Raw genomic sequence first — 55224 nt, forward strand, 5'->3', positions numbered from 1 at the left:
TCGACCCCGCGCCAAGCCGTCATGATCACTGTGCAGAGCTACTAGTTCCTGGGAGTTACCAGATGACCCGCACGCCGATGGTCATGGCGTGCGCGGAGTCCTGGCCGGAGATCGTACCCTCGTAGCGCAAGTAGAGGGCGGTGCCATCGGCAACATCGGTGTTGGCCGACAGGCCCAGCAGCACGCCGTCGCGAGTCGGCGACACGCCATAGGTGGTGAAGGGGACAGCGGATGCACCGGCGAAGGCCGCCGTCACCGGCCGATCGACATTGGCGTACTCATGGCTCCAGCCGAGCCGCAGTTGCCCGATGATCGGACTGCGCCAACCCACGTTCATGTCGGCGCCCAGCACCGCACCCAGCACCGAACGCAGAGAGTTGGTGGTCGCCGACGCGACGTTGAGGTTGAGCGACTGCGCGCCGGTCTCGATGTAGCCGTTCTGGGTGGCGGTGTAGCCCTGCAGGCGGGCGAACGGCGTGATGTAGGGTTGGGCCGCGCCGCCGATGTCAAATCGGTAACCAGCCTCGAGCTGGCCGAAGAATTGGTTGGCGCCGGCCTGGCCCATCGCCGTGCGCGGCTGCAGGCCCGGGATCAGGATGTTGCGCCACGATTGATTGTAGGCGTAGCCGTAGCCGGCCATGCCATCGAGGTAAAACTTGTCCTGGGTAAAGCTGCCGTAGAGGCCGACCTGATAGGTGTCGGACGTTCCCTTGCCGTCAAAGCCGCTGACCCACTGGGTGCCGGTGGTGAAGCCCACTGCCACGCCGGCCAGGAAGTTGGGGCCGAAGCGGCGATCGACGCCGGCCGCGAAGCCGCCGGCATTGTAGGTAACGGCACCGACGCTCTGGCCGGCGCCGATCGTGCCGAGCCCGCCCACAGCGCCGCCCCAGGCACCCCACTGGGCGGGTGTGGCGTCTTCGCAGGCGACGTCGCAGGCCTCGGCCATCATGACGCGATTGCCGCCGCCCGCCGAGCCCGCTTGCGAGGCGAGGTTGTTCATGAACATCTGTGCCGTCTGCACCATGGTGGTGGAGAAGCTCGACAGGTTCTGGCCGCTGATCGAGCGCAGCACGTACGCGGCCTGCGCCGAGCTGACGGTCGATAGCGCCCCGAGCACGGTGAGCATGTCGCTGGTGGCGGTGGGGGCTATCACGTTCAGCACGTTGCCCGTCGTCGACTGATTGAAGGTGAGGGCGTTGTTGGCGAAGTTGGTGGTGAGTGTCAGATAGGCGTTGTTTGCGTCGTAGGTGAGTGATGGAGTCAGGAACGCGAGATTGCTGTTGACGCTCGAGAAGGTGCCGCTCACGCCGCCCGTGGCATTGACGATGGTGTAGGTGGTCGACGCGGCGTAGGTGCCCGAGGCCGCGACGACCTGCACGGTGCCGCCGTTCAGCGTGGCGATGCCGCCGACATTGACCCGATCGCTCTGGCCGGCGGGATTGGCGCCGACCTGGTAGGTGGCGCCGGAATTGTGCACCAGGTTGCCACTAACGGTGAGCGTGCTGCCGATATTGCCGGGCGCCAGCGTGCCGGAATTGTTGAGGTTTCCAGTCAGAGTGCCGTTGCCGCGGAACGTGCCGGCGCTGCCTACGGCGACGTTGCTGGTGAGCGTGCCGGTGAGATTGAAGCCGCCGCCCGATACGGTGGTGCCGGCGGGAATGATGCCGGTTCCGGAGAGGGTCAGCGTGCCCGTGCCGATCTTGGTGAGGCTCGCGCCGACCATGCCGAGATTTCCATCGATCCTCCCGCTGACGGTGGTCGAAAGGTTGTTGATGCCGACAGTCAGGTTGGTTGAGGCAGTGAAACTTGCGGGGCCGAGGTTGTAGGTACCGGCGCCTTCGATCGAGCCGACGGTGACATTCAATATGTTGAAGTTGGTCCAAGCGCCGGCGTTTGTGATGAGTCGTACCGGTCCATTGAACGTCGCGCCGCTGCCCGACGTGAAGGTGAAGTCGTTGGACCCGCCGGCGTTGGCGATGAGGGTGGCATTGCCGGAGGTCGAGTCCGAGATGTTGGTCGAGGATCCATTGTTGGCGATGATCGTCGCGTCACCAAGCGAGGCATTGTTGAAGCGTATGCTGGAGCCTGGTCCATTGCCGGTAATGGTGGCATTCCCCGCAGTCGCACCGTTACGGAATCTCAGCGTCGCTATGGCATTGCCGCCATTGTTGATGATCACAGCGTTCCCGGCTGACGTGCCGGCGCCATCGAAGATAATTTCTGGCGAAATCACGCCCACGGAACTGAAAGTGAAGGTCGGCGCATTGGAGGAGTTGTTGATGATGCCGGCCCCCGTGAACTGAATGCGGGAAGTGCCCACGTTGAACGTGTAGGCTGGCGCGCCGGCGTTGAACTGGAACGCGCCGATGGTGATGCCGTTGGACTGTGTGAGGGTGGTGATCGACGACGCGCCGAAGGTCGCGGTGCCGGTCGGGATCGTTCCCGACGACCAGTTGCTGCCCGTGTTGAAGTCAGAAGAGCCTGGGCTGCTGAGCCACGTGCCGTTCTGCCCGTATGCCAGCGGCATCATGGCCGTTGCCAATAGCAGGCCAAGGCAGACGTGCCCACCGAGCCACGGCAAGCTTTTCTTCTTTATTGGCGATCCCAAAGTCGCTCCCCAAGTTGGCGTTTCTTAACACCAATCCGCCATCGGAGGGGAGCGCCAAGATGACTCAGGCCAAGGAATCGATGAACTTCGCCAACGCCACGTCCTTCTCGCTCAATCCCCCCGCGTCGTGCGTCGACAGCACGATCTCGACATTGCTGTAGACGTTGGACCATTCCGGATGGTGGTCGGCCTTCTCGGCGGCCAGCGCTACCCGGGTCATGAACCCCCAGGCCTGGTTGAAATCGGCGAACTTCAGGCTGCGCTTGATGGCATCGCGGCCCGGAACTTCCTGCCACTTCGGCAAGGCGGCGAGCGCCTGGGCGCGGGCGGCACCGGTGAGCTTGGCTGTCATGGGGTCACCTCCTGATATGGCGTGAAGCTTGCCTCATTCGCGGGGGCGGGCCTAGGCTCCGCACCTGCTTCAGGAGGGCTTCCGTGAAATTACTACGACGTACTGCTTTTGTTGCTGCCGCCACTCTCGTGCTTGCGCCGCCGGCCTTCGCCCAGAAAAGCGCAGATACGCTGCGCATCCAGTTCGTCGACGCCGTGCCCAACGTCGACATGTACTTCAACAGCCAGCGCACCGGCCTGATCCTGGCGCACCAGGCGTGGGACATGCTGGTGCATCGCGATCCCGCGACCTTCGAGATCAAACCGGCGCTCGCCACCGACTGGCGCTTCGCCGAGGACAACTCCTTGGATCTCACGATCCGGCAGGGCGTGAAGTTCCACGACGGCAGCACGCTCTCGGCCGACGACGTCGTCTACACCATCAACATGGCGGCCAACCCGGAGAGCAAGGTGGCGACGCCGTCGAACTACGCCTGGATCGACAAGGCCGAGAAGACCGGCGACTGGACCGTGCGCATCAAGATGAAGAAGCCGACGCCAGCGGCGCTGGAATATCTCGCCATGGTGACGCCGATCCATCCCAAGGCGTACCGCGAGAGGGTCGGTCCGGAGGAGTTCGCCAAGAAGCCGATCGGCGCCGGCCCCTATAAGATCGTCAAGAACGAGCAGGGCAAGGAAGTGGTCTTCGAGCGCTTCGACGACTACTGGGCGGGCTCGCCCAAGGGGAAGCCGGCGATCAAGACGCTGCATGTGCGCTTCGTGCCCGATCTCGCCACGACCATGACCGAGCTCCTGGCCCAGCGGACCGACTGGATCTGGAACATCAATCCCGACCAGGCCAACGACGTGAACAGGATGCCTCACCTGCAGGCGGTGCGGCAGGAGTCCATGCGCATCGGCTATCTGTCGATCGACGCCGCCGGCCGCTCGGGCGCCGGCAATCCGCTCACCAACCAGAAGGTGCGCCAGGCGATCTGGCACGCCATCAACCGGCAGGACATCGCCGACAAGCTGGTGCAGGGCGGCAGCCGCGTGCCGCCGGCGCCGTGCTTCCCGACGCAGTTCGGCTGCGACGGCGACGCCGCGGTGAAGTATCCCTTCGATCCGGCCAAGGCCAAGGCGCTGCTCGCCGAGGCGGGCTTTCCCAACGGCTTCGAGATCGAGCTCGTGACCTACGTGCAGCCGACCACCTGGACGGCGGCGATCCAGAACTACCTGCAGGCCGTCGGCATCCGCCCCAAGATCACGCAGCTGCAGGTCGCCCCCGCAATCCAGAAGGCATGGCGTGGCGAGAACCCGCTGTATCACGGCAGCTGGGGCAGCTACTCGATCAACGACGTGTCGGCGATCTTCCCCGTCATGTACGGCGCCGGCAGCAACGACAATTACAGCCGCGATCCCGAGCTCGAGAAGCTGGTGGCCGACGGTGGCGCCAGCTCCGACCCCGTCGTCCGCAAACAGGCCTACTCGGCTGCCATCAAGCTGATGACGGACAAGGCCTACTGGCTGCCGTTGTTCACCTACGTGAACACCTATGCCTTCTCCAAGCAGCTCGACTTCAAGACCTTCCCCGACGAGCTGCCGCGCTTCTATCTGGCGAAGTGGCAGTAACTCTTGCCGGACCGCGGGCCTCCAGGCCCGCGGTCCGGCAAGATTATGAGAGCGGCGCAGTCCAGGCGTTGTAGCCGTACACCCAGTCGGTGTCGGTGACGCCCTTGCCCCAGCTGTTGGTCCGCGAGGTGAGTTGCATCTTCGCGGTCCGGAGCTTGCGATTCCGTTCGTAGCGCATCAGCGCGGCGGCAACGCCGTCACGGTCGATGCCGTCCAGACAGCGTGACAGGATCGCAGCGTCCTCGATCGCCATCGCCGCGCCCTGCGCCATGTAAGGTGTCATGGGATGGCAGGCGTCGCCCGGCAACGCGACGTTGCCGTCGACCCAATGCTCCAGCGGATCGCGATCGACCAGCGGGCGCTTGTGTACGTCGGGACAGGCCGCCAGCACGCGTTGCACGTCGGGATGGAAGCCCTCGAACGCCGCGCGCAGAACCTCGACGTCGCCCTTGGCCGACCAGGATTCGAGATTGAAACCGGGCTCGGGCTGGCTGGTGACGAAGTAGACCTCGCTGCGGTCGGGTTTCACCGGATACATGACGATGTGGCGGTCCTCGCCCCACCATTTGGTGCAATCGCCCATGTCGAAGCCATCGAGGCGCGCCGCCGGATAGACCGTGCGATAGGCGATGCGGCCGGTGAAGTGCGGCTCCTCCTCGCCGAACAGGATGGTACGCGCCACCGAGTTCACGCCGTCGGCGGCGATCACGGCATCGGCCGTGACAGTATTGCCGTTGGCGAAGGTGAGCCGCACACCATCGGAAATCTGGTCGAGGCCTTCGAGCTCGTGATCGAGATGGATCAGCTCGTCCGGCACGATGCTGGCCAGGGCCGCATGCAGGTCGCCGCGATGGGCCAGCAGATAGGGCGCACCGTACTTGTCCTCGGCCGACCGGCCGAACAGCATGTCGAACATCACCTCGCCGGTGCGCCAGTCTCGGTTGTTCCACGAACGCGGATAGAAGGTCTCGGCGCGCAGATACTGCTCGAGCCCGAGGCCGCGCAGCACGTGCATGGCATTGCAGCCGATCTGGATGCCGGCGCCGAGCCGCGTGAACTGCTGCGCCTGCTCGTAGACAGCGACCGTATGGCCCGCCTTGCTGAGCGCCGCGGCCGAGGCGAGCCCGCCCATGCCGGCACCGATGATGGCGATCTTCAGACCAGCAGGCATTCGACACCCCCGGCAGGCCGCGGCTTCAGGGGAGGCGTCTCGATCGAGCAACGCGGCTCGGCGATCGGACAGCGCGGATGGAAGCGGCAACCCGGAGGGATATTGGCCGGATCGGGCAGAGTGTCGCCCAGGCCGACGTCAGGCACCCCCAGCCCCGGCTCGGGCGTCAGCACCGAGGCAAGCAGGGCCTTGGTGTAGGGATGCTCGGGCCGGCGGAAGAGCGTCTCGGTCGGCGCGCGCTCGACGAAGCGGCCGAGATACATCACCGCCACTTCGCTCGCGACATGCTCGACGACGGCGAGGTTGTGGCTGATGAAGAGGTAAGTGAGGCCGAGATCGCGGCGCAGCTCGGCCAGAAGGTTCAGGATCTGCGCCTGCACCGAAACGTCGAGCGCGCTGGTCGGCTCGTCGCACACGACGATGCGCGGCCGCAGCACCAGGGCGCGGGCGATGGCGACCCGCTGGCGCTGGCCACCGGACAGCTCGGTCGGCAGGCGGCGGCCCATCTCGGCGCTCAAGCCCACACGCGCCAGCATCTCGTCGACACGTTTTGCGATCTCGCTGCCCGCGATGTTGCCCTGCGCCTTGAGCGGCATGGCGACGATGTCGCGCACACGGGCAAGCGGATTGAGCGAGGCAAAGGGATCCTGGAACACCGGCTGGATCAGCCGCGCGCGCGCCCGGCGGTCCATGTCGATGACGCGCTGGCCCTCGACCGCGATATCGCCCGCCGTCGGCGGCAGCAGGCCGAGGATCAGCCGCGCGAGCGTGGACTTGCCACAGCCCGATTCGCCCACGACGCCTAGAACGCCGCCCGGCGGCACGGCGAAGGAGATGTCGTCGACCGCGACCACGTGACGGTCGGCGCCGAAAAGCCCGCCTTTGACGCGGAAGGTCCTGCGGACGGCTTTGACTTCGATCGCCGTGTTCATGCCGGCAACCGGCATAGAAAATCGTGGGCCACGCTTGCGGCATGGCGCGGGATCGCATGGGCGCAGGTCACGTCAGCGAAGTCACAGCGGTCGCGGAAGGCACAGCCTTCGAATCCCGGGCCGATGCGCGGCACGGTGCCGGGGATCGAGCCCAGTGGCTCGTCGCGCTTGATTTTGCCCGGCACCGGCACGCAGCGCAGCAGGCCACGCGTGTAGGGGTGCTTGGGATTGGCGAACAGCTCGGCGGTCGGCGCGCTCTCGACCACTTCGCCGGCATACATCACCGACACGCGATGGGCGACGCGGGCCACGATGCCGAGGTCGTGGGTGATCAACAGCATGCCGAGCCCGAGGTCGCGCTGCAGGCCGGCCAGCAGACGCAGGATCTGCGCCTGCACCGTGACGTCGAGCGCCGTGGTCGGCTCGTCGGCGATCAGGAGCTTGGGATCGCACATCAGCGCCATGGCGATCATGACACGCTGGCGCAGGCCGCCCGAAAGCTGGTGCGGGAACTGGCCGAGTCGGAGGCCAGGTGCCGTGATGCCGACGCGGGCCAGAAGGTCGGCGGCGCGGTCGGTGGCCGCGCGCTGCGTCGTCTTCTTGTGGCGGCGCAGCACCTCGGTCATTTGCGAGCCCACCGTGTAGGCGGGGTTGAGGCTGGTCATCGGCTCCTGGAAGATCATGGCCATGGCGTTGCCGCGCAGATGCGCCATGCCGGAGTCGCTGAGGCCGGTCAGGTCCTGGCCCTCGAAAGCGAGCCGCTTGGCCGAGCGGCGGGCACCGCGGGCCAAAAGATTCATGACGGCAAGGGCGGTCACCGACTTGCCACAGCCCGATTCGCCCACCAGGCAATGGGTCTCGCCGCGCTCGACCGTGACCGAGGCGCCGCGCACCGCCGACACGCGGCCGCCGAAGTTCACCTCGAGCTGGTCGACCTCGAGCAGCGCACTCATGGATCAGTCCTCGCGCCGAACAGGTCGCGCAGGCCATCACCCAAAAGATTGATTCCCATGACCAGTACGAACAGCGCCACACCCGGGATTACGATCACCCACGGGCTGAAGAACATGTAGTCCTTGGCCTCGGCGATCATCAGGCCCCACGACGGCAACGGCGGCGGCACGCCGAGCCCGAGGAAGGAGAGCGCGGCCTCGAGCAGGATGGCGAGCGCGATCTCGAGGGTTGCCACCACGACGAGGTGGCTCGCGATGTTGGGCAGCACCTCGCCCGCCAGGATGCGAAAGCGCGAGCAGCCGGCGCACCAGGCGGCGGCGACGAAGTCGAGGTTGCGAACCTGCATGGTGGTCGATCGCGCCACCACGGCGAAGCGGTCCCACAGCAGGAGGCCCAAGGTCAGCACCAGCAGGGTCATCGAGCTGCCGAGCAGGCCCACGACCGCCAGCGACACCAGCACCACCGGGATCGAGAGCCGCGTGGTGATGGCGAACAGCACGGCATCGTCGACCCGGCCGCCCAAGAAGCCGCCCAGCACGCCGATGGTGATGCCGATCAGCGCCGACACCACCGTCACCGTGACCCCGATCAGCATGGAGATGCGGCAGCCCCAGATCAGGCGCGAGAGGTAGTCGCGGCCGAGCTGGTCGGTGCCCAGGAGGTAGTCGGGATTGGTGCCGGCCATCCAGAAAGGCGGCAGCAGGCGCTTGCTGAGGTCCTGGGCGAAGGGATCGTGTGGCACCAGCAGCGGGGCGAAGACGGCGCAGATCATGGCGATGCCCACGATCACCGCGCCGATCCAGGTGCTGATGCTCTTCCAGCCGCGCTTGGGGCCGGCCGTGACAGACATCACGGTCATGGCCCGCGCAGCCTCGGATCGAGCACGGCGTTCATCAGGTCGGCCAGCATGGTGAGCGCCACGTAGATCACCGCCAGCACCAGGACGACCGACTGCACGACGGGGAAGTCGTTCTTACCGATCGATTCCCAGGCGAGGAAGCCCACGCCGTGCAGGGCGAAGACCTGCTCGATCACGATCGAGCCGCCCAGCATAAAGCCGAGCTGCACGGCGGCGATCGCCACCACCGGGATCGCGGCGTTGCGCAGCGCATGCTTCAGCAGGATCGAGGCGCGCGACAGGCCCTTGGCCCTTGCCGTGCGGATGTAGTCCGAGCCCATCGCCTGGATCATGCCGGCGCGGGTCAGCCGCGTCAGCGCAGGGATGGCCGAGAACGCGAGCACGATGCCCGGCATCACAAAATGCTGCCAGGAGCCGGTGCCCGAGATCGGCAGCCAGCCGAGTTGTAGGCCGAGCGTGATCATCAAGATCAATCCGAGCCAGAACGAGGGCATCGCCTGGCCAACCAGGGCCACCATCTGGACCACGCGATCGAGCGCGGTGTTCTCGCGCACCGCCGCCAGGATGCCGAGCGGCAGGGAGACCAGCAGCGCGATCACCAGCCCGGTGAGGCCGAGCGTGATGGTGATCGGCATGCGCTCGCCGATCAGCGTGGAGACCTTGGTCTTGAAGAAGTAGCTTTCGCCCAGGTCGCCGGTCGCCGCGCGCCCGACCCAGTCGAAGAACTGCACGGTGAGCGGCCGGTCGAGCCCGTAGGCCTTGCGCACGGCCTCGACGTCGGCCTGCGTGGCATTGGGACCGGCGATCGAGATCGCGAGGTCGCCCGACAGGCGCGTCAGGATGAAGGCGAGCGTCATGACGGTGGCGGCAACGAGAATCGCCACGATCAGACGACGAACGAGGAACTGCAGCATGCTTGGATGCAGAGCTTAGAGCGGATCGATCGGGAAGGCGACCATGCGAATCCCGCGCCAACCGCCCGGCGGCCAGCCACAGATTCGTCCACCATCGCCCCTTGGCGGGCGCGCCTTGGTCCTATATGGGGGAGTCATGCCGGTCTTCACCAATCCGCGGCGCATGCCCTGCTTCGGCACGGCGCCCACCTTGGAGGACTTCGAGGCGATCGCCGCCGAGGCGCTGGCGACGATTCCCGAGGAGTTCCGGAAGCATGTCGGCAACGTGCGTATCCAGGTCGACGACTTCCCGTCCGATGAGGTCGAGAAGGAGATGGATCTCGACACGCCGTTCGATCTGCTCGGCCTCTATCAAGGTGTGTCGATGATGGAGCGTGGCGCGGGCCACGTCGCCAACGACATCGATCGCATTTTCCTCTATCGCCGGCCGATCCTCGACTACTGGTGCGAATCAGGCGAGGACCTGCCGCACATCGTGCGCCACGTACTGATCCACGAGATCGGCCATCACTTCGGCCTCAGCGACGACGACATGGAAGCGATCGAAGCCAAGGCCGAGGAAGAATCGCGGCGCGCGCAGCCCGGGGCTTAACTCATTGGACCGCGGGCCTCCAGGCGCGCGGTCCGGAAGAGCATGAGCGGGCCTGGAGGCCCGCGGTCCGATGATCACACCCTGATCGCTTCCCGATACAGGCGCTCGGGCGTGACCCAGCGGACCATCTGGACGAAGCTGTCGACATACTTTGCCGGATCGCCGTTGTAGTCGGCCTTGTACGCATGCTCGTACATGTCCATGACGATCAGCGGCACGCAGCCGACCGGCCCCGTGGCGTGATCGGCGGCAAGGTGATTGATCAATCGCTTGTCGCGCGGCGTATAGGCCAGGATCACCATGCCCTTGCCGTCGGTCACCGCCTTGCCCATGGCGGCGAACTCGGCCTTCCAGCGATCGAAGCTCGAGAAGTCGCGGCTGATCGCCTGCGCGAACACGCCGGACGGGCTGGTCGGCGCGTCGCCGATGCATTCGAAATAGAGCTCGTGCAGCAGCGAGGAATTGTAGACGGCCTGCTGCTCGCGCTTCAGCTCGCCGATCTCGGCCGGCTGGACCTTGGCGAAATCCATTTGCGCCAGCTGCTCGGTGATCGCATTCAGCCGGTTGATGCTCTCGCCATAGATCGCGTGATGCTCGGTGATCGACTGGGCCGACAGCCACTTGATCTTGTCGGGATTGAAGGTGAGCGGCTGGGCGCGGAACTTGGGCGCGCTGGCGACGGCGAGCAGCTGCTGCGCCGCCACCGGCATGGCTGCAGCGCCAGCCAGTAGGCCGACGCCCGCGGCCAGGGAACGGCGAGAGATCTCGGGCATGTCGGTCTCCGAAAAGATTATTCGGAACCTAACGCCCCTCAGGACGGAGAGTTGCGCTGCACGCCGGGTGCGCGATAAAGGCCTTGGATCAGCGACTCTGCGGGCTCATAAGCCCGCAGCACCAGTCGCATCGGCCCGCTGGGCGCGGGTAGCCAATTGGTCGCACGCTTGCCCTCCGGCCGCTCACGCTGCAGGTAAATCGTGAGCGAACCGTCGGCCGATTTCTGCAGGCCCGGTGTGCGATCGCCGATCGAATAGCGACCGATCGGATTGTCGATGAAGAAGGCCCGGCCCTCCGGCGTCACCTCGTACATGGCGAGCGACCAGAAGGCGCGCGCCGGCGGCAGGCCGTCGGCCGGGAAGGTAAGGCGGTAGGTATTGGCGCCGGAGAGGGGACGGCCGTTCGAATCGGTGTTGCAGGCGAGATAGACCGCCTCTGTGGGCTCGAGCGCCGCCAGCCCGGTGAGTGCCACATACGCGCGATAGAGATAGTCCGCGCCGAAATTGCCGAGATGGCGCTCGCCGTAGGTCCAGCCGTCGACCGTCCTGCCGTAGCGGCCGCCGGCGGCGCGGATGTCCCCGCGGCCCTGCTCGATGCCGGCCTGGATCGCGCGACGCTCCGGCTCGCTGAAGGCACGCCGGTCGAAATTGCGACCGGGCCGTAGCTTCAACGGTGCGAAGGCGTCGAACACGGCACGGTCTCGTTCCGGCAGCGGGCTCTCGCCCAGCGCGCGCATCGTCACGTCGAACAGGTCGAACGCATCGGTGGGATTGGGCGCGGGCCAGCCGGCCACCGGCTCGGCCGGCGCCGCGTTGCGCTGGGACATCAGCTCGCGGGCGCCCAGGATGCGCCGCTCGGTGCGCTGGTCGGGCGTCTCGAGCAGCGCGCGTGCCTGCAGGATGCGCACGCGGTCGACTTCGTCGGGCCCGTCGATCAGGATGCGTCCCAGCAGCCACACCGAATTGGTGGGCGCTCTCACCAGCTTCACTTCCGACGACGGATCGCCGGTCCAACCCGGCCCGACGATCATGTGCGTCGGCGGCTCTCCACCGTGCAGCCGATGACTGACATAGGCGAAGTTGTTGGTGAACAGGTCCATGAAGGCGTAGCTGTAGTAAAGATCTCCCACCGGCGGCACGGTGAGGAACATCGGATCGACCGAGAGGTCGAGCCACGCCGAGGAATAGAAGGTGTCGTCGTTGGGCGTCGTCACCGCCCGCGCACGATGGTCGGCGAGCTGGGCGATGTGGCGGAAGCGGTTCAGCTGCTGGCGCGATGGGTTGGCCGCGTTGACCGTGGCCTGCCAGCGCGTGCGGTACATCTCGTAGACCGGGAAGAGATAGATCGTGGCGCGCCGCGCCAAGTCTTTCAGAGTTACCGTCGTGTCCTGCGCGCGCACGACGGCGGGCGCCGCCAGGGTTGCGGCGAGCGAAACGCCGAGCAATGTGCGGCGCTTCATGCCGCGCGCTCGCGCATCAGGCGGCGCTCCATCACGAAGGCCGCCGCCTCGCGCCACGGCGCCAGGGTCCAGAACGAGCGGGCGCGGCCCGACGGAGAGGCCAGCACGAACGCCACCGCATCCTCGATCGGCTCGGCCTGCCGTCCGTAGGCCGGCGATTTCACGCCGAGCGCCAGCGACGCCGCGTGCTTGCTGGTGAAGGCGATGGCGGCGGGCCGGAAGCGGCGCAGCTTGGCGTGCAGGGCGGCAGCGTCCATGGCGTGAGGGCTGAGCTCGTGGTCCGAACCATACTCCGTCTTGTTGAGGTCCGTCAGCCCGATGCCGAGTGTCAGGAGCTCGGGATAGCGCTGGGGCGCCAGCCGCTCGGGCGTCAGGCCGACGGCATGCAGGGTCGGCCAGAAGGCGTTGCCCGGATTGGCGTAGTAGGCGCGTGCCTTGAACGAGGCCGGGCTGGGCGCGGTCCCGCAGAACACGAGGTCGAGGCCCGGCGCCAGAAGGTCGGGGACGAGATGCTTATTCCGGCTTGATGCCTGCGGCACGGATCACCTCGCCCCAGCGCTTGTGCTCGGCCTTGATGAAGGCATCGACCTCGAGGATCGGCATGTTGCTGCCGGGCTCGAAGCCGCCCTGGCGCATGCTGGCGATCACCTCGGAGTCCTGCAAGGCGCGCTCGGTGGCGGCGCGCAGCTTGTCCTTGACCTTGGCCGGGGTGCCTGCCGGCACCGCCCAGATCGACCACGAGGTGACCACGAGGTCGGGAACGGTCTCGACCAGGGTCGGCGTGTCCGGCGCGACCATGGCGCGCTTGGCGCCGGTGGTGGCGATGGGCTTCAGCTTGCCCGCGCTCACCTGGCCCATCAGCGAATCGATGTTGGCGATGCAGAGCGGCACGTGACCCGCCAGCACGTCGGCCGCCGCCGCCGAGGCGCCGCGATAGCTGATCAGGGTGAGATCGGCGCCGGTCTTCTGCTTCAGGAGCTCCATGGTGAGCGACGGTGAGGCGCCGACGCCGGAGGAACCGTACTGGTACTTGCCGGGCTCGGCCTTGGCTGCGGCAATCAGCTTGGTGACGGTGTCGTGCGGAAAGCTGGGATGGCAGCACAGCATGTTGGGCTGAGTGCCGATCCACGCCACCGTCTCGAGATCGGTGAACGGATTGTAGGGCAGCTTGGCGTAGAGATTGGGCGCCACGGCATGGCTGGCGATGCCGCCCAGCAGCATGGAATAGCCGTCGGGCGGCGACTTGGCGACGTTGTCCGCGGCGATCGAGCCGCCCGCGCCGCTGCGATTGTCGATGACGAAGGACTGGCCGAGATGGTCCTGCAGCTTGGAGCTGAGCCTGCGGGCGATGTTGTCCTGCGAGCCGCCCGGCGTGAACGGACAGACGACGCGCACGGTGCGCTGGGGCCAGTCGTCGGCCTGGGCGAAGGCCGGTCCCGCCAGCGGAAGCACGCCCAGGGCGGCGGTGAATTGGCGCCTTTTCATTCCATTCCCTCTCACGCGTAACTCTCCCCGGTCCAATGATGCATGACGAGTGCATTCGCGCCTAGAGGCCAGAACTGCAATGCGGGATGCCTGTCACCCGGCGCAGGGTAGCCCCCGCGCTAACCGTAGCGAGGGCCTTTGAGGCCACAGGAAAAGGTCCCGCGCTGCGCTCGGGATGGCAGCGGGTCGCGGAACAAAAACGCTCTTGCCGCGTCGAAATTGGATGAACGCGGCGCGCAATACCGACGGCGAGCCGGATTCGGCGCCGCCACCCGTCATATTGGTCGTGGAAGACGAGGTGCTGGTGCGCAGCATCGTGGCGGCCTATTTGCGCGAGTGCGGCTTCGATGTGATCGAGGCGAGCAGCGCCGACGAGGCGATTCGCGTGCTGCAGGCAGAGGTCCGGGTCGACATCGTGTTCTCCGACGTCAACATGCCGGGCAGCATGGATGGCTTTGGCTTGGCACAGTGGGTCCGCCGCGAGCGGCCATGGCTCCGAGTCATCCTGACGTCGGGTGCGGCGCGCACGGCCAAGGCGGCGGGCGATCTCTGCGAGAGCGGCCCGGTCCTCGCCAAGCCGTACGATCACGCCGAGCTCGAACGCCACATCCGCAATCTGTTGGCGCGCTGACGGAGACGTCTGCGGACGGGCGGCGCTTGCCGTCTGATTGTCATCCGACCTAGACTTTCGCGGCATGAGGGGCGTCACGCGCTGGGTTGCCTTCGGTCTCGTGGCGTTGCTCGCAATGCTGACCACGCCCCGCGCGATCATGGCCGCGCCGTCGCCGACCGATGCTGCCGCCGTGCGCGAACAGGTCGGCAAGGTCTATGACTGGGCGGGTTACCAACGCGAACTGCCGGACGCACCTGTCCGTCCCGCGCCGCGCGAGTTCGAGCCGATTTCGCTCGATCTCCGATCTATTGTCAACGCGCTGCTGATCGGCGGGCTGTTGGTCGTGCTCATCGTCGCGGTGATGTGGCTGCGGACCGGCGGCTGGGCCTGGCCGACGGCGAGCAACGCGGCACGGCCGGAAGAGGCCGCGGCATCCGGCGCGCAACGCGATCATCTCAAGGCCCGGCTCGACGACGCCGACCGCTCGGCCGTGTCGGGAGACTGGAGCAGCGCCATCCATGTCCTGCTGCTGACCAGCATCGACCTGTTGCGCCGCCGCGTCGGTCAGGAGGTGCCGGTCGCCATGACGGGGCGTGAACTGGTCGGGCGTGCCCAGGTGCCCGAGCGGGCGCGCGAGGATTTCGCCGCGCTGGTGGCGGCGGTCGAGCTCTGCCACTTCGGCGGCCGCCCGGCCGACCGTCCGCTCTACGAGCGCTGCCGCGGACACTATGAGCGGCTGTGGGGCATGCCGCCGGAAGCGACGGCATGAGCACCCGCGGGCTGCAGCCCTTCAGCCAACGGACACTGCTGGCCTTGATCGCCGTGGGCGCGCTCGGCTTCGTTGTCATGGCCTACCTCATGATCGCGGGCGAGGACACGCGCGGCTGGCAGGCCAGCCCCACGACCACCTCGCGCTCGGCTGTCGGCTACCGTGCCTTCACCGAGCTCCTGCGGCGCTTCGACATAGAGCCGGTCGCGCCCAGCGAGACGAGGCTTGTCCGGGAGTCCCTCCGGATCGTGTTGGCGCCCCAGACGGCGCAGGAAGTGCGGGAAATCCTGCAAGCAACGGCGCCGCCGGTGCTGATCGTGCTGCCCAAATGGCGGACGCGTGCGCCGCCGCTCAGCGATCGCGTCTCCGACGCGCAGTTGCGCAACATCGAGGGCGTGCAGGCGCTGGCGCGCGCCATCGCCGACGATGCCGTCATCACGCGGCCGGACGCCGTCGGCGCCTGGCGCATGGAGGGCGTCCACGGAACGCCGACGCTGACGCGGGCGCAGCTCGTGCGCTCCGCCAAGCTCTGTCCGGTAGTGTCGAGCGCTGAGGGCATGCTGGTCGCCCGCCTGTGCGCCCGCCCGCAGGTCACGGTGCTGGCCGACCCCGACCTTCTTGCCAATTACGGCCTGTGGCGTGGCGACAATGCCGTGCTGGCGATGAGCCTGGTCGCGCGCCTGCGTGCGGGCGATGGACCCGTGGTGGCGCTCGAGGCGGTGAGCGACCGGCCATCGCGCGACATCTGGCAACTCGCGGTTTCTCCGCCCTTCGCCCTGGTCACGTTCTCGGCCCTGGTGGCGATCGGCATTGCGCTGTGGGCGGCGGCGACGCGCTTTGGCCCGCCGGCCGACGAGCCATTGCCGCCGCCCGCCGGGGTGTTTGCCCTGATCGACGTGGCGGCGCGCCTGCTGCGCGATCGCTCCGACGGCGGACGGTTGCTCAAACGCTATGCCGACCTTGTGGTGCTCGACCTCGGCCGCCGCCTGAAGGCGCCGGCGCAGTTGCAGGGTCCGGCGGAGATCGGCCGCTGGCTCGACGGCACGCCTGCGGCCAAGGGGGCGGCCCAGGGGGCGGCCAAGAGCGCGCCGGCATACCAGGAACTCGTGCGCGCGATCGAGACGATCGCGCCGGGCGACAAGGCGGCCACGGTGGCCGCTGCGGCGCGGCTTCATCGCTGGCGGGAGGAATTGCTGAATGGACGTTGAACCTTTGGTCGCCCTCAGGGCGCGCGTCGCCGCCGAGGTCGGCAAGGTCGTGGTCGGCCAGCGCGAGGCCGTCGACCTGATGCTGGTGGCGTTGCTGGCCGATGGGCACATCCTGCTCGAGGGCGTGCCCGGCGTCGCCAAGACGCTGCTGGCGCGCACCGTGGCGGCGAGCCTCTCGCTCGACTTCAGCCGCATCCAGTTCACGCCCGACCTGATGCCGGGCGACGTGATCGGCGCCAGCATCTTCAATTTCCAGACCAACGCCTTCGTGCTGACGCGAGGCCCCGTCTTCACGCAGCTCCTGCTGGCCGACGAGATCAACCGCACGCCGCCCAAGACCCAGGCTGCCCTGCTCGAGGCCATGCAGGAGAAGTCGGTCACGATCGACGGCCGCAGCCATGCGTTGGGGCCGCCCTTCATGGTCATCGCCACCCAGAATCCGATCGAGCAGCAGGGCACCTATCCGCTGCCCGAAGCCCAGCTCGATCGCTTCCTGTTCAAGCATCGGCTCGACTATCCCTCGCGCGAAGAGGAGCTCGCGGTGGTGACGCGGCACAGTTCGGGCGCCGCACTCGCCGATCCCCGCAGCGCCGGCGTCGCGGCGGTGGTCGACCAGGCGGAATTGGCGACCCTCAAGGCGATCGTGCCGGCGGTGCGGCTCAATGACGACATCGTCGCCTATGTCGTCGACCTGGTGCGCGCCACGCGCGAGCATCCTTCGCTGCAGTTCGGCGGCTCACCACGTGCAGCGGCGATGCTGGCGGCGTCGGCGCGCGCACTGGCCGGCCTCGAGGGCCGCGACTTCGTCATCCCCGACGACATCAAGCGCCTCGCCCAGCCGGCATTGCGCCACCGCCTGGTGCTGGCGCCCAGCGCCGAGATCGAAGGCCAGAGCGTCGACGGCGTGCTGGCCCAGATCGTCGAGCGCCAGGCGGCGCCGCGCTGATGCAGCCGACGCCGCGCTGCCTGGTCCTGTTCGGCGTCGTGGTGGCGCTCAGCGTGCCGTGGGTGCTGGCGTTCGGTGCGTGGTGGGAGACCGGCGTGGCATTGCCGCTCACTGCGCTGCTGGCGCTGGGGATCGATGCCGCCCTGGCGCCGGCGCGCCGGCAGGTCGCCGTCGAGGCCAGCGTGCCCGAATTGGTGCCGATCGGCAGCACGGCGCGGCTCTCGGTGTTCGTCACGGCCCGGCGCAACGTCGGCGGCGGTCGCTGCTCGGTCCTCTGCGAGGTGTCGGGACCGCTCCTGCCGCCGGCTCTCGTCGACCTCGACCTCGCCGATCGCGGCGAAGGCATCGCTGAATGGCCGTTGCGCGCGCGCCGGCGCGGCGAAGGCCGGCTCGAGCGGGTCTGGCTGCGCTGGACCGGGCCGCTCGGGCTGATCGCCGTGCACGGTCGCTACGACATCGGCCAGGCCATCGCCGTCACGCCCGACGTCGGCGCGGTGCGGGCGATGGCGCTCAAGTTCTCGCAGTACGACGCCTTCTTCGGCCAGAAGCAGATGCGCCAGCAGGGCGAGGGCAGCGAGTTCCGCGCGTTGCGCGAATACGTGCCCGGCCTCGACCATCGGCGGATCGACTGGAAGCAGTCGGCCAAGCATCGCCGCCTGATGACCAAGGAATTCCTCACCGAGCGCAACCAGCAGGTCGTGTTCGCCATCGATTGCGGCCACCTGATGAGCGAGCCGCTGGACGGCGTGCCGCGGCTGGACCACGCCATCAACGCCGCCCTGCAGATGGGCTACGTCTCGCTGCGCTACGGCGATCGCGTCGGTGTGTTCAGTTTCGACAGCCGTGTGCGCGGCTATGCCAGGCCGATCGGCAATGTCGCCAACTTCGCCCTGGTCCAGCGCGAGATGGCCCGCCTGCAGTACCGCCACGAGGAGAGCAACTATACGCTGGGCCTGATGGACCTGATGGGCCGCCTCGATCGTCGCAGCCTGATCGTCGTGATGACCGACTTCGTCGACACGGTGACGGCCGAGCTGATGATGGACAACCTGCAGCGCCTGGCGGCGCGCCACCTGCTGCTGTTCGTCGCCCTGCGCGACCGCGGGCTTGCTACGCTGGCGGCCGCCCGGCCGGACAGCTTCGAGGGCCTGGCGCGCTCGGTGTTCGCCCAGGACTTCACCGCCGAGCGTGAGGTCGTGGTCCAGAGGCTGCGGCGGCTCGGCGTGCAATGTGTGCAGACCGAGCCCGACCGGCTGGGCCCCGAGCTGGTCAACCGCTATCTCGAGATCAAGCGCCGGGAGGTCCTGTGAGATGGCGCTGGAGCTGAAGAGCGCGCAGTTCCGCCGCGAGCGCGAGGGCGTCTGGCGCGAGCTCGAGACGCTGGTCGCGCGCGCCGAACGCCACGGCATGGGCTCGCTCGACGGCGACAGTCTGGCCCGGCTGCCGACGCTTTATCGCGCCACTCTGTCGGGCCTGTCGGTGGCGCGGGCGATCTCGCTCGACCGCAACCTGCTCGACTATCTCGAGGCGTTGTGCGCCCGCGCCTATCTCTGCGTCTACGGCGTGCGCGAGCGGCCGTCGGCCCTGCTGGCGGCGTTCTTCGCCTGGCGCCTGCCGGCCGCGGTGCGCGGCGCCTGGCGGGCGATCGTCCTTGCTTTCATCGTCATCCTTGCGGGTGTGCTGGCGGCCTGGTTCCTGACCGCGTCCGATCCCGCCTATTATGATTCCTTCATCGCCAAGGGCGTGCAGCAGGGGCGCTCCTTCGACGCCTCGACCGAGGCCTTGCGCGCCTCGCTGGGCGGCGGCGGGAAGGACGTCGACGAGCTCGGGGCCTTCGCCGCCTACCTGTTTTCGCACAATGCGCAGATCGGCATCCTGAGCTTCTCCCTGGGCTTCGCGCTCGGCGTGCCGACCTTGGCGCTGATCTTCACCAACGGCCTGATGCTCGGCGCCTTCCTGGCGCTGTTCGCCAGCCGTGGCCTGCTGGTCGAGTTGGGCGGCTGGTTGTCGATCCATGGTCCCACCGAGTTCCTGGCGCTGATCCTGAGCGCCGCGGCGGGGCTGAAAATCGCCGGCGCCGTGCTGTTCGCCGGCCGCGAGCCGCGGCTGGTCCGGCTGGCGCGCGACGGTCGCGATGCCGCCGTCATCATGATGGGCGCAGTAATGCTCTTCTTGCTGGCCGGCCTGCTCGAGGGGCTGGGACGCCAGCTCGTGGTCGGCATGGCGGCGCGCTACCTGCTGGGCTGGAGCATCTTCGCCGCCATCGTCGCCTACTTCTGCATGGCTGGCCGGGAGCGTCGGCCATGAGCGATCTCGCCGTGACGATCGAGAGCGCCGACCCGCGGATGCGCGCTGTCGTTACGCCGGAGGGCGTGGCGGTGTCCGTCCGGCTGGCCAGCGTCGGCGAGCGGGCGACGGCCTTGGTGCTCGATCTCCTGATCCTGATCGTGGCGCTGATCGTCGTGGCCATCGCCACCGCTGTCGCCGGCGGCCATGTCGGCAGGACCGCCGGCATCCTGCTGATGTTCGTCCTGCGCGTCTTCTACTTCGCCGGCTTCGAGCTGGCCTGGAACGGCCGCACGCCCGGCAAGCGCATGGCCTCGCTACGCGTCATCAACCGCCGCGGCGGCCCGCTCACGCCCGCTGCCGTGATCGGCCGCAACCTGATGCGCGAGGTCGAGCTCTTCCTGCCGCTGTCACTGGCGCTCGCCGGCGACGCGGCGATCGCAGCCGGGCCTTGGACCTGGATCGCCACCTTGACCTGGGTCGGCGTGCTCGCCGCCCTGCCGCTGTTCAACCGCGACCGCCTGCGCGCCGGCGACATGGTGGCGGGCACCTGGGTGGTGGCCGAGCCCAAGCCGGTGCTGCTGCCCGACCTGGCGGCCGTCCGGTCTGCGGTGTATGCCGCGCCAGCCTATGTCTTCACGGCCCAGCAGCTCGTCGTCTACGGCGTCAAGGAGCTGCAGGTCCTCGAGGACGTCCTGCGATCGTCAGGCCAGGGCACGACGGCCCTGCAAGGCGACGTGGCGCGGCGCATCGTGCGCAAGATCGGCTATGTCCATCCCGATGGAGGCGGCGCCTTCAATGAGCGCGCCTTCCTCGAAGCTTTCTATGCTGCGCAGCGCCGCCGGCTGGAAGCCGAGCTGGCCTTCGGGCGCCGACGGCGCGACAAGAACGATCGCTGAGTCTTGCCGGGTCAGTCGAAGACCGTCGCGATCTGGTCGATCTCCACGCCTTCCTTTTCGCGCCGCAGGAAATAGTAGAGCGTCGCCGAGACGCAGGCGCTGAAGGCCTGGGAAACTGCGCTCAGCGCCCAGATCACGACGGTGAACAGGAAGGAGTTGGTTCCGGTGATGGCGCCGGCAATACCACCAGCGATGATGCTGACGATGATAGTGATGATTCCCGCCACCAGCACGGCGCCGAACACTCGCCAACGCCGCTCGCGGGTCAGGGCCGCACTGCGCGACAGCGACGCCCCCACGCCGGCCTGCTCGATGGTGGCCGCGGGAATGGCGACTGCCCACATCGTCATCAGGATGAGGCCAGGAATGACCAGGGCCACCAGGCCGATGGCAAAGCAGATGGCGGAGACGATGGCCACGCCCAGCGCCGCGCCGAGGCGGCGGAAGCCCTGCTCCAGGCATTCCGATATGGAGATCTGGCGCTGGCGCAACGCCTGCATGGCGCCGTAGATCAGCGTCACGGTCACGATCTGCGAGATGATGAAGTTGACGATACCCTGCGCCGCTTCCGACGAGACGATCTGGGCAAAGATGAGGCTCGGGAGGCTCGCGACCAGAGCCGTGCCGACGAACGGCACGAAGTTCTTGAACAGGATCGAGGCGCTGGTTTCGATTGTCGAACCTACTCCCCACGTCGCACCGCGGCTCGCATCCATCGACGTCATGCGTATCTCCCTGGTTGTTCTAGCGACGATTGCATCCTAGCACGTCTTGCGTGGGGAAATGTTGACACCGTGCGGGGCTCTTCGCACTTTGGCCGCCCAAGTGTGAGAGGTAAGCGGATGGCAGAGATCGACAAGGCCGACGAGGCGCAGCTTCTGGCCACCATCGATCGTTGGGTCGAGCGGGAGGTGGCGCCGCGCGTCAAGGAATTCGACCATGCCGACCGCTGGCCAGCCGAGCTGGTCGAGCAGATGAAGGAGCTCGGCCTGTTCGGCGCCACCGTCAACGCCGATTACGGCGGGCTCGGCCTGCCGGCCCGCACCTATGCCGAGATCGTCATGAGGATCTCGTCGGTATGGATGGCGCTCACCGGCATCTTCAACTCCCACCTGATGCTGGCGCTGGCCATCGAGAAGTTCGGCACCGAGCCGCAGCGCCGCCACTGGCTGCCCAGGCTGGCCTCGGGCGAGGTGAGGGGCGGGCTAGCGTTGACCGAACCCGATGCCGGCACCGACCTGCAGGCGATCCGGCTGACGGCGCGGCGCGAGGGTGATCACTATGTGCTGAACGGCACCAAGACCTGGATCTCCAACGGCATCGAAGGCTCCTGCTTCGCGCTTCTGGTGAAGACCAACCCCGAGGCCTCGCCGCGCTATTCGGGCATGAGCCTGTTCATTGCGCCCAAGGGCCCGGGCTTCCGCGTCGGCCGCAAGCTCGAGAAGCTCGGCTACAAGTCGATCGATTCGGCCGAGCTGATCTTCGAGGACTATCGCGTGCCGGCCGACCATTTGATCGGCGAGGTCGAGGGCCGCGGCTTCACCCAGGTGGCGGGGGGCCTCGAGCTCGGCCGCATCAACGTGGCGGCGCGTGGTGTCGGCATCGCCGAGGGCGCGCTGCGGCTCGCCACCAGCTACTCGCAGATCCGCAAGACCTTCGGCAAGCCGATCTGCGAGCACCAGGCGATCCAGCTCAAGCTCGGAGAGATGGCCACGCGCGCCCGCGCCGCGCGCCTGCTCACGCTCGATGCCGCCGACGCCTTCGACCGCGGCGAGCGCTGCGACCTGCAGGCCGGCATGGCAAAATATTTTTCCTCGGAGGCGGCGCTGGAGAACAGCATCGAGAGCATGCGCATCCACGGCGCCTACGGCTATTCCAAGGAATACGACATCGAGCGGCTCTATCGCGACGCGCCGCTGACCTGCATCGGCGAGGGCACCAACGAGATGCAGCGCATCATCATTGCCCGCCAGTGGATCAAACAGCACGCCGAGATATGAACGCCCATAGCTCATCGAAACCCCTGCAGGGCATCCGAGTCCTGACCTTGGAGCAGTTCGGCGCCGGCCCCTACGGCACCATGTTCCTGGCCGAGCTCGGGGCCGAGGTGATCAAGGTCGAGGCGCCTGACGGCGATCCCTCGCGCCACGTCGGGCCGTATAAGTTGGGTGACGCCGACAGCGAGTACTTCCAGGCCTGGAACCTCGGCAAGAAGAGCGTGACCCTCGACATCAAGTCGGCCGAGGGCCGCCGGCAGTTCGAGGCGTTGGTGAAGACGGCCGACTGCGTGGTCAACAACCTGCGCGGTTCGCAGCCCGCCAAGCTCGGCATCGACTATGCGAGCCTGAAACACCTGAAATCCTCGATCGTCTGCCTGCACATCTCGGCCTATGGCCGCGCGGGCGAGCGCGCTGACTGGCCGGGTTACGACTTCCTGATGCAGGCCGAAGCCGGGTTGATGGAGCTGACCGGCGATCCCGAGGGTGCGCCGACTCGGGTCGGCGTGTCGCTGATCGACAGTATGAGCGGCCTCACCGGCACGGTCGGCCTGCTCGCCTGCCTGTTGCGAGCGAAGACGACGGGGCAGGGCTGCGACGTCGAGACCTGCCTGTACGACGTCGCCATGCACCAGCTCACCTATCCCGGCGTCTGGTACCTCAACGAAGGCGATGTCTCGCCGCGCGTGCCGCGCAGCGCCCACCTGTCGCTGGCCCCGGTCCAGACCTTTCCCACGAAGGACGGCTGGATCTTCGTCATGTGCATGACCCAGAAGTTCTGGTTGTCGCTGGTGAAGGCGATGGGCTGCGAAGCGCTGCTGGACGATCCGCGCTTCGTCGATCCCAACACGCGCGCCGTCCATCGCGCGGCGCTCAGCGACGCGCTCGATCCCACCTTCCGCACGCGTACGACCGACGAGTGGCTGATGGCCTTCAACGGCCTGCTGCCGGCGGCGCCCGTGCATCGCCTCGACCAGGCACTCGACAGCGGCTTCGCTCACTCGACCGGCATGGTCTCGGCCGTGCCGCATCCGGTGAAGGGCAGCCTGCGCGTCATCGCCAATCCCCTCCGCATCGACGGCGAGCGGCCGGCCCAGGCCGCCTGCTCGCCGCTCGGCGCCGACAACGACTCGCTGCTGGACAAACACACATGAAGCTCGAAGGTCTGAAGGTCGTCGATCTCTCCTGGTTCCTGCCGGGGCCGTACCTCACGACGGCGCTGGCCGACCACGGCGCCGAGGTCATCAAGGTCGAGCCGCCCGACGGCGATCCCGGCCGCCATATCCGTCCGCCAGACCAGCGCACCTCGGTGTTCTTCCGCAACATGGGCCGCGGCAAGAAGAGCGTCGTGCTCGATCTCAAGACCGAGCAGGGCCGCGCCGATCTCTTCCGGCTGGCGTGTGAAGCAGACGTGCTGGTCGAATCCTTCCGGCCCGGCGTCGCTGCGCGCTTTGGCGTCGGCTACGAGGCGGTGAAAGAAAAGAATCCCGGCATTGTCTACTGCTCGATCTCGGCTTTCGGCCAGGACGGCGCCTATCCCGGCCGCGCCGCGCACGATCTCGCGCTCGAGGCCATGACGGGCGTGCTGTCGCTGACGCTGGGCGATGATGGCCGTCCCGCGATCCCCGGCATTCCCGTCGCCGACCTGGTGAGCGGCCTGCATGGATTGAGCGGCGTGCTGATGGCGCTGCTGCGGCGGCAGACGACGGGCAAGGGCGACTACATCGATGTCAGCATGCACGAGGCGCTGATGGCCTCGTGCGCCAATGTGGTGGGCTCGGCCTTCACCGACGGCACGCAGCCCGACGTCAAGAACCAGCGCACCACTGGAGGTGCCGCCTTCTATCGAGTCTACGACACGTCGGACGGCCGCCAACTCGTGCTGGCCGGCCAGGAGATGAAGTTCATCCGCAACCTGCTCACCGCGCTCGGCAAGCCCGAGTTCATCGAGCTCTGCGAATGGCCCGGCGCGCATCAGAAGCCGGTGATGGAGTTCCTCGCCAGAACCTTCCGCGAGAAGCCGCTGGCGCACTGGATGGCATGGCTCGACGCGCTCGACATCTGCTACGGGCCGGTCAACACGCTGCCCGAGGCGATCGCCGATCCCAACCTGGTGAAGCGCGGCGCCGTCGTGACCGAGCCGGACGGCCGCAAGCATCTGGCGCCGGTCGTGCGCTTCAAGGACGAGCCATCACGGCCGCTCTATCGCGAGCCGCTGCTCGGCGAGCATACGAAAGAGATCCTGAAGCGTGGTTAGGTTTGCGGCGATCGCGTTCTCCGGATTCGCTTTCGTGGCGTCCGCGTTCGCGGCGGGACCGTGGGACGGGACCTACGTCTATGAGCAGGGGCTGGGCAAGGGAGCGGGCGGCATCAGCCTGTTCGTAACCCACACGCTGACAATCGACGGGCCGCAATGCCGGCTGAAGGCCGAGGGTTACCAGACCAATGAGCGCATTCGTTGCAATGCAACGGTGAAGGGCGACAGGCTCGAGGTCTCTTTCCAGAGTTTCAGGGATGGCTCGACGGTGAACCGATTCGGGGTCAAGGAATACACCATCAACCAGCCTCTGTTCACACTGGCGCGCAAGGGCGATGGCATCGTGACGACGTGGCAGGGCTACAACAGGAACGGCATCGACACCGCCGGTCTGCCGACGTTCCGCAAGCTCTAAGAGCGCGTTCGCTGGCTGTGCAACCGGGCGGCGCGTCGCGCGTTGGCTGGCCATGCGTCGTGCATTGATGGGCTTCGTTCTACTTGTGGCCACGACCGCACCGGCGTTTGCGCAGGGCGGAAGTCCCGACATCAGGATCACCGGCCAGAGCCGCGCGACTCTCCAGCTCAAGCGCGACATCCTTGGCGTTATCGCCGGCTATGCCAAGGCGCGCCACTCCTGCGGCACAATTACCGCTGTAGAGACTGCGCCTCTGCCTCAAGGCTACGAGCCGAAGACCGCCATGTTCCGCGTCAGCGAACCGAAGCATTTCTACGAGCGCTGGGTGGCCGACCTTTGCGGCACCAAGCGGGACTTTCTGGTGGCGCTGTGGCCGTCACCGAAGGGCGGCACCGACTACAAGGCGGTCGAAGTGCCATCCGGCACCGAGCCCTGAGTTTCTCATTCGCGCCTGGTTCCTCACGATGGAGTTTCCCATGATGCATCGCGCGCTGCTGTCCCTTGGTCTCCTGGTTGCTCCGCTTACCCTGATGCCGGCGCTGGCAGCCGGTCCGTGGGACGGCACCTATGTCTGGGAACAGGGCCTCGGCAAGAACCCCGGCGGCATTGCCCTGTTCGTCACTCACACCTTGAAGATCAACGGGTCGGACTGCCGTATCGATGCCCAGGGTGTCCAGAGCGACGAACATATCCGCTGCAACGCGACGGCGAACGGCGACAAGCTCGACGTCGCCTTCGCGAGTTTTGCCGACGGCGGGATGAACAACCAGTTCGGCAAGAAGATCTATGCGCCCAACCAGCCCCTGTTCACGCTGACGCGCCAGGGCAACGCCATTGCGACGACGTGGCAGGGCTACAGCAAGAACGAGGTGGATACGACGGGCAAGTCGACGTTCACCAAGCAGGGGAGCGCGCGCTAGTCCAGCGCAGCGACGACATGGGCAGGGCTCACGCCTTCCTTCTCCTCGCGCAGCAGCACATAGAAGATCGCCGGCAGGGTGTGCACGACGATCCCCGCCAGGGCGCCGTAGATCCACATCACGAGGCTCCCCAGCGCGCCGTGGCCCAGCAGCGTGATGATCACGATCGCGCCGATGGCGAAGATCACGAACCACAGCAGGAAGGCGCCGAGGATGGGTAGCCGCCGGCCGGCCGTCAGATCCATGCTGCGATTGAAGGCGCCGCCGATGTCGGCACGCTCGATCATCATCACGGGAATGGTGACCGCCCACAGCGGGATCAGGAACAGCGGTCCGATCACGACGATCGCCGACACCGCGATCACGAAGTACTGGATGCAGCCCAGCAGCAGCAGCCGGCCGAACATCGGACCCTGCAGCTGGCGCAGCATTGGTTCCCATTCGGGCTTGCGTCCGGCGATCGCTTGCAGCGTGCCCCAGGTGAGGCAGATCGACGTCGCCACGCTGCAGACCAGGCCGACGAGGCCAGCCAGCAGTCCCAGGCTCAGGATGTTCACCACCAGGGAAACCGCGCCGAAGATCACGGCGACGGTGAAGAAGGCCGCGAAGTTGTCGCGCGCCAAGGTGTAGGACCGCTCGAGGACCGACGTCACGGTCCAGGAGGGCGCCGGAAGAGGAGTGGCCATGCCCTATCCTACCAGAGCCGAAGCCTTGGCGAGAGGCACGGGCTTGTCCTGCAACAAAAGGTCCATGGCCTCCTGCTCCCACGCCGCCTCGTTGAGCGACAGCGGGTCCTGCGGCGCCAGCCGATGCTCGATCACAAGGCGCGACAGCAGCAGGCGGCGGGCATCGCCGCCCCTGGCGCCCAGCGCCGCGCCTTCCCACGCCATCAACGCCGCCGACGCGGCATGATAGAGCGCGCCCGCCGCGAGTCGGCAGCGCTTCTCCTGCCTTGGATCGGCCGCGACCGCCTCGACGAAGCGCTCGACGCGATCGAGGGTGGCGTTGAGCAGGCCCTTGTACTGGCCGGGCAGGGTGTCGGAGCGCTCGTACTTGTCCTTGAGCGCCGCCGTCAGCGTCTTGTGCCCGCCCGCCTTGCCCACAGCGCGCTGCACCACGTCGAGCGCGTTGATGTTGGAGGTGCCCTCCCAAAGTGTGCCGATCTGGGCGTCGCGCACCAGGCGGGCGGTGACCCATTCCTCGATGTAGCCCAGGCCGCCCCTGACTTCGAGGGCATGGCTGGCGACCGGGATGTTGTCGCGGCAGGCGCGGAACTTGTAGACCGGGGTCAGGATGCGCAGGAGGTTGGCTGCCTCCTTGTCGCCCGCGTTGGCGCGGCCCATGGCATCGGCCGAGAAGGCATACATGGAAAGCGCCTGCTCGGTTGGCAGCATGATCTTCATCAGCTGCCGACGCAGCAGCGGGTATTCGCCGATCGCCTTGCCGAAGGCGCGCCGGTTCTGGGCGACGACCAGCGCTTCGTTGAGGCAGCGCCGCATCATCGAGGCCGCGCGCACGCCGTGGCTCAGCCGTGACAGGTTCACCTGCTCCATCATCTGCTTGAAGCCGCGGCCGGCATCGCCCACCAGGTAGGCGACCGCGCCGTCCATGATGATCTCGCCCGAGGCCATCGACCTGGTGCCGAGCTTGTCCTTCAGGCGCACGATCCGATAGCTGTTGCGTGAGCCGTCCTCCAGCCGCCGCGGCATGGCGAACATGCCGAGCCCTTGTGTGCCGGGCGCGGCGCCGCGGGGTCGTGCCAACAGGACGGCGACATCGGCATCGGCGTGGCTGCAGAACCACTTCTGGCCAAAAAGCTTCCAACGCTCGACGCCGTCGGGCCTAAATTCCGGATCATTGACACCGATGCGCTCGGCCTCGGTCTCGAGCGCGCCGACGTCCGAGCCGCCGGCCTTCTCGGTCATGAACTGCGTGCCCTTGAGCATCGTACCCGGGTCCTGGCTCAGCAGCCGGTCGAGCAGAAGCTTCTTCAGCGCCTCGGAGCCGAAGCGCTTGATGATGAAGTTCGAGGTGTCGGAGACCGACACCGGGCACATCAGGCCGAACTCGGCCTGCACGAAGAGATAGGTGATGCCGTACTTCACCAGCGGATGGGCGGGTCCCGCCATGCCCAGCACGCCGCCGCGATGGGTCATCGCGTGCATGCCGAATTCCTCGAAGGCGATCTTCTCCATCTCGCGGTAGGACGGGTGATAGTCGATCCAGTCTTCGTCGCGGCCGAAGCGGTCGCGCGGCTGCAGGACCGGCGGATGCTTGTCGGCGGTCATGGCGAGATCGTCGAGGCGGTTGCCGGCCAGCTCGCCCAGCCGCTCGAAGTGCGGCGTCATCTGGCTGAGCAGGCCGGGCTCCATGTAGAGCGACAGCAGGTCCTGGAACTGCCGGTCGATCGTGTAAAAGTTCCGGCCATGCGCGTCGGGCGCGATGTGGTGCGCGCCGTGCGGCTGGGTGATGGCGGTGGTCATGTCGGGCATCGTCTTCTCCTATTGTCGCCAGCCGTTCGCCAGGACGCGCTCGACATAGGCCGGCACGACCTCGGTGGCGGGGCCGTAGATGTGCTCGTGGAACAGCGGCTGGCTGCCGGTCGCCTCGAGATTGAGCTCGACGGTATGTGCGCGGTGCTGGCGGCGGCGAACGTGCAGTACGAAGCCCGCCGCCGGATAGACCTCGCCCGAGGTGCCGATCGACAGGAAGAGCCCGCAGCGCTCCAGCGCCTCGTAGATCTCCTCCATGTGCATGGGCATCTCGCCGAACCACACGATGTTCGGCCGCAGCTCGCCCACGGCGTTGCAGTTGGGGCAGATCGATTGCGCTGTGAGATCGGCATCCGATTCGAAGACGCGCTGGCAGCTCATGCAGCGGACCTCGCCGTCACGGCCGTGCATGTGGATGATGTTCCGGGAGCCGGCCATCTCGTGCAGCGGATCGATGTTCTGGGTCACAACCACGACCTCGCCCTGGTATTCCTTCTCCAGCCGGGCAAGCGCGCGATGCGCGGCGTTGGGTTCGACATGGGCGGCGCGGAAGGAGCGGCGGGTATCGTTGTAGAAGTCGAGCACCTTCTTCTTGTCGCGATGCCAGGCCTCGATGGTGGCGACCTCCTCGAGATTGACCCGGCTCCACAGTCCGTCCTTGTCGCGGAAGGTGTCGATGCCGCTTTCCTTGGAGATGCCCGCACCGGTCAGAATCACGATCCCGGGAGGCAGGAATTCCTGATGCATGGCGACAATCTAGCGCTGTGCTAGGCTGCGAGGCCATGACCATCGGTGTCCTCTTCGTCTGTACTGCCAACATCTGCCGCTCGCCCATGGCCGAAGGCGTGTTCCGTACCCTGGCGCGCCGCGCCGGCCTCGAGCAGGCCTTCGCCATCGCCTCGGCCGGAACCACGGGCATCCATGCCGGCGAGGCGCCGACTCCGGCCGCCGTCGAAGCGGCGGCGCGCCGTGGCTACGACATCGCCAGCCAGCGCTCGCGCGCAGTCACCAAAGAGGATATCGCCGCCGCCGACTATGTGCTGGCGATGGACCGCAGCCACATGGCCGACCTGCGCTGGATGGCGCCACGCGACAAGGCCGCCAGCCTGCAGATGTTCACCAAGTTCGGCCCCATGCCCGGCATCCTCGACGTCCAGGATCCGTATGGTGGCACGCAGCAGGACTACGAGCGCGCGCTCGACCTGATCGAGGCCGGATGCAAGGGCCTGCTCTCGGCACTGATGCCCGAGGCAAAGGCGGCGATCGCTCAGTAGTGTCCGGTGGGAGATCGCTCTCGACAAAGACACGCGCTGCAAGTTGTTGTCACTGGACGGCAGGTTCCGTCGATGATCCCATAATGTCTTCGACGTCAGGGGGAAGGTACCGGAGCATGCGCCTGCACCGCCGGTGGATGCTGGCCATAGCGGTAGCGACGGTTTGCCGGACCGGCATCGCGCAGGCTAATGGATTCCGGTCATCCGACGTCGGCTCGCCCGACACGCCGTCGGTGCAGGCGGTCGCCCATATGAGCGATCTGATGCGCCAGCGCAGCGGCGGCCGGCTGTTCATCGGCAGCCTCGGCGCATCGGATCAGGACTCCGAGTCCTTCACGGTGGCCCAGGTGCGTACCGGCACGCTCGACATGGCGCGCGTCAGCGTATCGGCGCTGCACGGCACGGTGCCGGCGACCGTCATCCCGACCTTGCCGTTCCTGTTTGCCTCGACGGAGCATCGTCGGCGCAGCCTCCAGGGGCCGGTCGGCGAGGAACTGCTGGCAGCCCTTACGGCCGTCGATCTGGTGGGACTCTGCTTCTACGATGCCGGTCCGCGCTCGATCTACACGCCGGCCAGGGCGGTGCGGACCCCGGCTGACATGAAAGGCCTCAAGATCCGGATCCAAACATCGTCGGCCATAACCGAGATCATGCAGGCGCTCGGCGCGCAGCCGATCCCGATTCCTTTCGCCCAGGTCCGGCCCCGGCTCGCGGCCGGCACCGTCGACGCGGCGGAAAACAACCTCATCTCCTATCTGACGTCGCGCCACTACGAAGTGGCCAAGGTCTACAGCGTGACCGAACATGTCGCGTCGCCCGCCGTCGTCATCTTCTCCCGGCAGGCCTGGAACCGGCTGCCCAAGGAGGATCAGGCGATCATCCGCCAGGCCGCGCGCGATTCGGTGGCTCATCACCGCAAGGTCTTCGACGAGCAGGAGGCTGCCGCGCGGGCGACCCTTACCGCCGCTGGCATCCAGTTCGTCACAGATGTCGACAAGGCGGCCTTTGCCAAGGTCCTTGCCCCGCTCTATCCCAGGCTGGTCACCGACCCTCGCCATCGCGCCCTGATCGAGCGGATTCAGGCCGGCGAGTGACCGGTTAGAACGGCCACTTCAATCCCAGCTCGCCGAACCGGTTGATCACGTTGAAGGTCAGGCGCGAGACGTCGTTGTCGTACTTGTTGTGCGGCAGCGATCCGCAATAGGTGATCGACCCGACCGAGAACACCGCGCCGCCCTGGGGCTTTTCGATGTAGGTCATGTCGGCGCGGATCAGCCCTTCCAGCGTGTCGCCGGTGATGGTCGTGTTGAAGCCCAGGCGCTCCTCGTGCACGACCACGAACTCCTTGCGGTCATGGCCTTCGGAGGACGCCAGCACCACGGCGTTGAGCGGGCTGCCCAGGCGATGATCGAGCCGGTCGAGCTCGAAGCCCGCCGCGCCGCCACCCGAGAAGCCGTAGCCGCCGAACAATTCGTCCTTCACGCCCTCGAACACCCAGGCGTGATGGTTGTCGCGCGCCGCCGGCGACTGGCGATAGGAATCGCCGACGAACAGGCCCTGGCTCGAGAAGCCGATGCCGCACAGCACGTTGGGCGCCCGGTCCGAGCGTCGCCACAGCCCGCCATAGGCGCCGTCGAAGGCGTGATAGTACTCGCCGGGCTCGGCCGGCCAGGTGCGGATGCCGCCCTCGGTGCGCCGCACTTCGATGGCGCCGGGCCAGGCGTCGGACAGCGCGACGCGCCAGTAAAAGCCGTTGCCGCCGAGATACATCAAGCGGCCGCCGGTTTCGGTATAGGCCTGCAGCGCGTCGAGCGTCTGCTTGGTGTGATACTCGGGGTGCGTGCCGGTCACCACCACCTTGTAGGACTTCAGGATGTCGACACCCTTGTCGTGCAGGTCGTGGTCGGTGACGACGTCGTAAGCGATGCCCAGACGATCGAACCAGCCGGTGAGATGGGTGTCGGCCGGCAGATGGCGCAGGCCCGAGCCCGCCTGGTCGTGGAAGGTGAGGAAGTCCGGCCGCCAGGTCAGCAAGGGCCGCAGGTGCGAGGAGTAGGCCACGCCCGAGCCGTCGCGATGGAAGTTGTAGGTCGACAGACCATAATCCTTGTGCTCGTCGGGATTGTTGGCGGCGGCCTTCCACTCGGTCATGCGCTGGCGAAACGGCTCATTGAACATGCCGCGCGAGAAGTTGGTGTAGACCTGATAGGTGAAGGTCGAGGCGATGTAGCAGACCTTGGCCTGCGGCTTGCCGACCTGCGGGCGCACGAAGAAGGGGATGACGTCGCGATGCGGCCCGCAGCGCAGTTGCATGCCCCAGACACCGCTCTTCATGTCCTTGGGGACGGTGAAGCTGAAATCGTCGGCCCAGCCGCAGTCATGCAGGTCGTCGTCATGGAAGTGGATCGCGGCATACATGTGCGGCGCCCGCTTCCAGTCGCGCTCGCCGTCGCTCCACGCCGCGCCCTTCATGGCGCGCGTCGGCAGGTTCTTCAGCGTGCCGTGCAGGCCGTTGGGCCCCGTGTCCTCGACCTCCATCGTGCCCATGCGGCGGGCGAAGTCCCAGGCAGCGAAGCCCGCGATCACAGGCGCCTCGATCTTGCCGTTGAAGCAGCGCCGCGCCGGCCGGTCGCTGGCGCTCTCCGCGCCGATCAGCACCGGTTGCGCGGCGTCGACGACGAGACCGGACTGGGCGGTGCTCGCCTCGCCCTCATCGTCGACGGCGAAGGCGCGCTTCAAAGGCTGCTGGCCGACCCGCATCATGCCGGTCGCGGGGTCGGCTGACGCCCACACGCGATACCAGGCGCGATTGCGCAGCTTCTTGCCCGTCACGACGCGCGCGCCGCCACATTCCAGCGCCATGCCGTCCGGCGTCAGTACCAGCGCGAAGCCCGCGCCCGAGCTTGCGTCACGACGCGAGATCACGGTCTGCGACCCGTCCTCGGGTAGGGTCGGCCAGATCAATGCCTCGACCGAAAGAGCCGCCGGCAGCTTCACGTCGGCCGCGCGCTCGATCAGCGCGTAGGAGCCGGGCCAAGCGTGCTGCTGGCGCGAGGCGAAGCGGCCGTCGAACAGCTCCGACTCATCCTCGAGTTTCTGCGCCGGTCCGTCGGGATTGGGATCGCCGCGCACGATGCGCACCAGCATGGCGTTGTACGGTCCTGGTCCCACGCTCGAAACCTTGAAGCTGATCTTTTCTCCGGCGCGTACCGAGATGCGGTCGGCGTAGCCGGTAAGCGGTGCTGTCACGTTTGTCTCCCCTAAGGCCGACGATATAGTCGCCCGAAGCGGAGGAGGAATTCCATGACCAAGATCGCTCGCCGTGCGGTACTCGCCGGCGCGCTTGTTGCACCGATGCTGGCCCGAAACGTGCTTGCGCAGGGCGGCTATCCCAACAAGCAGATCCGCATGGTCGTTCCCTTCGCCGCCGCCGGCACGACCGACCTTCTGGGCCGCATCGTCGCGCAATACCTCACCGAGCAGTGGGGCCAGCAGGTGATCGTCGACAACAAGACGGGCGCGGGCGGCAATGTCGGGGCCGAGCTGGTCGCCAAGGCGCCGGCCGACGGCTACACGCTGCTGCTGGGCACGGTCGGCACCGCCGTCACCAACCAGTATCTCTACAAGAACATGCCCTACGACAGCATGAAGAGCTTCGCGCCGGTGGCGCTAGTCGGCGAGGTGGCGAACGTGCTCGCCGTCAATCCGAGCTTCCCGGCCAAGACGCTCAAGGAGTTCGTCGAGTACTGCAAGGCGCAGGGACCCAACAAGGTGAGCTACGGCTCGCCGGCCGTCGGCGGCACCGGCCATCTCGCCATGGAGTACCTGTCCGAGCTCGCCGGCATCAGGCTGGAGCACGTCGTCTATCGCGGCAGCTCGCTGGTGATGAAGGATCTGCTGGCGGGCCACATCCTCACCACCATGGACAACCTGCCGCCCTACCTGCAGCACATCCAGTCGGGCGCCTTGCGCGCGCTGGGCGTCAGCTCGGCCAAGCGCTGGTTCTCGGCCCCCGACGTGCCGACCATCGCCGAGCAGGGCTTTCCGGGCTTCGACGCGGCGCCGTGGTGGTACGTCGCGGCACCCGCCGGCACGCCGGCCGACATCGTCAAGAAGCTGTCGGACGAGATCACCAAGGGCGTCAAATCAGAGGCGGTGATCAAGAAGATCCGCGAGGCCGGCGCCGCCGAGCTGCCAGGCGATGCCGCGGCGCTCCTGAAGCAGATGGAAACCGAGAACGTCAAATGGAAGAAAGTCATCACCGCCGCCAAGCTGGAGCCGCAATGACGCGCAACGAGCTCAAAGGGAAGATCCAGACCGTCCTCGGCCCGATCGCGCCCGAAGCGCTCGGCCGCACGCTGATGCACGAGCACGTGCTGTGTGACATCCGGCCGCCCGGCCGGCGCTCCGACAACGATCTCGGGCCGGAGATCACGCTGGAGAATGTCTGGCAGATGAACTACGGCCGCGGCCTGCAGCGCGCCGGCCGCAAGTACATGCTCGATCTCGAGGACATCGCCACCCGCGAGGTGGCGATGATGAAGCACCAGGGCGGCGATGCCATCGTCGAATTGACCTGCGGCGGCCTCTCGCCGGAACCCGAGGGACTCCGGCGAATCGCGGCCGGCACCGGCGTGCACCTGATCATGGGCTGCGGCTACTACGTCAACGACTACCAGGATCCGAAGAACGCGGGCCGCAGCGTCGACGACTTCGCCCAGGAGATCATCGGCCAGGTCCTGCACGGTGCCTGGGGCACCGACGTGCGCGCCGGCATGATCGGCGAGATCGGCTGCACCGCGCCGTGGACCGCGACCGAGAAGAAGGTGATGCAGGCCGCGCTGATCGCCGCCAGCGAGACCGGCGCTTCGATCAACGTCCATCCCGGGCGCGATCCCGACCAGCCGCAGGAGGTCGCCGACTTCATCAAGGCGGCAGGCAGGCCGACCGAGCGCGTGGTGATCAGCCACATCGACCGCACGATCTTCGACGAGGAGCGCCTGCTGCGGCTCGCCGATTCCGGCGTGACCATCGAATTCGACCTGTTCGGCCAGGAGAACAGCTATTACGGGCTGTCGGACATCGACATGCCCAACGACGCCACGCGGCTCAAGCTGATCCGCGCCCTGATCGACCACGGCCATCTCGACCGCGTCGTGATCAGCCACGACATCTGCTACCGCACGCGGCTCACCACCTTCGGCGGCCACGGCTATGGTCATATCTTCCGCAACGTCGTGCCGATGATGAAAGAGCGCGGCTACAGCGAAGACGAGGTCGACGCCATCCTGGTGCGCAATCCGCGGAGATTGCTGACCTTCGTCTAGTCATAGTCTTCCGGACCGCCGGCCCCTGCCTTCGCCGAAGCGAAGCCGCTTCGGCTTCGCGCAGGCAGGTCCGGCCGGCTCATAGTCATGATGCCGGCCGAGAGAGAGTCTACGCCGCCTTCTTGGCGCGCAACGCCGGCGCCAGCTTGCGTTCGAAGAGCTCGAAGAAGAAATCCTGATCCGGGCCGATCTGGGTCAGGATGATGTGATCGCAGCCGATGGCGGTCAGCTCGTGGATCGCCTCAAGATGGCGATCGGCCGACGGCCCGCAGCTTATCTCCTTGCCGATCGTCTCTACTGAAATGTGCTCCGAGGCGGCGGCGAAGGCCTCGTCGTGCGGCAACTCGGCCAGTACCGACCAGCCGGCGAGCGACCATCGGTGATAGCGATGCGCCGTCTTGCGCGCCTGCTCTTCGTCGGCGGCGCAGCACATCGCCACCTCGGCGTAGCGCGGACCTTTGCCGCCGGCGCCGGTGAAGGCCTTGATCAGCTCCTTTTCGGGTTCTGTCACCATCAGCCCGTCGGCCTTTTCGCCGGCAAGCCTGCCGGCTTCGGGACCTCCCGCCGCCACGACGACCGGCGGCTTGCGTCTGGGACGATCGAACAGCCTGGCATGATCGAGCTTGAAATAGTGGCCGCGATAAGTCGTGAGCTTGCCCGACAGCAGTCCCTGGATGATGTCGAGGGCTTCGCTGAGCCGCTCATGTCGCTCGACCACGCCCGGCCAGCCCGCGCCGACGACATGCTCGTTGAGGCGCTCGCCCGCACCGAGCCCCAGCGTGAAGCGGCCATCGGTGAGAAGGCCCATGGTTGCCGTCGCCTGGGCAATGATTGCCGGGTGATAGCGCATGATCGGGCAGGTCACTGCCGTCATCAGGCCGAGATGCTCGGTCGCTTCGGCAACGGCGCCCAGCACCGACCAGGCAAATGGCGAGTGACCCTGCTCCTCGAGCCAGGGAAAGTAGTGGTCGGAGATCGCGGCGAAGTCGAAACCGGCCTGCTCGGCCCGCCGTGCGTTGCGGACGAGATCGGCCGGTCCGTGCTGCTCCGACATCAGCTTGTAGCCGAGCTTCACCATGTGTGCCTCCGGGCTTGATACGGGGATCTGGCGGGAGAACACACGGCGCTGCTCGAAGGTTGCCCGTGCAACTCGCGGGCGCACGCTGACGTTCCACGACTGCTGTCAAGGGAGGCCGCCAATGATCCGCAAGCTCTCATCCGGCGAATATCGCCTCTACTCGCGCAAGATCGATCCCAGGACCGGCCGGCGGCGCAATCTCGGCACCTTCAAGTCCCGCGCGGCGGCCGAGAAGCACGAACGGGCGGTGCAGTACTTCAAGCGTCACTGACCGGACTGCACCCAAAGATCGCCCTTGGTTTGCCGCCAAGCTTTGCGCCATATGGCGACCGTCATGCCGCTTCGCTGGAAAATCGCACCCCTCGAGCAGATGGTCGTCTGCGTCTCGGAGGGCGCCGTCACCAAGGACGAGCTGATGGCGTATTTCAAGGCGCTCGAGGAGGCTGGCGCCGCGCACTATCGCAAGCTCCTGGATGCAAGCCGTGCCGAGTGCGGCCTGTCCGCCGAGGAGATCGCTGAGCTCGGAGCCTGCGCCAAGTCGCTCAAATGGAGCGGTACGCCGGGGCCGATGGCCATCTTCACCGGCTCGACGGGAAACGATGCCTTCCTCAGGAGCGTCAGCGGCATGTTGCGGCCCGGCCGGCGCCTCAGGACATTCACGACCATCCACCAGGCACGTCGCTGGCTGGAGCGCGCCCCGCCCGGGCGGGCGTCGTAGCCGAAGGCGCAAGTCGCGCGCCTTCGGCCATCGCGTCGACGAACGTCTACTGGGAGCGCGCCGTCTCCGTCGCCGGAACGGGGATCTGCGCGCGATTGAGCGCGCGCTTCAGCGCCGCGACGCCGGCGGCGTAATTGCCCTTCCGGCAATCTTCCACAGCCGCGTCGACCTCCATCGGCCGGGCATAGCCGTTCGTGTTGTGGCGGGAATACAGGCTGGAAAGCTGCTGGCAGCGGGCGGCTGTGTTCTCACCCGTTTCCTGCGCGACATCGGCCGACGCCGGCGCGGCGTAACCGATTGCGATTGTGCTCGAGAGAATTGCTGCTGCGTTAAGGAAGTACTTCGTCATTTACCTGCACCCCATGATTGGACAATGGATTTGCAACTGGGGTGCGTGCGGGCGTTGAACGACCTAATAGATCTAAACATCCCATTCGAAAATAACGTGATGTTACGCTGCGTAGACCAATCGTCGCCGCGGTGAGCAAGTGTACGTTGCCTATACCAAGGTTCCTGCGCGGCGCGCGCACATCGACTTCGTCATAGGCGCCTTGCCATCCGCCGCGTGCGAAGGAGGGGCCGCCCTGGCGACCCGGATCCTCTTGCCTTTAGAGAGACGCCGCTGCCTTTGCGATGAACTCCGCCACCACATCCGGCTGGGAAAGCATCGGCACATGCGAGCTTTCCAGTACGAGAGTCTTGGCACCCATTCGATTCGCAGAATCGCGCTCGACATCGGGAGGAATGGTCTCGTCTTGCGCTGCGACGATGTACCAGTTTGGTCTGGTGCGCCATGCTGCCTCGGTGATCTTGTCACCGAAGCACTTCACTGCCAGCGGGCCCTGGGTCGCATACACGATATCGGCCTCGTCCGACGGGATGTCCTGCACGAAGTGCTTGCGAACCCCCTCGCGGGTCAGGGCGACATAGCCCTCGCCATACGGCTTGATTTCGGCCGCGCCCGGCGCGGGCGTATAATCCTTCCACCAATCAGCGAACGACTGGCCGCTATCCGGTGCGCCAGCCGCGACATAGACAAGACCCTTCACCTGGGGATGGTTGCCGGCTTCCGTAATGACGGCGCCACCCCAGGAGTGACCGACCAGGAGAACCGGGCCTTCCTGCATCCCAATGACTCGGTGAGCAGCTGTAACATCGTCCGCCAACGAGCTGAGAGGATTCTGGACCGCGACTGCCTTCAGCCCGCGCTTCATGAGCGATGGAATGACCTTTGCCCAGCAAGAACCGTCGGCAAAAGCGCCATGCACAAGAACGATGGTATTGATTGCCATGATGCAGTCTCTTCCTGTTGCCAGGACGAAACTTGCCGGAGAACCCACAGGTTTGCAGGTTAATTGAGGTAAATTCTGTCGCGGGCCTGACGCTGGTAACCGCCGTGCGTGGGGGCGTGCGTTCGTTGGACGACCTAATAGATCTAAACATTGCATTCGAAAAAAACGTGAAGCGACGCGGCGTAGACCAATCGTCGCCGCGATGAGCATGTGTACATTGCCTGTAGCAATGACTCTCTCATCGGAGCACAGAACATGGACGTTGCACTCATCGTCGGCGGCGGCCCCGGCATCAGTTCGAGTTGCGCGAGGTTATTCGCGAAGGAAGGCATGCGTGTCGCCGTCGCCGCCCGGACTCCGGACAAGCCGGTCCTGCAGGCCCTGGAGAAGGAGCATGGGGTGCGTCGGTACGCCTGCGATGCGAGCGATCCTGTTGCCGTCGAGCGCCTGTTCCGGGACGTCGTGCGAGACCTCGGAACCCCGACGCTCGTGGTTCACAACATCGACGGGCGAGTCCCCGGCATCTTTGGCAAGACCATCGTCGAGGCCGAGCCGGCCATGGCGTTCGACACATTGCGGAACTCGGCGCACAGCGCGTTCCTGGTGGGCCAGCAGGCGGCCCGGCTCATGCGCGCGAACGAGCCCAGCTCCAACGGCGCCAAGGGAACGATCATCTTCACGAACGCAAGTGCCGCGCTCAAAGGCTTCCCGTCGAGCGGCGCCTTCGCCATGGCTTGCCATGCCAAGGCCGGGCTCGCTGAGAGCATGGCGCGGGAGCTGATGCCGCAGGGCATCCACGTCGCCAACGTGCCGATCGACGCCGCCATCGGCTGGACGCAGGAAGACGGCAGTCGGGCGCACCGTCGGGCGGGAACGACCGTCGACGACAACATGGCCGACCCCGACCACATTGCGGAGACCTATCTGCAGCTCCATCGCCAGCATCGGTCGACCTGGGCGTTCGAGGTCGTGTTGCGGCCGTGGGTCGAGAGGTGGTGATGGCCGAATTGACCGCGGCAAACGCACGGTCCGGGCGTCGTCAAGGCACCAGGACGGCGGCTCCCTGGAAACGACCCGCGCGCAGGTCGGACAATGCCTGGTTGGCGGCGGCAAGCGGATAGACCTTGGTCGTCGTGATCACACCCGCTGCGGGCGCCACGGACAGGAACTCGACGGCGTCCTGTCTTGTCAGGTTGGCGACCGAGAGCACCTGCCGTTCCTCCCATAGCAGCCGATAAGGAAAGGCTGGGATGTCGCTCATGTGGATGCCGCCGCAAACCACGCGGCCGCCCTTGCGCACCGCCCGGAGCGCCGCCGGCACCAAGGCGCCAACAGGCGCAAACAGGATCGCCGCGTCCAGGAACTCCGGCGGTGGGTCGGACGACGAACCGGCCCATCTGGCGCCGAGCGACAAGGCATGCGCCTGCGCGGCTGCGTCGCCCGGCCGGGTGAAGGCATAGACGTCTCGGCCCTGCCACCGGCAGACCTGCGTGATGATATGGGCGGCGGCGCCGAACCCGTAGAGACCGATGCGGCGCCCGTCGCCCGCCAGCTTGAGCGACCGCCATCCGATCAGTCCCGCACAGAGGAGTGGCGCCGCCGCGATCGGATCGTGGAATCCATCCAAAGCGAAGGCATAGGCCGCGTCAGCCACCGCGTGGGTGGCGAATCCGCCGTCGCGGCTGTGTCCAGTGAAGACCGGACGATCGCAGAGATTCTCGCGATGCGTCGAACAGTAGGGACAGGCGCCGCAGGTATGGCCGAGCCATGGCACGCCCACGCGTTGCCCAAGGCGATGCGACGTGACGCCGGGACCCAACGCCTCGACGATGCCCACGATCTCGTGCCCTGGCACGACCGGCAGCCGAATGTCGGGCAATTCACCGTCGACGATGTGCAGGTCGGTGCGACAAACGCCGCACGCCTCGACGCGCAGGCAGATTTCACCGGCGGCCGGTCTGGGATCTGGCCGCTTCTCGAGGACAAGTGGACCGCCGCGGGCCGCCAGAACCATCGCCTGCACGGGCTTGGCCCTCCTTCCGATGCAGTGGACTACCGTTGCCGGCACGGGCGCAACAGCGCGGCCGTGCCGGCGACGGAGCATTCTTCAGGCCGGCTTGATGTCGACCTGCTTGACCTCGGCCCGCGGAGCTGCGGCCTTCGCGATCTGCAGTGCCAGCACGCCCTTTGCGAACGTCGCCGTGATGCCGTTGTGATCGGCGTCGGCCGGCAGGGTGAAGGCACGCGTGAAGCTGCCGTAGCTGCGCTCCGAATAGTGCGTCTTGTCGTCGGCCCGTTCGATCTTCTTTTCGCCCGAGATCGTGAGGACGTCGTCTTCCACCTGGACCTTCACGTCCTTCTCATCCAGGCCAGGCAGCTCGACGGAGACGGTGTAGGATTTCCCATTCTCCTTCACCTCGACCTTGGGCATGTGCTCGAAAACGCGCAGTGCACGAGGCTCGCTGCTGGGCATGAGATCGGGCCAGTTGAATGGCCAGCCCCTCATCATTCGATTGACGACCTGGTCGAAGTCGCCAAAGGAAGCAGGAGTCCGCGGGTTGGTCAGAGACTTTGCGTCGGTCATCGCATCCTCCATCATGAAACAACGTGATCCATCAGTTTCCTACGGCATTTCGTCGATCTCGCGTTTGACGGAGATCAAGCTGGGAGAGTGGCGAGCTTCTCCGGCACGGCCTTCTCGGCCTTGTAGACGACCTCTCTGGTCCTCGCGACGCTCTCCGGATTGACGCTGATCGAATCGATGCCGAGCCGGGCCAGGAAGGCAGCAACATCAGGGTAGTTGGCCGGCGCTTCGCCGCAGATGCCGACATGCCGTCCGTTGCGGTGCGCGCCGAGCACGGCGAGCCGCAGCATCTCCATCACTCCCGGATCGCGTTCGTCGAAGTCGAAGGATACCAGCTCGGAATCCCTGTCGACGCCGAGCACGAGCTGCGTCAGGTCGTTGGAGCCGATCGAGAAGCCGTCGAACAGCTCGGCGAAGGCGTCGATCTGGATGACGTTGTTCGGGATCTCGCACATCACGTAGATCTCGAGACCGTTTTCGCCGCGTTTGAGCCCGTTTTGCGCCAGCGTGTCGATCACGCGTGCGGCCTCATCGACCCGACGGCAGAACGGAATCATGATCCGCACGTTGGTGAGACCCATCTCCTCGCGGACGCGCCGCAGCGCGGCGCATTCCAGGGCGAAGCCCGCCGCATAGGCGGGGTGGGCGTAGCGCGAAGCACCGCGGAAGCCCAGCATGGGATTCTCCTCCCTGGGCTCGAAATCGCCGCCGCCGATCAGCTTGGCATATTCGTTGGTCTTGAAGTCGGACAGACGGACGATGACGGGCTTGGGATAGAAGGCGGCCGCGATCGTGCCGATACCCTCGGCCAGCCGCTCGACGAAGAAAGCAGACGGCGTCGCGTGCCCTCGGGTCAGCCGTGCAATGCGGTCGCGGTCCGACGCGGCGGTGACCCGCTCCGGGCAGGCAAGCGCCATCGGATGGATGCCGATGTGGTTGCTGATGATGAACTCCATGCGCGCCAGGCCGACGCCGTCATTGGGGCGCATCGCCGTTTTGAAGGCGAGGTCGGGATTGCCGAGGTTGACCATGATCGGGGTGCGCGGTGCCACGAGGTTGGCGGCGTCGTGCGTCGTTATCTTCACGGGGAGGGTTCCGGCGTAGACATGGCCGATCTCGCCCTCGGCACAGGATACGGTGACCATCGCGCCGTTCTTCAGGATACCGGTCGCGCCGGCGGCGCCGACAATGGCGGGAATCCCGTGCTCGCGCGCCACGATGGCGGCATGGCACGTCCGGCCGCCGCGATCGGTGACGATCGCGGCAGCCTTCTTCATGACGGGCTCCCAATCGGGGCTGGTGGTCGCGGCGACCAGGACCTCGCCGGACTGGAACGCTGCCAGGTCCGCCGGGCCTGACACCAGCCGAGCCGGACCGCTCGCCGCCTTTTCGCCGACGGCGCGTCCTTCGACGATGGCCGGCTCACTGGCCTTCACCTGGTAGGTTTCGACCGCGGCAGCAGGCCGACGCGACACCACGGTCTCGGGACGCGCCTGCACGATGTACAAAGCCCCGTCGGGTCCGTCCTTGGCCCATTCGATATCCATGGGCCGCGACTCGCCGGCAAGTCGGGAATAGTGGTCCTCGATGCGCATGGCGCAATCGGCGATGGTCAACACCTCGGCGTCGCTGAGGCAGAACTCTTCGCGCTTGTCGGCCGGCGTATCGATGTATGTGGTCGAGCCGGCGGTGCCATGCCGACCATAGACAAGCTGGCGCTGCTTGCCGCCAAGCCTGCGACGCAACACGCATCGGCTGCCGACGCTGAAAGTCGGCTTGTGGACATGGAACTCGTCGGGATCGACTTTGCCCTGGACGATGCTTTCGCCCAGGCCCCACACGCCGGTGATGAAGACCACGTCGCGGAAACCGGTCTCCGTATCGAGGGTGAAGGCGACACCGCTGGCGGCGAGGTCCGAACGCACCATCTTCATGATTCCGACGGACAGTCCGATCTTCAGGTGATCGAAGCAGTTGGCGTTGCGGTAGGTGATGGCGCGGTCGGTGAAGACGGACGCAAAGCAGCGCCGACAGGCCTCGACCAGTTCATCGAGGCCGCTGACGTTGAGGAAACTTTCGTGCTGGCCGGCGAAGCTCGCCGTCGGCAGATCCTCGGCGGTGGCCGAGCTGCGCACGGCGACCGGCACGCCCGCGCCGTATTTCGCCTCGAGCCTGGAATAGTTGTCGGCGACCAGCGATCTTACGACGTCGGTTCCGGTCGCCTCGTACACGATGGATCTCGCCTCCGCCGCGGCAGCGGCCAGCCGGCCGACGTCGTCGGCGCCGACCCCCTGCAGCAGGGCGGCGATCCTGGGCCAGGCACCGGCGGCGGCAAGCGCCGACCGGTAGACTTCCACCGTCAGGGCAAAGCCATTGGGAACGCGCACCCCCTGGCTCGACAGTGCACAGTACATCTCGCCCAGCGAGGCATTCTTGCCGCCCACGGCGGCAAGGTCACCGGCGCGGATGTCGTCGAACCAGCGGACGAGGTCGCCGGACATGGTGGTCACACGCCCATACCGACCGAAGCCGGGATCGTGCGCAGGTGGTTCTTGACCCGCCTGACGCCGGGGACGCTCTCGGCGGCCACCCGATAGGCGTCGCGTACGTCCTTGCCTTCGACGAAGCCCCACAGATGGACGACACCGTCGTTGGCATAGACGTTGATCGGCCACCTCGATGTCCAGGGCCGATTCTCCAAGGCATCGACGACGTTCCCGCGCAGCGCCCTGTCGGTCGGCTGCAATACCGGACGGTCGGGCTCACGCGACAGCAGCGCACGCAGCAGATCGGCGCGGCTCACGACTCCGACGACAACGGTGCCGCGAACGATCGGAATGCGCTTGATGTCGTGCCTTTCCATCAGATCGACCAGTTCGCTGAGCGTGGTGTCTTCGTCGGCGGTCACCACGTCCCTGGTCATGACATCGGCGACGCGTCGCGCTTGCGTCGCAACGAAGGCTCTGGCCGCTGACGCTTCGCTGTCCAGCAGGTGCCCGAGCCAGGTCTTCCTGGCTGCGGTGCCGATCTCGGCGCGACGAATGAGATCCGCCTCGCTGATGATGCCGACGATCGCGCCTTTGTCGTTTGTAACCGGCGCCGCGCTGACGCGTGCGCTCAGCAGGAGTTCCGCCGCATCGAACACAGTTTCCTCGACGCCGACGCAGACGATTTCACGACTCATTATGTCTCTTGCCAACATCTTGCGCTCCCTCGTTCGTCAGACTCCGTCACTATGCGTTGAGACCCTGCAACGCCATCCTGTTGCAGAGACCGATCGACCGGCTGGCCGGCAGCAACCTGATCAGCCCGCTGCGGGCGAATCGGCTCAGGATGCGGGACACCGTCTCGATGGTCAGGCCGAGATGGTCCGCGATGTCGCAACGCTGCATCGGCAGATCGAAATGCTCGTCGTCCTTTGAGATGCGTTCGGCCATGTCGAGCAGAAAGGTCGCTATCTTCTCTTCTGCCGTCTTGCGGCCGAGCAACAGCATGTGGGCTTGGGCCCGCGCGAGGTTTCGGAGCGTGGCGGTCATGACCTTGTCGCGGAACGCCGGATCGTCCTGGATGAGGGCCTCCAGACGGCTGCGGCGGTAGGCCACGACCGAGACGTCACCGACAGCTTCGGCCGAGAAGCGGTGCTCGCCCCCGGCTTCAAGCCCGAAAATGTCACCGCGCAGATGGAAGGCGTCGATCTGGCGGCGCCCGTCGCTCATCAGCTTGTAGGAGCGGATGGCGCCCGATACGACTTGGTAGAAAAACTCTGCCTCGTCGCCCTCGTCGAACAGTTGCTCGCCCTTACGCAGAACAATCTGGGCACCCGCCGCCATGGCGGGCGCTCTGTTGAGGTGGATGGCGGTACGGACCTGCATGGCTCTCTCCCTCTTGGGTCTCGATGATCGGTGAGTAGCTCTTGCTCCGATGGTCAACCATTCAGGTCTTGCACTAAGGGACTCTACGTAGGCTCAGCGCCTCTGCGCCTGCAGGACGAGTGCGGCAACCAGGCCCAGGAACAGATAGATGCAACCCACGATCAGCGATGCCTGGATGCTTCCCATTGCCAGCGACATCGCCCGGTAGCCGGCGAAGGTGAGGAAGCACAGGCTGACGGCAAACAGCATCGCGACCGCGAGATAGCCGCCAGCCATCGAGGCCGCGCGCTGGGCGGCCGTGCCGACGGAAAGAGCGCCGACTGCGGCCACCGACCGCGCGAGGATCGTCAGCAGCGACGGGCCATCCGACGCTGGCGCGCTCATCGCCGCACCAGCATGGCCAGAAGGAAGCCTGCCGCCGCTGCCAGCGAAACAGCCGCCAGCGGCTGCTTACGGATGGCCTCCTCGGCCTGGCTGCGCCCCTTGGCGGCGACGGCACCCACGGCGTCGGCCTTGTCGCCTAACTCTTTGACGATCGCATTCGCCTGTTCGGCGATGCGCCGGGCCGCTTCGTTCGCAGCCTTGATCGCCTCCGCTCCTTCCGCTTTCGCCAGGTCCTGCAACGCAGCGGCCAGCTGGTCGAGCTGTTCCCTCAGCGCCGTCGGCTCGGTCCCCAGGTAGCCGAATCTGTCCTTGGTGCGTATGTCCATGATTGCCTCCTTGGCAATGGCCGGCGCATGGTGACAGGCCGGGGCCACCGCCGGATTGACCTGGGTCAATCGCGGCTCCGTTCACGTATCGGCGAAACCGTCGCCTACGAGCGAAAGCTGACCCGCCACAGCGGCTTGATCGCTTCCGCAATCAACAGCACGCCGAGCGCCGCCGCGATCGCAACGGCGAGATCGTGGGCATGGAAGGGGCCAAAGCGGAAAAGCGCCATCGCCGGCGGCCACATCAACGCGACTGCCAGCAGCACGGCGACAGGCGTCAGCAGGAGCCACAGGAAAAGGTTGGGACGCCGTATGGCGCCGACCAGCGAGGACGAAAAGGAGCGATTGACCAGGATGAGGCTGGCGTTGATCAGCACGAGGGAGGTGAACAGCAACGCGCGGAGCTCGTCCTCCGGCAGGTCGCGGCCGACGGCCAGGAATACGAAGACCAGGGCGATCAGCGCCAGCATGCCCTGCAGCAGGCTCCAACCGCCCATCGCCGACGAGAGCAGCCGGCTCGAAGCATGTCGCGGCGGCCGGCGCATCAGGTCGCGTTCGTCGCGTTCGGCCTCGAAGACGATGGAGCAGGCGGGATCGATCACCATCTCGAGAAAGGCGATGTGCACGGGCGTCAGCATGAACGGCAAGCCGAAGAACAGGGGCAGCAGCGCCAGGCCGGCAATCGGCACGTGCACCGCCACGATGTAGCTGCTCGCCTTGCGAAGGTTGTCGTAGATGCGCCGGCCGAGCCGGATGGTGCGGACGATGGAACCGAAATCGTCGTCCAGCAGGACGAGGGACGATGCCTCGCGTGCGACGTCGGTGCCGCGGCCGCCCATGGCGATGCCGATATGCGCCGCCTTCAGCGCCGGCGCATCGTTCACGCCGTCGCCCGTCATGGCGACGATCTCACCGTTGGCCTTCAACGCCTCGACGATGCGGAGCTTCTGCTCGGGCATGATGCGCGCGAAGATCGTCGTCGATTGCAGCCGGTCCTTGAGCGTGGGCTGCTCGAGCTTCGCCAGTTCGGCGCCGTCGATCACCGCATCGCCGTCGAGCCCGGCCTGCCGGGCGATGGCGCGCGCCGTCGCCGGATAGTCGCCCGTGATCATGATCACGCGCACGCCAGCCGAACGGCACTCGGCGACGGCATCGGGGACGTTGGCGCGCAACGGGTCGGCGAAGCCGACGAGGCCCACGAACTCGAAGGTGAACCCCGCCTGGGACTCGGGAAGGTCGCCGATCGCACTGTGCGCCCGGGCCACGCCGAGGACGCGCTCCCCGCGGCCTGCCATGTCGTCGACCGTCTGGCGAAGCCAGGTCATGTCGCTGTCGCCGAGACGGCACAGTGACGCGACGGCTTCGGGAGCGCCCTTTGCCAGGACGCTGCAGCTCTCTGTTGCGTCCACCTCCCAGACATTGCTCATCGCGAGCAGCTTCGAGCCGAGGCCGTAGTGGCGAACGAGTTTCCGCCCTGTGGCGCCGGCGTCCCTGCCGGCGAGCTCGACGATCGCCTTCTCCATCGGGTCGGATGGATGAGGCGCGCTCGCCAGCATGGCCGCCTCGATGACGTCGCCTAGCGCCTCGGGCAACGGCAGCCCGGCGTCGCGACGCCATTGCAGGTCCGGCGTCCGCAGCTCGGCCACGGTCATCCGGTTCTCCGTCAGGGTGCCGGTCTTGTCCGTGCAGAGGACGGTGGCCGCGCCAAGCATTTCGATGGCTGCCGCCCGCCGCGTCAGGACACGGGCCCGGGACAGTCGCCAGGCGCCCATGATCATGAACGCCGTCAGCACCAGCGGGAATTCCTCGGGCAGCATCGACATGCCGAGCGCGATGCCACCCAGCACGGCCTGCAGCCAGTCGCCATGCATCAGGCCATGCACGACAATGACCAGAAGGCTTGCCGCGATCCCGAATGCGGCAAAGACACCGACGAGATGGCGGGTTTCGACCTGCAGCCGCGGCGGTTCACTGGCAATCTGGCGCAACGACTGCCCGATCTGTCCGAGCTCGGATCGCGGCCCGGTCGCCTGGATGACGGCCATGCCTTCGCCGTGCACGATCAGCGTTCCCGAATAGACGAACGGCGTGTTCTCGCCGCCCGGCCGGGCCATCGCGATGTCATGCGTCGAGTGGATCTTGCGGACGGCGATCGATTCTCCGGTCAGCAAGGATTCATCGACCTGGAGGTCGGTCACCGCCATGAGCACGCCGTCGGCCGGCACGCGATCGCCTTCGAGGAGGACGATCGTGTCGCCGCGTGCTACTTCCCGGCCGGGGATGCGTCGGCGCTGGCCGTCGCGGATGACCAGGGCGCGGGGGCTGGCAATGTCGCGCAGGGCATCGAGCACCCTTTCGCTGCGGGTCTGCTGAACGACCGCGATCAGCACCGAGAAGGTGGCAAAGGCCAGCAGCATGGACGCTTCGCCGAGATCGCCCAGCACCAGGTAGACGGCGCCGGCGCCCAGCAGCAGAGCGAACATCGGTTCGCGCAAGACGTCGCCCACGATGTGCAGCAGCGTCCGGCGTTCCGCCGAGGGCAGGTCGTTGAAGCCCTCCGCCTGAAGGCGTGCCCTGGCTTCGCCGTCGGTGAGGCCCGATCGGTACATGGTCTGATCAGGCCATTGGCCGGCGAACATTGGAAGGCGGTCGAGCCTGCTCCACGACATCGAGGCCCAGCAGCAGGATGCCGACGCGGCTCGCGGAAGACGCCCATTCCGCCAGGCGCGGATAGTTGTCGACCAGCCAGTTGAAAGCGCCCTGGACCGCGGCGAATGCCGCCGCGGCCTGGGTCACCTCACCGAGCGACATCGCGTGATTGAGGTACTGCGGGACGCACAGGATCAACCCGACCAACGGGGCGAGCAAGGTGTTCCCATGGGAGACCAGGGTCGTGCGCACGTGCTGCCCCCGCAGGCGGCGCCAATGGCGCATGACCTCCGCCAAGGCGAAACCGACGGGTGCGCTCTGGGCGGCTTCGGCCGCGGTCTGGGGCGCGCTGGTATGCAGCCGCGCCACGGCGAACTTCAGCTCCGACTCCGCCTGATTCTTGCGCTCGATGACGTGCGCCATCCGGCGTCCGACCAGCATCATCGCGCCGGTCGTGATCATGGCATAGCCGAAGCTGGCGAATACCAGGTAGCCAGGCAGCTGCAGCGCCATGTCGAACGCATCGAAGGTGAGGGAGCCGCCGACTGTCCAAAGGACCACGACGAAGGTCGCCGCGGTGAGGAGCGAGGCAAGCAATCCGACGACCAGGTCGATCGGCGCGTCGGTGGCAATGCGCGCATCCTCGGCGATGCGGTACTCGGCCAGTTGTGGTTCACCCGGACCGGCATCGAGGCGCCGGTAGTTGTCGTGGCTCAGCCAGAGCTCGAGCAGGCTCGACGTCAGCCATTCGCGCCACCGGCGCTGGAAAGACATGCGGCCCCACACCGCTGTGGCCGCCAGGACGATGCTGCTCGCCGCCAAGGCAGGCAGCAGATACGTCTGCTGCAGGATGTCACGGCCGTCGCGGCGTTCGAGGGCATTGAAGAAGTCACGGTTCCACAGGTTCAACCGATACTGCACGACGAGCTGCGAAACCACGCAGAGGATCAGCAGCCCGATCAACGCCCACGGAATCCACGCGCCGTCGCCTCTCCAGAAGCCGAGCGCCGTCCGCCAGAAGCGCCGCAGCGGCTTGGCACCGACTGCCGGTACTTCGTCGTCCAAATCAATGGCTGTCGGAGTCAAGTCCTTGCTCCGGCGCGGTCGCGGTTGGCGAGGGCCGCCAAGCCCAAGAAGGCGGGGTCCGGGCGAATCACGATCCTCGTCGGAATGCGAGCCAGATAGTCCCGAAGCCGGCCCTTGTTCTCGAACCGCTCGCGGAAGTCCGCCTTGCGCAAGTAGTCGACGATCCGGGGGGCGATCCCGCCGGCGATCAGCACGCCGCCGCGCGCCGCGAAGGTCAACGCTGCATTGCCGGCGACCGAACCAAGGAAGGCGCAGAACATGTCAAGCGCCCGGCGGGCCCTCTCGGACTGGCCGTCGATCGCGGTTCGGACGATCTCTTCCGGAGCCAACGAGGGTGGCTGTGCTCCCTGATGGTCGGCCAATGCGTCATACAGGTTGACCAGACCGCCGCCCGACAGCACGCGCTCGGCGGAGACATGGCCGTAACGACGATGCAGGAACTTGACGGCCGCCGCTTCATCGTCCGTCGTGCTGGCAAGCGTGGCGTGTCCGCCTTCGCTGGCCATCGCCTGCGCGCCGTCGGGAACGAAGCAAGCCATCCCGAGCCCGGTGCCGGGCGCGATCAACACGATCGGCTCCGACGCGGCTGCCTGGCCGCGTCCGATGGTGATGACATCCGATGCTACGAACTCGGGAGCGGCCCAGGCTAGCGCCACGAGATCGTTCACGACCTTGGCCGTGCGTAATCCCAGTGCTTTCGCGAGTTCCCCGCTGTCGAGGACCCACGAGGCGTTGGTCAGGGCGCAGCGACCGTCCTGGACCGGGCCTGCGCCCGCGATCACGGCGCTGTCGATACCGTGCTCAGAATGCCGGCCGAGAAAGTCGCGGATGGCATCGATGGCATTCGCGTAGTCGCGCGTAGCCAGCGTCTCGACGGCGCCCAGTCGCGAATCGCGCAGCACGGCGAAGCGGGCCTTCGTGCCGCCGATATCTGCGAGAAGGCATCCGCTCATGGCGCGGCCTGCGTCGCAGGCGCGTCGATCCTGCCGGCATACCGATCAGGGCGCAAAGCCTTGCGCAAGGGAATCCGCTTGCCCGCGGTCGCAGATTGGGGGCTGATCATTGCTTCGCTCCAATCAGTGATGCTACGGCGTGATCGCGACCTTGAGGACGCCGTCGCGCTGATGACCGAAGAGTTCATAAGCCTCCTCGATCTGGTCGAGCTTGAAGCGGTGCGTGACCAACGCGCCGAGATCGGTACGGCCGGCGGCGACCACCGCCATGAGGCGACGCATGCGCTCCTTGCCGCCGGGGCAGAGGGAGGTGACGATCTTGTTGTCGCCCAGTCCGGCGGTGAAGGCATCGAGCGGGATACGGAGGTCGCCGGAATACACGCCGAGGCTGGACAGGGTCCCGCCGGGCCGCAGCGCGCGCAGCGCGTTCTCGAAGGTCTGCTGCTGGCCCAGGGCCTCGATGGCGACGTCGACGCCGCGTCCGCCGGTGAACTCCCGGATCGCGGCAACGGGATCGATCTTGCGATAATCGACGATGTGGTCGATGCCCAGCCGGCGCGCGACGGCGAGGCGCTCCGGAACGGTGTCGACGCCGATGACGGTCGTGGCGCCCATCAGCCGGGCGCCGATTGCGGCGCAAAGGCCGATCGGACCGAGCGCGAAGACCGCCACGATGTCGCCGATCCGCACGCCGCCATTTTCTGCGCCGGCGAAGCCCGTCGACATGATATCGGGGCACATCAGCACCTGTTCGTCCGTCAGGTTGGACGGCACCGGGGCGAGATTGGCCATGGCGTCGGGCACCAGCACGAACTCCGCCTGGCATCCGTCGATCGTGTTGCCGAAGCGCCAGCCACCGGCCGGCTTGAAGCCGTGTCGCGCCGTTCCGCCGTCTTGCGAATGCTGCCCGCACAGGCAGGCATAGCTGTGGCCGCTCGGCGTGATGGCGCCGGCGATGACGCGCTGGCCTTCCTTGTACCCGGCGACCTGGGAGCCAAGCTTCTCGATGATGCCGACTGGCTCGTGGCCGACGATCAGGCCACGTTGCACCGGGTACTCACCGCGCTGGATATGGACGTCGGTGCCGCAGATTGTCGTCGTGCTGATGCGGACCAGCGCGTCGAGAGGGCCGACATCCGGCACCGGACGGGATTCAAGGACGATCCTGCCGGGTTCCGCAAATATCGCCGCTTTCATCTTGGGCATCACTGACCTCCTGGGCGCAGTCGGAGGCTACAGAGGTGCAGCGAAGCCGTTATTGACCTAGCTCAAACACCCGAACAACTCGCCGATCCAGCCTCTTGGCCTATGGTGGTTGCGAGGAGAGCATCGACGGCAGCGCGTCGTACGGCTGCTGTCCCCGCGTTCTGGACGGCCGAGGCACCGCAGGCGAGCGCCAGCCGCAGCGCGTCGCCGAGCGGCCGTCGTTCCGAGAGGCCGAACACCAAGCCGGCAAGAAAACTGTCCCCGGCGCCAACCCCGGTTTTCTCCGAGACGGCGAAGGCTGGTGAATGGATGACCTGATCTGCTGTTGCCACGATCGCGCCGCCGGCGCCCAGGGTGAGAGAGACCATCTCGGCGGCGCCGGATTGGACCAGGCGCTTGGCTTGCGCCATCTGGCCGGGAAGGTCACGCACTTCCTGACCGACGATCGCTTCGAATTCGGAAAGGCTGGGCTTCAGTAGGGAGATGCCGCGCCCCAACGACGCGGTCAGCGCCGCACTGGATGTATCGAGCGCAAACTTCGCCCCGCGCCCGACGACGATGCTCGCAACCTTGCTGTAGAAGTCGGCCGGCACTCCCGGGGCCAGGCTTCCGCTCGCGACGACCCAGTCTGCATCGACCTGGCGGAGAGCTTCAAGAATGTTCGTGCAGTCCGACGCTGCGAGTTGCGGGCCTCGGGGCACGAAACGGTACTCCTGGCCGTTCGATTGGTCGTGCACCGTTACGCTAATTCGGCAGGCATTGCGTATCGGGATGGCTTGCCACGGCACTTTCGCCGCCGTCAGCATTTCCTCCACGAATCGCCCTGTAACGCCCCCGGAGGCAAAGAGGGCCAGCGTTTGGCCGCCCAATTCGAAGATGACGCGCGCCACATTGATGCCGCCGCCACCCGGATCGTAACGCTCGTCGAACGTGCGGATCTTGTGGCCGGGCCGTACGGATTTTGCCGTTGTTGCCAGATCGACAGCTGGATTGACCGTCAAGGTCACGATCCGCGGAGGCATTGCACCTTCTCCATGATCCGTTGGCATCTGCGCTCATGCTGGCTGCCGCGGCGGCATCGGTGCCTTGAGGCAAGTCAAACGGCAGAGCGTCTCGGCGATTGATCTGGAACAAGTTCGATCGGGTCGAGGCGTGCGATGGAGGGTCGGCTCAATCGAACAGGAGCTGACCATGTACGCCATGAAGGTGATGACGCGACCGGTCGTGACGATACCCGCCGACGCCACGGTCTACGCAGCCGCAGATATTCTCCTGGGTGCGCGGATCAGCGCCGCCCCGGTCGTCGATGCCGATGGCAAGATGATTGGCATCGTCAGCGAGGCCGACCTGATGAACCGGCCCGAGTCCGGTACCGTGCCGGCGAAGTCCTGGCTGCAGCGGCTGCTGGCGCCCGAAGTGGTCCTGGCGAGGGATTTCCTGCGATCGCATTCCCATCACGTGGCCGACGTCATGACCCGCAATGTCGTCACGGCGGCGGAGCAGACGGACCTCGAGGAGATCGCCGGTCTGATGCAGAGCAAGGGGATCAAGCGCGTGCCGATCGTGCGCGACGGCAAGGTCGTGGGCATCGTCAGTCGCGCCAACCTGCTGCAGGGCCTTCTCGCCCGCGAACCGCACGCCGTCGAAGCCGTGGCGTCAGACGACAATCTGCGGGACCGCGTGAACGAAGAGCTGGACAGGCATACCTGGGCCTCCGACGTCAGCAACGTCGTGGTCGAGAATGGCGCGGTCCATCTGTGGGGTCAGACCTTTTCGCCGACCGCGAGGGACGCTGTCAGGGTTGCCGTCGAGAACGTGCCCGGTGTGAAGCGGGTGATGAACAACATTGTCGTGCTGCCGGTTGAGGCAGCTCTTCCCAGCTAGCGGCTCGACCAGCCAACCGCGTCATAACGACGATCAGGAGCATCCATGTCATTGAAGCGCATTCGCCTCGAGCTCGCCCGCACGCGGGACTTCCCGCAAGGCAGCCCATCCCACGGCTACGAATTCCTGGCTCCGCTGGACGCCGGAGGCCATCTCGAGCCATCAGCGTGGTCGCAGGCCAAGGGCGCCTGCACCGTGCGCCGTTTCTGGAACAACGAGCCTGACGAGCACGGCACGCTGATCCATCGTCGCAATGGCAGCTGGGCCTTCTCCTATGCGCCCGGTGACGACGATGACGAGCCGATCTTTCGCTTCGATCGCCACAACTTCGTCGAAGGCGAGTACGTTTCCGTGACCGAGCATGACGGCGTGACGCGGCCATTTCGTGTGGTGCGCGTGGCTCCGGCCGTCATTCGCACCTGAAGCCCGAACGTCGCCGCGGCGGCGACGCTGCCAGTCCTCGACGAGCAGGGCATGGCCGAACTTTTCCTCGGCCCGGCACTGGCATTTCTCAGCTGACGGCCAGCGTCGGGCCGGCCTGATGGCCTGTGTTCGCGGTGGAGAGCGCCGTGAGCCACTCGGCGGCGTCGGCAAACAGCCGGTATTTCACATCGACCACGGAAAACTCGCGCCACCAGTTGACCAGATCGCCCCACGGATCGTTGAGCTTGCCAAGGCCGGCGACGACAGCCACGACCGTGCCGACCTCGATGCGACCCTCCAGGACCAGCCACCCACCAACGCAGAGCGCACTCGCGACCGAAAGGTGGTGCATCAGGTTCATCAGGAGGTTCATCGAGTATTTCAGCCAGAAAATTCCCATGTTCAGCGTGAAGATCCGCCGGACCTGGTCCAGCACCCACGAAGCACTCGTCATCGCCAATGGACGGTCGGCAATGACGCCGCTGAGCTCGCGCTTGACCAGGATGCGGCCGCGGGCCCGATTGTTGATGGCGTTCTGGAGCAGAGGCACGAAAATCGTCTGAGGCAGAAAGAACGCCAGTCCAATGGCAGCAAGCCAGGGCTGGAGCGCCAGCATATAGCCGACGACGCTGAGCAGGATGCCCCCTTGCAACAACGGTTCCGAAATACTGATTCCGGTGAATCCTCCGATCGGTTCGGCTTCTTCCAGCACCATTGCGATCTCGACTCCCGTGCCTTCGGGCGAAACCTCGTGCCCGCCCCACGCCACGGGACAAACCAGCTCACGCAGGCGTCGCACGGTCGTCTCCGCCACCCAGCCGCGATAGACATTCAGCGACAATTTGAGCAGCTGTTCGGCCAGGGCGACGCCGGCATAGACGATCGCCAGCCAGGCAATCGCTTCGAAAGAGGCTTGATGTGTCAGGCCGTTCACGATCCGCCGCTGGAGTTCCAGCGGAACGGCGCTGAGACTGAAGACGGCGATCGACAGGACCGCCAAACCTGCCTGGTGGACACCTGTCGAAGCGATCACGTAGCGCAATATGGTTCGCGGCATGGACATGCTGGGCATGACGCGAAGAGTGCTCCCCCGGCGCCGGCGGCCCTTGACACAGGTCAAGCCGCTCGCGATGCGGCGGGGCTGACTGAGCCGGTCCTACGCCCTGCCCGACATCGTTGTTCCAGGTTTCGAGCCGCTGCCGGCGCCGGCTCCATGAGAGCCGATCAGTCGCCGTACTTCGTTCAGCAATTGCTGGCGCTGGCGGTCGTCGCTCTCCTGCAGGAGCACGTTGCGTAGATCGAGCAGCGTCGCGGCATAGTCGTTGTGCCAGTCACGTGCTGCGCTTGCCTGCGCCGGAGCCAGGCGGGGGGTGGCGGCAGCCCGCGACGGGAGGGCCAGCCACCGGCCGTCGCGGAAGACGATGCTGAACGCTTGATCGAGTTCCGGCGCAACGATGCGTGGATGGTCCAGCCCTGCCGCCGAGAGACTGTCGGCAAGCCCTTGCACGGCGTCGGGCTCGCCATGCACCAGCATCGCCGAGCCGAGCGTGGGAAGGAGCGGGCGCGCCCACTCGACCAGCTCATCGCGGTCGGCGTGGCCGGAATAGGCGTCTATGGCGCGAATCCGCGCCTTGACGTTGATTTCCTCGCCGTGGA

General features: G+C 66.6%; 57 protein-coding genes (1 of these 57 only partly in view). 24 read left to right on the plus strand and 33 right to left on the minus strand.

The genetic code is table 11. The features are described from left to right. Positions 1–55 precede the first annotated feature (55 nt). Together RSO01_RS21030 and RSO01_RS21035 are read right to left on the minus strand one after the other, a co-directional pair. Positions 56–2530 carry an autotransporter outer membrane beta-barrel domain-containing protein gene (locus RSO01_RS21030; protein ID WP_147151419.1) on the minus strand — a complete coding sequence of 825 codons (2475 nt, stop codon included), beginning with the start codon at positions 2528–2530 and terminating at the stop codon, positions 56–58. Between the two features lie 142 nt (positions 2531–2672). Next, the gene (locus RSO01_RS21035) at positions 2673–2960 is read right to left on the minus strand and encodes a 4a-hydroxytetrahydrobiopterin dehydratase (RefSeq protein ID WP_147151420.1); all 288 of its coding nucleotides are present in this window, start codon (positions 2958–2960) and stop codon (positions 2673–2675) included. 83 nt (positions 2961–3043) lie between these two features. Between RSO01_RS21035 and RSO01_RS21040 the strand changes: the two genes are divergently transcribed. Then, positions 3044–4570 carry an ABC transporter substrate-binding protein gene (locus tag RSO01_RS21040; protein WP_147151421.1) on the plus strand — a complete coding sequence of 509 codons (1527 nt, stop codon included), beginning with the start codon at positions 3044–3046 and terminating at the stop codon, positions 4568–4570. 43 nt (positions 4571–4613) lie between these two features. On the opposite strand, the gene RSO01_RS21045 is transcribed toward RSO01_RS21040, so the two are convergent. From RSO01_RS21045 to RSO01_RS21065, 5 genes are read right to left on the minus strand one after another with little or no spacing between them, the layout of a single operon-like run. Beyond that, positions 4614–5741, minus strand: a complete 1128-nt coding sequence (locus RSO01_RS21045; protein ID WP_147151422.1) for an FAD-dependent monooxygenase — start codon at positions 5739–5741, stop codon at positions 4614–4616. After that, complete coding sequence (locus RSO01_RS21050; protein ID WP_147151423.1) at positions 5726–6673, minus strand: ABC transporter ATP-binding protein; 948 nt, start codon at positions 6671–6673, stop codon at positions 5726–5728. Before RSO01_RS21050 ends, RSO01_RS21045 begins: the two co-directional genes overlap by 16 nt. Then, the gene (locus tag RSO01_RS21055; RefSeq protein WP_147151424.1) at positions 6670–7626 is read right to left on the minus strand and encodes an ABC transporter ATP-binding protein; all 957 of its coding nucleotides are present in this window, start codon (positions 7624–7626) and stop codon (positions 6670–6672) included. Before RSO01_RS21055 ends, RSO01_RS21050 begins: the two co-directional genes overlap by 4 nt. Then, the gene (locus tag RSO01_RS21060) at positions 7623–8486 is read right to left on the minus strand and encodes an ABC transporter permease (protein ID WP_147151425.1); all 864 of its coding nucleotides are present in this window, start codon (positions 8484–8486) and stop codon (positions 7623–7625) included. Before RSO01_RS21060 ends, RSO01_RS21055 begins: the two co-directional genes overlap by 4 nt. Beyond that, a complete protein-coding gene (locus RSO01_RS21065; RefSeq protein WP_147151426.1) occupies positions 8483–9400 on the minus strand; it encodes an ABC transporter permease in 918 nt (305 codons plus the stop codon). Before RSO01_RS21065 ends, RSO01_RS21060 begins: the two co-directional genes overlap by 4 nt. Positions 9401–9536: 136 nt before the next feature. Here RSO01_RS21065 and RSO01_RS21070 point away from each other — a divergent pair, with 136 nt between their 5' ends. Further along, positions 9537–9992 carry a metallopeptidase family protein gene (locus tag RSO01_RS21070; protein WP_246158640.1) on the plus strand — a complete coding sequence of 152 codons (456 nt, stop codon included), beginning with the start codon at positions 9537–9539 and terminating at the stop codon, positions 9990–9992. Between the two features lie 74 nt (positions 9993–10066). On the opposite strand, the gene RSO01_RS21075 is transcribed toward RSO01_RS21070, so the two are convergent. The 4 genes from RSO01_RS21075 to RSO01_RS21090 are packed head-to-tail and all read right to left on the minus strand — an operon-like array spanning position 10067 to position 13710. Beyond that, a complete protein-coding gene (locus RSO01_RS21075) occupies positions 10067–10765 on the minus strand; it encodes a superoxide dismutase (protein WP_147151427.1) in 699 nt (232 codons plus the stop codon). Positions 10766–10803: 38 nt separating this feature from the next. Beyond that, on the minus strand, positions 10804–12225 hold the full coding sequence (locus RSO01_RS21080) for a DUF1254 domain-containing protein (protein WP_147151428.1): 1422 nt from the start codon (positions 12223–12225) through the stop codon (positions 10804–10806). Continuing rightward, on the minus strand, positions 12222–12764 hold the full coding sequence (locus RSO01_RS21085; protein ID WP_147151429.1) for a mismatch-specific DNA-glycosylase: 543 nt from the start codon (positions 12762–12764) through the stop codon (positions 12222–12224). Before RSO01_RS21085 ends, RSO01_RS21080 begins: the two co-directional genes overlap by 4 nt. Further along, complete coding sequence (locus tag RSO01_RS21090; protein WP_147151430.1) at positions 12739–13710, minus strand: Bug family tripartite tricarboxylate transporter substrate binding protein; 972 nt, start codon at positions 13708–13710, stop codon at positions 12739–12741. The genes RSO01_RS21085 and RSO01_RS21090 overlap by 26 nt, the downstream gene beginning before the upstream one ends. A gap of 205 nt (positions 13711–13915) precedes the next feature. Between RSO01_RS21090 and RSO01_RS21095 the strand changes: the two genes are divergently transcribed. The 7 genes from RSO01_RS21095 to RSO01_RS21125 all read left to right on the plus strand — a co-directional run bounded on the left by RSO01_RS21095 (position 13916) and on the right by RSO01_RS21125 (position 20431). After that, entirely contained in the window at positions 13916–14341 is a 426-nt protein-coding gene (locus tag RSO01_RS21095; RefSeq protein WP_246158643.1) for a response regulator, read from the plus strand. Positions 14342–14405: 64 nt separating this feature from the next. Further along, a complete protein-coding gene (locus RSO01_RS21100; RefSeq protein WP_147151432.1) occupies positions 14406–15092 on the plus strand; it encodes a DUF4129 domain-containing protein in 687 nt (228 codons plus the stop codon). Next, positions 15089–16300, plus strand: coding sequence for a DUF4350 domain-containing protein (locus RSO01_RS21105; protein ID WP_147151433.1), 1212 nt, complete (start codon positions 15089–15091; stop codon positions 16298–16300). Before RSO01_RS21100 ends, RSO01_RS21105 begins: the two co-directional genes overlap by 4 nt. Beyond that, positions 16290–17246 (plus strand): AAA family ATPase, encoded by a 957-nt coding sequence (locus RSO01_RS21110; protein WP_147151434.1) that lies wholly within the window; start codon positions 16290–16292, stop codon positions 17244–17246. The genes RSO01_RS21105 and RSO01_RS21110 overlap by 11 nt, the downstream gene beginning before the upstream one ends. Next, positions 17246–18556 (plus strand): DUF58 domain-containing protein, encoded by a 1311-nt coding sequence (locus RSO01_RS21115; RefSeq protein WP_147151435.1) that lies wholly within the window; start codon positions 17246–17248, stop codon positions 18554–18556. The genes RSO01_RS21110 and RSO01_RS21115 overlap by 1 nt, the downstream gene beginning before the upstream one ends. A 1-nt stretch (position 18557) precedes the next feature. Next, complete coding sequence (locus RSO01_RS21120; protein WP_147151436.1) at positions 18558–19553, plus strand: stage II sporulation protein M; 996 nt, start codon at positions 18558–18560, stop codon at positions 19551–19553. Next, positions 19550–20431: an RDD family protein gene (locus tag RSO01_RS21125; RefSeq protein WP_218037412.1), complete on the plus strand. Its 882-nt coding sequence runs from the start codon at positions 19550–19552 to the stop codon at positions 20429–20431. Before RSO01_RS21120 ends, RSO01_RS21125 begins: the two co-directional genes overlap by 4 nt. A gap of 11 nt (positions 20432–20442) precedes the next feature. On the opposite strand, the gene RSO01_RS21130 is transcribed toward RSO01_RS21125, so the two are convergent. Continuing rightward, entirely contained in the window at positions 20443–21156 is a 714-nt protein-coding gene (locus RSO01_RS21130; protein WP_147151437.1) for a DUF7847 domain-containing protein, read from the minus strand. Between the two features lie 117 nt (positions 21157–21273). Here RSO01_RS21130 and RSO01_RS21135 point away from each other — a divergent pair, with 117 nt between their 5' ends. From RSO01_RS21135 to RSO01_RS21160, 6 genes are all read left to right on the plus strand, one after another. After that, positions 21274–22431 (plus strand): acyl-CoA dehydrogenase family protein, encoded by a 1158-nt coding sequence (locus RSO01_RS21135; RefSeq protein ID WP_147151438.1) that lies wholly within the window; start codon positions 21274–21276, stop codon positions 22429–22431. Next, positions 22428–23582 (plus strand): CaiB/BaiF CoA transferase family protein, encoded by a 1155-nt coding sequence (locus RSO01_RS21140; RefSeq protein ID WP_147151439.1) that lies wholly within the window; start codon positions 22428–22430, stop codon positions 23580–23582. The genes RSO01_RS21135 and RSO01_RS21140 overlap by 4 nt, the downstream gene beginning before the upstream one ends. Then, on the plus strand, positions 23579–24685 hold the full coding sequence (locus RSO01_RS21145) for a CaiB/BaiF CoA transferase family protein (protein WP_147151440.1): 1107 nt from the start codon (positions 23579–23581) through the stop codon (positions 24683–24685). The genes RSO01_RS21140 and RSO01_RS21145 overlap by 4 nt, the downstream gene beginning before the upstream one ends. Positions 24686–24719: 34 nt before the next feature. Then, positions 24720–25100, plus strand: a complete 381-nt coding sequence (locus RSO01_RS21150; RefSeq protein ID WP_147151441.1) for a DUF5991 domain-containing protein — start codon at positions 24720–24722, stop codon at positions 25098–25100. 67 nt (positions 25101–25167) lie between these two features. Beyond that, positions 25168–25536 (plus strand): hypothetical protein, encoded by a 369-nt coding sequence (locus RSO01_RS21155; protein ID WP_170303237.1) that lies wholly within the window; start codon positions 25168–25170, stop codon positions 25534–25536. Between the two features lie 40 nt (positions 25537–25576). After that, on the plus strand, positions 25577–26020 hold the full coding sequence (locus RSO01_RS21160) for a DUF5991 domain-containing protein (RefSeq protein WP_147151443.1): 444 nt from the start codon (positions 25577–25579) through the stop codon (positions 26018–26020). Here RSO01_RS21160 and RSO01_RS21165 read toward each other — a convergent pair. From RSO01_RS21165 to RSO01_RS21175, 3 genes are read right to left on the minus strand one after another with little or no spacing between them, the layout of a single operon-like run. Further along, the gene (locus RSO01_RS21165; protein WP_147151444.1) at positions 26017–26706 is read right to left on the minus strand and encodes a hypothetical protein; all 690 of its coding nucleotides are present in this window, start codon (positions 26704–26706) and stop codon (positions 26017–26019) included. The two genes, RSO01_RS21160 and RSO01_RS21165, sit on opposite strands and share 4 nt — an antisense overlap. 3 nt (positions 26707–26709) lie before the next feature. Next, positions 26710–28512, minus strand: coding sequence for an acyl-CoA dehydrogenase family protein (locus tag RSO01_RS21170; RefSeq protein WP_147151445.1), 1803 nt, complete (start codon positions 28510–28512; stop codon positions 26710–26712). A 9-nt stretch (positions 28513–28521) separates the two neighbouring features. Continuing rightward, complete coding sequence (locus RSO01_RS21175) at positions 28522–29259, minus strand: NAD-dependent deacylase (RefSeq protein ID WP_147151446.1); 738 nt, start codon at positions 29257–29259, stop codon at positions 28522–28524. A 35-nt stretch (positions 29260–29294) separates the two neighbouring features. On the opposite strand from RSO01_RS21175, the gene RSO01_RS21180 reads away from it, so the two are divergent. Further along, entirely contained in the window at positions 29295–29786 is a 492-nt protein-coding gene (locus RSO01_RS21180) for a low molecular weight protein-tyrosine-phosphatase (RefSeq protein WP_147151447.1), read from the plus strand. A gap of 116 nt (positions 29787–29902) precedes the next feature. Beyond that, positions 29903–30880, plus strand: coding sequence for a TRAP transporter substrate-binding protein (locus tag RSO01_RS21185; protein WP_170303238.1), 978 nt, complete (start codon positions 29903–29905; stop codon positions 30878–30880). A 4-nt stretch (positions 30881–30884) separates the two neighbouring features. Here the strand turns inward: RSO01_RS21185 and RSO01_RS21190 are convergent, their stop codons facing one another. Next, the gene (locus RSO01_RS21190; protein ID WP_147151449.1) at positions 30885–33035 is read right to left on the minus strand and encodes a N,N-dimethylformamidase beta subunit family domain-containing protein; all 2151 of its coding nucleotides are present in this window, start codon (positions 33033–33035) and stop codon (positions 30885–30887) included. Between the two features lie 54 nt (positions 33036–33089). Here RSO01_RS21190 and RSO01_RS21195 point away from each other — a divergent pair, with 54 nt between their 5' ends. Both RSO01_RS21195 and RSO01_RS21200 read left to right on the plus strand, forming a co-directional pair. Beyond that, positions 33090–34073 (plus strand): Bug family tripartite tricarboxylate transporter substrate binding protein, encoded by a 984-nt coding sequence (locus RSO01_RS21195; protein ID WP_147151450.1) that lies wholly within the window; start codon positions 33090–33092, stop codon positions 34071–34073. Next, entirely contained in the window at positions 34070–35113 is a 1044-nt protein-coding gene (locus RSO01_RS21200; RefSeq protein ID WP_147151451.1) for a phosphotriesterase family protein, read from the plus strand. Before RSO01_RS21195 ends, RSO01_RS21200 begins: the two co-directional genes overlap by 4 nt. A 109-nt stretch (positions 35114–35222) precedes the next feature. Here the strand turns inward: RSO01_RS21200 and RSO01_RS21205 are convergent, their stop codons facing one another. Continuing rightward, complete coding sequence (locus RSO01_RS21205) at positions 35223–36191, minus strand: TIGR03557 family F420-dependent LLM class oxidoreductase (RefSeq protein ID WP_218037413.1); 969 nt, start codon at positions 36189–36191, stop codon at positions 35223–35225. 121 nt (positions 36192–36312) lie between these two features. On the opposite strand from RSO01_RS21205, the gene RSO01_RS21210 reads away from it, so the two are divergent. Next, positions 36313–36462, plus strand: a complete 150-nt coding sequence (locus tag RSO01_RS21210; protein ID WP_147151452.1) for a hypothetical protein — start codon at positions 36313–36315, stop codon at positions 36460–36462. 63 nt (positions 36463–36525) lie between these two features. Continuing rightward, positions 36526–36909 (plus strand): hypothetical protein, encoded by a 384-nt coding sequence (locus RSO01_RS21215; protein WP_147151453.1) that lies wholly within the window; start codon positions 36526–36528, stop codon positions 36907–36909. Between the two features lie 46 nt (positions 36910–36955). On the opposite strand, the gene RSO01_RS21220 is transcribed toward RSO01_RS21215, so the two are convergent. Together RSO01_RS21220 and RSO01_RS21225 are read right to left on the minus strand one after the other, a co-directional pair. Further along, positions 36956–37258, minus strand: coding sequence for a hypothetical protein (locus tag RSO01_RS21220; protein WP_147151454.1), 303 nt, complete (start codon positions 37256–37258; stop codon positions 36956–36958). A 259-nt stretch (positions 37259–37517) separates the two neighbouring features. After that, positions 37518–38201, minus strand: a complete 684-nt coding sequence (locus tag RSO01_RS21225) for an alpha/beta hydrolase (protein WP_147151455.1) — start codon at positions 38199–38201, stop codon at positions 37518–37520. Positions 38202–38456: 255 nt separating this feature from the next. Here RSO01_RS21225 and RSO01_RS21230 point away from each other — a divergent pair, with 255 nt between their 5' ends. Next, complete coding sequence (locus tag RSO01_RS21230; RefSeq protein WP_147151456.1) at positions 38457–39200, plus strand: SDR family oxidoreductase; 744 nt, start codon at positions 38457–38459, stop codon at positions 39198–39200. A gap of 40 nt (positions 39201–39240) precedes the next feature. Here RSO01_RS21230 and RSO01_RS21235 read toward each other — a convergent pair whose 3' ends face one another. The 12 genes from RSO01_RS21235 to RSO01_RS21290 form a co-directional block, all read right to left on the minus strand. Beyond that, a complete protein-coding gene (locus RSO01_RS21235) occupies positions 39241–40224 on the minus strand; it encodes a zinc-dependent alcohol dehydrogenase family protein (protein ID WP_218037414.1) in 984 nt (327 codons plus the stop codon). Positions 40225–40308: 84 nt separating this feature from the next. Further along, positions 40309–40785, minus strand: coding sequence for an Hsp20/alpha crystallin family protein (locus RSO01_RS21240; protein ID WP_170303239.1), 477 nt, complete (start codon positions 40783–40785; stop codon positions 40309–40311). Positions 40786–40859: 74 nt separating this feature from the next. Beyond that, positions 40860–43286 carry a phosphoenolpyruvate synthase gene (gene ppsA, locus RSO01_RS21245; RefSeq protein ID WP_147151502.1) on the minus strand — a complete coding sequence of 809 codons (2427 nt, stop codon included), beginning with the start codon at positions 43284–43286 and terminating at the stop codon, positions 40860–40862. A gap of 5 nt (positions 43287–43291) precedes the next feature. Next, positions 43292–43969 (minus strand): CBS domain-containing protein, encoded by a 678-nt coding sequence (locus tag RSO01_RS21250; protein ID WP_170303240.1) that lies wholly within the window; start codon positions 43967–43969, stop codon positions 43292–43294. A gap of 49 nt (positions 43970–44018) precedes the next feature. Continuing rightward, a complete protein-coding gene (locus tag RSO01_RS21255) occupies positions 44019–44657 on the minus strand; it encodes a helix-turn-helix domain-containing protein (protein ID WP_147151459.1) in 639 nt (212 codons plus the stop codon). Between the two features lie 93 nt (positions 44658–44750). Beyond that, positions 44751–45041, minus strand: a complete 291-nt coding sequence (locus RSO01_RS21260; protein WP_147151460.1) for a hypothetical protein — start codon at positions 45039–45041, stop codon at positions 44751–44753. Continuing rightward, complete coding sequence (locus RSO01_RS21265) at positions 45038–45436, minus strand: hypothetical protein (protein WP_147151461.1); 399 nt, start codon at positions 45434–45436, stop codon at positions 45038–45040. The genes RSO01_RS21260 and RSO01_RS21265 overlap by 4 nt, the downstream gene beginning before the upstream one ends. A 35-nt stretch (positions 45437–45471) precedes the next feature. Continuing rightward, the gene (locus tag RSO01_RS21270; protein ID WP_246158646.1) at positions 45472–48006 is read right to left on the minus strand and encodes a cation-translocating P-type ATPase; all 2535 of its coding nucleotides are present in this window, start codon (positions 48004–48006) and stop codon (positions 45472–45474) included. Beyond that, positions 47984–49081 (minus strand): SbmA/BacA-like family transporter, encoded by a 1098-nt coding sequence (locus tag RSO01_RS21275; RefSeq protein WP_246158649.1) that lies wholly within the window; start codon positions 49079–49081, stop codon positions 47984–47986. Before RSO01_RS21275 ends, RSO01_RS21270 begins: the two co-directional genes overlap by 23 nt. 17 nt (positions 49082–49098) lie before the next feature. Beyond that, a complete protein-coding gene (gene glk, locus RSO01_RS21280) occupies positions 49099–50055 on the minus strand; it encodes a glucokinase (RefSeq protein ID WP_147151463.1) in 957 nt (318 codons plus the stop codon). Positions 50056–50187: 132 nt separating this feature from the next. Further along, positions 50188–51261 (minus strand): NAD(P)-dependent alcohol dehydrogenase, encoded by a 1074-nt coding sequence (locus RSO01_RS21285; protein WP_147151464.1) that lies wholly within the window; start codon positions 51259–51261, stop codon positions 50188–50190. 62 nt (positions 51262–51323) lie between these two features. Then, a complete protein-coding gene (locus RSO01_RS21290; protein ID WP_147151465.1) occupies positions 51324–52283 on the minus strand; it encodes a 1-phosphofructokinase family hexose kinase in 960 nt (319 codons plus the stop codon). Positions 52284–52452: 169 nt separating this feature from the next. Here RSO01_RS21290 and RSO01_RS21295 point away from each other — a divergent pair, with 169 nt between their 5' ends. Together RSO01_RS21295 and RSO01_RS21300 are read left to right on the plus strand one after the other, a co-directional pair. Further along, positions 52453–53145 (plus strand): CBS domain-containing protein, encoded by a 693-nt coding sequence (locus tag RSO01_RS21295; RefSeq protein WP_147151466.1) that lies wholly within the window; start codon positions 52453–52455, stop codon positions 53143–53145. 45 nt (positions 53146–53190) lie between these two features. Then, the gene (locus RSO01_RS21300; protein ID WP_147151467.1) at positions 53191–53568 is read left to right on the plus strand and encodes a hypothetical protein; all 378 of its coding nucleotides are present in this window, start codon (positions 53191–53193) and stop codon (positions 53566–53568) included. Between the two features lie 88 nt (positions 53569–53656). Here RSO01_RS21300 and RSO01_RS21305 read toward each other — a convergent pair whose 3' ends face one another. Both RSO01_RS21305 and RSO01_RS21310 read right to left on the minus strand, forming a co-directional pair. Then, positions 53657–54640: an ABC transporter ATP-binding protein gene (locus RSO01_RS21305; protein ID WP_147151468.1), complete on the minus strand. Its 984-nt coding sequence runs from the start codon at positions 54638–54640 to the stop codon at positions 53657–53659. An 84-nt stretch (positions 54641–54724) separates the two neighbouring features. Then, positions 54725–55224 carry the final stretch of an MBL fold metallo-hydrolase RNA specificity domain-containing protein gene (locus tag RSO01_RS21310; RefSeq protein WP_147151469.1) on the minus strand. It continues 1153 nt past the right edge of the window, so the window shows 500 of its 1653 coding nt (coding positions 1154–1653); its start codon lies off the right edge, out of view; its stop codon occupies positions 54725–54727.

The organism is Reyranella soli (genome assembly GCF_007992495.1).
Lineage (GTDB): Bacteria > Pseudomonadota > Alphaproteobacteria > Reyranellales > Reyranellaceae > Reyranella > Reyranella soli.

Bases quoted from the DNA above. Each gene is read 5' to 3' on its own strand.
- RSO01_RS21030 (WP_147151419.1), bottom strand. From the start codon at position 2,530: ATGATGCCGCTGGCATACGGGCAGAACGGCACGTGGCTCAGCAGCCCA.
- RSO01_RS21035 (WP_147151420.1), bottom strand. From the start codon at position 2,960: ATGACAGCCAAGCTCACCGGTGCCGCCCGCGCCCAGGCGCTCGCCGCC.
- RSO01_RS21045 (WP_147151422.1), bottom strand. From the start codon at position 5,741: ATGCCTGCTGGTCTGAAGATCGCCATCATCGGTGCCGGCATGGGCGGG.
- RSO01_RS21050 (WP_147151423.1), bottom strand. From the start codon at position 6,673: ATGAACACGGCGATCGAAGTCAAAGCCGTCCGCAGGACCTTCCGCGTC.
- RSO01_RS21055 (WP_147151424.1), bottom strand. From the start codon at position 7,626: ATGAGTGCGCTGCTCGAGGTCGACCAGCTCGAGGTGAACTTCGGCGGC.
- RSO01_RS21060 (WP_147151425.1), bottom strand. From the start codon at position 8,486: ATGACCGTGATGTCTGTCACGGCCGGCCCCAAGCGCGGCTGGAAGAGC.
- RSO01_RS21065 (WP_147151426.1), bottom strand. From the start codon at position 9,400: ATGCTGCAGTTCCTCGTTCGTCGTCTGATCGTGGCGATTCTCGTTGCC.
- RSO01_RS21070 (WP_246158640.1), top strand. From the start codon at position 9,537: ATGCCGGTCTTCACCAATCCGCGGCGCATGCCCTGCTTCGGCACGGCG.
- RSO01_RS21075 (WP_147151427.1), bottom strand. From the start codon at position 10,765: ATGCCCGAGATCTCTCGCCGTTCCCTGGCCGCGGGCGTCGGCCTACTG.
- RSO01_RS21080 (WP_147151428.1), bottom strand. From the start codon at position 12,225: ATGAAGCGCCGCACATTGCTCGGCGTTTCGCTCGCCGCAACCCTGGCG.
- RSO01_RS21090 (WP_147151430.1), bottom strand. From the start codon at position 13,710: ATGAAAAGGCGCCAATTCACCGCCGCCCTGGGCGTGCTTCCGCTGGCG.
- RSO01_RS21100 (WP_147151432.1), top strand. From the start codon at position 14,406: ATGAGGGGCGTCACGCGCTGGGTTGCCTTCGGTCTCGTGGCGTTGCTC.
- RSO01_RS21105 (WP_147151433.1), top strand. From the start codon at position 15,089: ATGAGCACCCGCGGGCTGCAGCCCTTCAGCCAACGGACACTGCTGGCC.
- RSO01_RS21110 (WP_147151434.1), top strand. From the start codon at position 16,290: ATGGACGTTGAACCTTTGGTCGCCCTCAGGGCGCGCGTCGCCGCCGAG.
- RSO01_RS21115 (WP_147151435.1), top strand. From the start codon at position 17,246: ATGCAGCCGACGCCGCGCTGCCTGGTCCTGTTCGGCGTCGTGGTGGCG.
- RSO01_RS21120 (WP_147151436.1), top strand. From the start codon at position 18,558: ATGGCGCTGGAGCTGAAGAGCGCGCAGTTCCGCCGCGAGCGCGAGGGC.
- RSO01_RS21125 (WP_218037412.1), top strand. From the start codon at position 19,550: ATGAGCGATCTCGCCGTGACGATCGAGAGCGCCGACCCGCGGATGCGC.
- RSO01_RS21130 (WP_147151437.1), bottom strand. From the start codon at position 21,156: ATGACGTCGATGGATGCGAGCCGCGGTGCGACGTGGGGAGTAGGTTCG.
- RSO01_RS21135 (WP_147151438.1), top strand. From the start codon at position 21,274: ATGGCAGAGATCGACAAGGCCGACGAGGCGCAGCTTCTGGCCACCATC.
- RSO01_RS21140 (WP_147151439.1), top strand. From the start codon at position 22,428: ATGAACGCCCATAGCTCATCGAAACCCCTGCAGGGCATCCGAGTCCTG.
- RSO01_RS21145 (WP_147151440.1), top strand. From the start codon at position 23,579: ATGAAGCTCGAAGGTCTGAAGGTCGTCGATCTCTCCTGGTTCCTGCCG.
- RSO01_RS21155 (WP_170303237.1), top strand. From the start codon at position 25,168: ATGGGCTTCGTTCTACTTGTGGCCACGACCGCACCGGCGTTTGCGCAG.
- RSO01_RS21160 (WP_147151443.1), top strand. From the start codon at position 25,577: ATGATGCATCGCGCGCTGCTGTCCCTTGGTCTCCTGGTTGCTCCGCTT.
- RSO01_RS21165 (WP_147151444.1), bottom strand. From the start codon at position 26,706: ATGGCCACTCCTCTTCCGGCGCCCTCCTGGACCGTGACGTCGGTCCTC.
- RSO01_RS21170 (WP_147151445.1), bottom strand. From the start codon at position 28,512: ATGCCCGACATGACCACCGCCATCACCCAGCCGCACGGCGCGCACCAC.
- RSO01_RS21175 (WP_147151446.1), bottom strand. From the start codon at position 29,259: ATGCATCAGGAATTCCTGCCTCCCGGGATCGTGATTCTGACCGGTGCG.
- RSO01_RS21180 (WP_147151447.1), top strand. From the start codon at position 29,295: ATGACCATCGGTGTCCTCTTCGTCTGTACTGCCAACATCTGCCGCTCG.
- RSO01_RS21185 (WP_170303238.1), top strand. From the start codon at position 29,903: ATGCGCCTGCACCGCCGGTGGATGCTGGCCATAGCGGTAGCGACGGTT.
- RSO01_RS21195 (WP_147151450.1), top strand. From the start codon at position 33,090: ATGACCAAGATCGCTCGCCGTGCGGTACTCGCCGGCGCGCTTGTTGCA.
- RSO01_RS21200 (WP_147151451.1), top strand. From the start codon at position 34,070: ATGACGCGCAACGAGCTCAAAGGGAAGATCCAGACCGTCCTCGGCCCG.
- RSO01_RS21205 (WP_218037413.1), bottom strand. From the start codon at position 36,191: ATGGTGAAGCTCGGCTACAAGCTGATGTCGGAGCAGCACGGACCGGCC.
- RSO01_RS21210 (WP_147151452.1), top strand. From the start codon at position 36,313: ATGATCCGCAAGCTCTCATCCGGCGAATATCGCCTCTACTCGCGCAAG.
- RSO01_RS21215 (WP_147151453.1), top strand. From the start codon at position 36,526: ATGCCGCTTCGCTGGAAAATCGCACCCCTCGAGCAGATGGTCGTCTGC.
- RSO01_RS21220 (WP_147151454.1), bottom strand. From the start codon at position 37,258: ATGACGAAGTACTTCCTTAACGCAGCAGCAATTCTCTCGAGCACAATC.
- RSO01_RS21225 (WP_147151455.1), bottom strand. From the start codon at position 38,201: ATGGCAATCAATACCATCGTTCTTGTGCATGGCGCTTTTGCCGACGGT.
- RSO01_RS21230 (WP_147151456.1), top strand. From the start codon at position 38,457: ATGGACGTTGCACTCATCGTCGGCGGCGGCCCCGGCATCAGTTCGAGT.
- RSO01_RS21240 (WP_170303239.1), bottom strand. From the start codon at position 40,785: ATGACCGACGCAAAGTCTCTGACCAACCCGCGGACTCCTGCTTCCTTT.
- ppsA (WP_147151502.1), bottom strand. From the start codon at position 43,286: ATGTCCGGCGACCTCGTCCGCTGGTTCGACGACATCCGCGCCGGTGAC.
- RSO01_RS21250 (WP_170303240.1), bottom strand. From the start codon at position 43,969: ATGAGTCGTGAAATCGTCTGCGTCGGCGTCGAGGAAACTGTGTTCGAT.
- RSO01_RS21255 (WP_147151459.1), bottom strand. From the start codon at position 44,657: ATGCAGGTCCGTACCGCCATCCACCTCAACAGAGCGCCCGCCATGGCG.
- RSO01_RS21260 (WP_147151460.1), bottom strand. From the start codon at position 45,041: ATGAGCGCGCCAGCGTCGGATGGCCCGTCGCTGCTGACGATCCTCGCG.
- RSO01_RS21270 (WP_246158646.1), bottom strand. From the start codon at position 48,006: ATGTTCGCCGGCCAATGGCCTGATCAGACCATGTACCGATCGGGCCTC.
- glk (WP_147151463.1), bottom strand. From the start codon at position 50,055: ATGAGCGGATGCCTTCTCGCAGATATCGGCGGCACGAAGGCCCGCTTC.
- RSO01_RS21285 (WP_147151464.1), bottom strand. From the start codon at position 51,261: ATGCCCAAGATGAAAGCGGCGATATTTGCGGAACCCGGCAGGATCGTC.
- RSO01_RS21290 (WP_147151465.1), bottom strand. From the start codon at position 52,283: ATGCCTCCGCGGATCGTGACCTTGACGGTCAATCCAGCTGTCGATCTG.
- RSO01_RS21295 (WP_147151466.1), top strand. From the start codon at position 52,453: ATGTACGCCATGAAGGTGATGACGCGACCGGTCGTGACGATACCCGCC.
- RSO01_RS21300 (WP_147151467.1), top strand. From the start codon at position 53,191: ATGTCATTGAAGCGCATTCGCCTCGAGCTCGCCCGCACGCGGGACTTC.
- RSO01_RS21305 (WP_147151468.1), bottom strand. From the start codon at position 54,640: ATGCCCAGCATGTCCATGCCGCGAACCATATTGCGCTACGTGATCGCT.